The following is a 55,878-nucleotide window of genomic DNA, read 5'->3' as shown; positions in this document are numbered from 1 at the left end:
TTTCTGTGCCTACAGGTAAATAATTATGAGGTTTATTACCCTTTTTAAATTGTGTTTTTTCCCCCCCAGAGTTAATCCTTTTAATCCCTTATTAAATGGTATATGTCCACTTTTAAATTGCCCATTAAATCCAGTATTTAATTTATACCTACCTATAGCACCCTTTATTTGATTTAAAGTAAGACTTAAATTAAATTTTTCATTCATTAACTTTTGAATTTCTTTGTAATGATGTCCTGGTGTTATTTTTTTAAGATATCCTTTTTCTTCTTTGCTCCATATATGAAGAACTTTATTTTTACTTTCAGTTGGCCTTCCTACCATATTTATTAACCCTCCAACATCTTAGGTTTCTTAAGATCAGCATTAAATTTATCACTGTTATCAAATACTTTAGCTACTTCAATAACTAGAGAACCATTTGATATTACTTGTTGAGCAACAGATGTTATTGCTTTAGCTCTATTGATTTCCTCTGAAAGTTTTTCGCCTTTTAATTCTTCATCACCTAATCTTTCTAACTGTGCAAACAAATGATTATTTAGATCTCCAAGTGTATTTCTCATAAAAAACAACTCCTAACCAATTTTAAATTCTTATCTTAGCTTCCTATTCTCTTTTCTCTTCCACCTTGTTCTCCTTTGTTCCAAAGCATTCTACTAAACTCATGGATATACTGCATGCCTCTATATTTCCTATAACAATAATCTTTTAAATCTGTTTTATTAAATTTTTCTTTTAAAGCTAACTTCCCAGCATTAGCTGCTATATTAGCCCACCTATCACTTAGTACCCATGCTTTCTTACTTATTTCAAAAGCTGTTAAGTAGTCTTCTGTGTTTAAATTAATAAATGAATTTGCTATATCATAATACTGGTTAATATCTTCTGAAAACAGACTATCAAAGTCCGTTTTCTTTTTTTCTATTACTAATGCCATTTTATTCAACCATCTTAAACACTTCTTTAAATTCTGAAACAAACTCATTTAATTGTTCTTCATTTTCAAAGTATAGTGAATTGTCTCCTCTACTTAAAACTACTCCCTTTCCTGTTTCAGCTTCATACTCTCCATTTTCTCCTCTAACTTTTATGGTCCTTATAATCTTTTCTTCTAAAACTTTTAATCCTTTTATTTTATGTCCCTCCTCTTTAAAATCTTCTAAACTAGTTGCTACCATTTTGCTAGTGTCAGCAATATGATCGGTTTTCAAGTCTTTCTTTACAACTGATTCTTCTACCACTTCTCCCACTTGGTCAACATGGCCAGTTGTTTCACTTTTTGCAACAGTTGGTTTTTCTTTATATAGCGCTTGTCCTTCTTCTGAGAAGATATACTCTACTGCATTTTCTAATTCTTTATCTTTTTTAATTGGTTTGGTTTCTTCTTCTTTTTTAAGTTCAACTTTAATTTTCTTATATTCATTTGTAACCATTGCTTTACTTAGTTTAGGAAACTTTATTGCTAGTTCTTCTATAGCTTCCTTTTGAGTTAATTTCTTATCTAAAAGTTTTATTACCTCTTTCCTTACCTCTGCTTCATATTTCTCCATCATTTTCTTAGCCATTTTACTATCTCCCTTCGTTTCATCTTTAAATCTTCTTATTTTTTCAGCATCTTCTAAAATTAAATCCCCATAAATACTTTCTATTTCCTTTATTTCTTTAAATGTTTTTTCTGGAAATACCTGTATTAATAATGCTGTTACTGCTCTATTTACCATGAACTCAAGTTTTTCGATACTCTCTTTAGTCATATTCGTAGCCTTAACACCTGCTAGGTGATCTATTAGTTGTATTTGATTATGGTCTAATTTATTTATTGATGTACTTAGTCTATCTATTTCTCTTTTGTTTCTTCTTCTTTCTGCTCTTCCCACATTTGCTCACCCCACTCCCTGTATATCTTTATAAAATCTTCTAAGGTCATAGTTACTAACCATTCGCATCTATTTTTTCTATGAAATACTCCAGGTAGTTTTCCCTTTTGAGCATCTGCTTTCGCTTGAGTTATCGCATCATATATATTTAATCTTTCTACTCTTTTGCACTCTATATGAATACCAGGTAATCCAACTACGTCTGCATCTCCATTAGCTCCACAATATTGTTGAGACCTTCTACATTTACTGTACCCGTATTCTTTTAACTTGTTAGAAAGTTCTCTTTCTCCTCTAGAACCTTTCTGTTTACTATTAGTCATATAGCCTTCCTCCCATACAACTTCTTATAATTTCTTCCCTTTTATAAATTCCTGCTCCACTTATTGTTTTACATAACATTCTTAAAGATTTATTACTAAGCTTTAGTTTCTTTTTAATATCTTCTTCTGTATATTCTTCCTTGTCAAACAGCTCAAATAGCTTGTCCTGCACTTCTTTTTTATACCTCATAGCTACCTCTCTACTCTTATGTGGACTATCATTGCTTAATCTGTGATGTTGAGGACATAGATATTTGAAATTAAGTTCACAATCCTTTAATACAATACTTTGACTTCTAAATATACAATGATGTAATTCCCCTGAAGCTCCACATATCTCACAATCTTTCAATGTTTCCACTCTCCTTTTCATTTGATTTTCATATGAGAACATAGCGTTATAACTATGCCCTCATATGATGTTATTCTTTTATTAAGCTATTATTTTAATGTTATCTAAGCATTCAAGCCTTTCTTGTAAATATTCCTTTATATTTTTAATTGCTTCGTTTCTCCATGCTCCTCCATCAGATTCAAATATAGCTGCTGAAGGACCTTCTTTCATTCTAAATATGAACTCACTTATTGGCTGGTCTACTTCTGGGAATGTTCTATATGGTGCCAATTTTACTGGGTTAGGTACTACCGCTTGTCCTACACTAGCTACTCCTGTTTTAACTGTAACCTGTTGGCTTACTCCATCATCACCTATACTTTTTACTGCTTCATCTTGAATTAAACCTGTATACTTAAGTAATACTTCCTTATCTCCTACATTTACAAAACTACTTTGCAACATAATATTAAATCTTTCTGTATCTATAAACTGATCATACCTAATATTATTTGGTAAGATTGCTTCAGCTTGAATAAACTCTTCCCTTTCCCTGTCTGCATTTAAAGGACTATATAGTCTAACTTCATCATGTGACTTAACTTGAACTAATAGTTCTGCTGGTAAATTATCAAGATTTGAGTAAATAAACCTTGATCTGTTTCAACTAATATTTCCTTTTCTTCTCCTAAACTTACTAAATACTCTAATCCTTCTCTATTTATCATTTTTTATTCCTCCAATTTTTTTATTTATTTTACTAATTTTATTCCCTTAAGATCTATTTCTTTTTCTTCTCCAGTACTTAACACTTCACCAGTTTCTTCATCAACCCTCATTACACTTTGACCTGGTACTTGTTTTTTAAATTCACTTGCAAGGATTCCTCCTTTACCATCAGTTCCTATTATTATCTTTGTTGCTATTGGTTTGTTAGGAGCTAATTTAGTCTTTGCTAATATATTTACTTCTGCTAATTCCCTGTCTTCACCAGATGCGAAAGTAAGTTCTAATGTTAATTTTCTCTTTAGTTTATAATCAGTATTTGGATCCGCAATGTTTTCTAACACCTCCTTTAGTGCAGCATTCATTTTTTCAGCTAAGGCTCCATCTGCAAAGCTTTCTAAATTAATCATCTTTTCCATAAATTCATATCTCTCCTTTGTACTATAGTTTTAATATTCTAGTACACTACAGATATAAGTTTTTCTAAGTTGAGCTTGTATCTGTAATGTTTAATTATCTAAAAGCTAATCATACCAACTCATCATATTTTCTTTATCTCTATAATTTTCAATACTAATGGTATTATTTCAATTTGTACATTTATGGGTATTTACTGCTTTCTCTTTAAAATCCATATGCATAGCACCCACAATTACAAATAACTTTTTCACCTTCTAAATAAAAATTATTACCGTAAACAAAACTTCTATTACCACATTCACATCGATTTGTATCCTCACTAACTTCTTTTTTACATTTCATACAATAGACTTTAAACATTTTAAGTCCTCCTTCTAGTTAAAATAACTTTCCATGCTTATAAGGTCTATTCTTATTTTTATCCATCTTCTTTATTAACTCTTTTTCAATATCCACTGTATCTCCTAATGATGTATCTGCTACTCTTAAAACTATATCTGCAAGTTCTTCACTATAATTTTCTTTATCATCTTTTCTTAATTCACTAACTGCCTCTGATATTTCAGTTACTATTAACATTAATCTTTGACACATAAAAGCTCTTTTTACAGCCTTAACTTCTCTATCGTTAAATCCTTGTACACTCATTTTAGTAATCACATTATATTCTTCTTCCCAAAATCCATGATCCACTGCATTTTTATGCGCTTCTTCTGCTAGTTGTTTTATATTCATCATCTATTCCCCCTTTTAAATATTTCATATCTAGAAAACCTCTGTAAGATTTTTCTCTTTTACAACTTTCTCTTTTAGCTCCTTTAAGGAAATGCCTAGTCTTATGCAAGCCTCTTCTAAACATTCTTTAATTACTACTTCTAATGCCCTATTGGACTTATCTTGTAAAGCTAAACTAGTTGCCATGTTAATAACTTTAAGTCGTAATAGGTTGTCCATTAATTTTTACCTCCTGGATTTCATTTATTAAGATATCCTTATATAGAAAGCTTTCTTTGTACATACTTTGATTCTCTTTTTGAACCATTATTACAAAGAATTTATTGGTTTTTGCTACTACGTTTCCTATTGATTTCTTAACATCTTGCTTTTGTGGTATTTTCATCTTAAATTCTACTTTATCGCCTACTTGAAATTTTCCTTCCAAGTTTACCTTACATTTTTTATTTTTAGTAATAACCGCAGTATCTTCCAGACTCTCTTCTGTAGCTAGTTTAAAATATACTTTATTACCTTCTTTCCTTCGTACCATCCACCCCTTATTTACTAATGCCATAAACCTTTCCCTTACAGTAGAAGTAGATATATTAAAGTACCTGCTAACTTCTTTAAATTTGATTTGCTTTCCAATTTCATAATTTAAACCTACCTTTTCAACTAAAACCTTCATGAACTCCTTTTGTACATATGTTAATGGAATTCTCTTCATAAAAAATCCCTCCTTAAAAAGGTATATCCTCATCATCTATTGGCATAACTCCATCTATCTCACTGCTATGAGCTAAATTTTCAGTAGCTTGTCCATTTTCTCTTTTGCTTGTTAAAAACTCTATTTCCTCCGCTACAGCTTCAGTAACATATCTCTTGGTTCCATCATTCCCATCATAACTTCTAGTCTCTATTCTTCCACTTAGACCCATTAAGTTTCCCTTTCGCATATAACTGGCTGTTGCCTCTGCTTGTTTTCCCCAAACTACAACTCTTATAAAATCTGCATCTGGTTGACCTTCTCTTTTGAATCTTCTATTTACTGCTAGTGTAAAGGTGGTAACGGCTGTACCTGCTCCTGGAGTAAACTTTAACTCTGGATCCCTTGTAAGTCTTCCGACTAGCGTTACTTTATTCATGTTATTCCTCCTCTGCAAAACAACTTAACAAAAGCTTAGTTGTTCTTCATCTTCCATATCCATATAAATTTTGCAATATCCATATCCATCTAATCCTTCATTACATTCTTTACAATGTTTACATTCATTAGGGCAATCAGAGCAACAACAGTGTTTACACCCTTCATAATTTCTAATCAAAATTAAACGCCCCCTAATCTACCACATCAATTTCTGGATTCTTAGAAATACATTTATCCATACTAAACCAATGATGCTCACTGGATACATCTTCCTTAGGTGTTTCTTTTTCATATCTCTTGTAGGTGCTTTCAGATAAAATCACCTTATAACCATTTTTAAAATTTATTAACCATGCACTTTCCATTATTTTTCCTCCAATAACTCTGTTTCGTAAATGTTGCCTATAACTTCACAACCGTCTTTCCATATAACATTAAATTGATTTAATAGCTTTCATCTCCCCTTCTATAATCTCTCTATCCAGCAACTGGTTTAAATTATGCTTATCAACCTTTTCATTTATCACCTTTATTTCTCTGTATAATTTAGCATTTTCTTTAACTATTGTTGTTAAAGCTAATATACTTAAATATAAACTTGAAAACCCTAATACAATTAGACTAACTAATAATGCTTTCATTGCTTTTCCCCCTTTTTAATTGTTCTTTAACCACATATATATCTAATTTTTGACTTAACTGAATTGTTCTACTATCTGTTAATCCATACTGCTCTATACTTTTATATAATTGTTTTCTTAGCTTATTCATTTTCATCTAGTACAGCTGCCATTATAGCCTTGCTCACTTCTCCCAGTAGCTTTCTCTCAGTTCTTATATCATATATATTTCTAGCTATAGTTTTATTAACTGCATCCACTATTTCAGGATCAACTCTCTTATCAATTAACTCTTCAGCATGAAGTTTTAAAGCATCTATTTCCTCTTTCTTTTCGTCTATTCTTTCTCCTAAATATCTTTTAAACTCATACATCTCATGTTTGTTCTCTAATTTAACTGTAAACATATTACATCCCCCTTTTTTAATCTAATAACTTTTTTAAAATTCTTGTCTTTTCTTTTGCCTTTTCTACTCTAATACTAGGTCCATCATTTAGTATAGGAGTACACATCTCTAAAAGTCTGTCATAGGTTCTCTTCTCATATCTTTCTTCTAATTCCCTTAGTGGTAGATTGGTTGTAACTATTAACGGCAAGCTATTCCTGTATCTGCTATCTAAGATATTGTAAATTTTAGTTCTGGACCAGTCTGTATCCTGTTCTGTCCCTAAATCATCTATTATCAGTAAATCGGCATTGGCTAATCCTTTTAAAATTGTACTTTCTCCATCTTCTCCAAACTTGTTGTAAGTTTCCTTAATTCTCTCCAGCAAAGAATTAATGCTTACGCATATCACTGGAATCATCTTACTTATTAATGCATTTGATATACATGCTGTTGTATATGTCTTTCCGTTTCCTGGTTTTCCGTATATTAAATATCCAATTGATTCTTTTCTCATACTTTGAAATCTATCTGCATACTTGCTTCCGGCTTCATACATTTTTTTAGTTCCTTTAGTAAAATCCCAATTTTCAAAAGTACTATTCTTAAACTTCTGGTCCATTAGACTATTATTTATAATCTGCTTAAGTCTTATCTGCTTCTCTTTATTTTTTTCTTTTATTTCTTTTTCCCTAAGCTCTTTTTCTCTACAACTGCACATTACTGGAACTATCATTGGCTTATTCATTATTTTTACTAGTTTATTTATAGGATCTCCACAACTTTTACAATGCTCAGACTTATAATCCAATTCCTTGTTCTCTAAGCTCTTCTCCATCACTACTCCTACTCGGTTCATTATTTACACCTTCCTTCTTAACAAGTTCTTTAGCCCATAAACCTCTTATTACAGGTTCACAATACTTAAAAGATTTTATCTTATCCCCATCAAAACTAGGTCTAAATTTTTTAAATGCTAAATCTATTCCTTGATTTATAAGTTTAAGTGGCACCTCATCTTCTATTAGCTTAATAACTGCACTAAATTCAATTGGTTTAAGGTTAGTTTCTAGTATTGAAGCTTTTGAGCAATAATGATCAATCACCTTTTGAACATCATTTCTACTACTACATTCATTAATTACTAAACTATCATTAATTACTAAGGGCGGATTTTCCGAAATAGGTTTTTCCCGATTTCGGATTTCCCCGGTTTCGGTTTTTCCGATATCGGATATATTTGTACAAGCTTCTTCATTTTTGTTAATAACATCAGGTATTTCATAAACTTCATAATCATATCCACCCATTAACTTACCTTGTTGATCTCTTCTTAAAATCCTTTTTACATATCCACGTTTTTCAAGTTCTTTAATTGTATTTGATAAACTATCTTTTTTATCTTTACAATGCTGTAGGATTTCTATTTGGTAGAACTCCCAATGATCTGGTCTGCTTAAAAAGTAACTCATCAATCCTTTGGCTTTTAAACTTAATCTGCTATCATAGATAAAGTATTTATTTAACATAATATAAGGATTTTCTTTATCTTTTATAGTCCTAAATACAGTCATTTTATCCTCCTTTGTTATTTAGTTGAAATTAATGCTACTACTATAAAACCTCCCCAAAATACTGTTATTGTTATAGTTTCTAGTAGCCATACTAGTATCATTCTTCTAATTGTTTTCTTATATTTACACATAAAAATTCCCCCTTGACATATACTAAACTGAAATAATTTTGTATAATATGGGTAAGAGCTTTAAGCTCTATACCCAAAATGTTATTTTTTAATGCACCCTGGCCATAGGGTGTATTTTTATACAATGTTTTTATATCTAAGCTGCTGATTAATTTCTTTTAACTCGTCTATTTCACTTTTCAACTCTTCATTATCAGATTCTAAACTATAGCAACGTGACTCTAATTCACTGTAAGATAGTTCCTCAAATAATGTTTTTTCTAATATCTCACAAGCTTTTTCTTTTTCAGATTCTACTAAGTTGTAAAATATAATTTCACTTTCATTTGGATTTCCTAAATCTATTAGCATAAATTTGTTTAAGGTGCTTAAGCCCTCTTCTGTTTCCAAAGTTGCAGATCCCACCGCATCTTCATTAAATGTTATTTCTGTTACTTCCGTAACAATTTTTGTATTGAAATTTTTATTTATCATTTCTATTCCTCCGTATTAAATGGTGCTAATTCATCAGGAATTTCTTCTACAGTTGCAGCATGCTCATTATTTTCTTCTTTAGAAAAACTTTCAACCTCAACTGAATCAACATCAACATAATTAAAGTTGCTTATTTTTTCTTCCTTAGCTTCTGACTTATAATCCATATCTAAAGCTTTTGCCATTTCAACGCTCTTAGGAGCATATTTTAAAACATCAAGTAAAACTGTTTTCTTAGCCATAGAATCAAAGTTTTTAAACCATACTGAACTCTTATTTATTTGCCCCTTGTAAGTGTAGTTTTTTGAGAACTCTTTAGCATGATGTTCCACTCTTTCTTTGGACCATACTACAAAATCAAATCCACCATTCTTAAGTTTATATACTGCATAATAATGCGTTACTTCGTCACTTGGTATATCTGCAGGCTTATGGCTTAAATTCTTATGAAGTCCATACTCATATTCAAATTCATCACCTTTTCTAACCTCATGTGCATATATAGCTTCATACTCCCCGGTGTTAAATGCCATTTTTAAAATACCCTTGTAGCCAACCTGAAAATTAACTTCTGTAATACCTTGTTTATTGTTTTTATAAGCTATTAAATATGCTTCTCCAAGCACTGTATTAGGTTCTAATCCACATTGAGCACTTTGCATTAATGCATTTAAAAAAGTTGTTGTATCAGCTTCCCAAAATGCTGGATTACCATTGTATAAACTTAAAGCTATTCTGCTGAATCTTTCAGGTGTCATGGTGCTCGCAACTGCTTTTTTAATTTCAGGCATCATCTTTTGTAATACATTTTGCATCTTCTTTTGTGGTGTCAACTGAATATTATTTTGTTGTTGCTTATTAGCAACTAAACCTCCATTTACATTAGCCATTGTTACTCCTCCTTATTTACATTTAGTAATTCTCATATTTACGAATTCTGTTTCACCTTGAAATATATTTTCATATGTTACTGGATACTTTTCTTTAAGTATTTTAATGTCTAGCCTATCTCTCTTAACTTTATATCTGCTTATTTTATAGATTCCATCAGAACCTTTTTTACTATCTCCTAAATCTAAATATATAAGTTGTTTTAAATGCTCCTTTTCCTTTTCTAAAACCTTTATTTGTTCATCTATATCTTTATATCTAGATAACTTATCATTACTTATAGTAGCCTCTATATCGTTATCTAAAGCCTGCTTAAAAAGTATCTCTTTAGTTTCTATATCTAAACCTCTTGGATTAGGCGGTATTTTAGTAAGTATGTTGTTATTCCAAAAATCTTCTCCTATTTTAAATAAAGCTTTTATATCATCTTCATTCCTGGGAACTACTTTCCATTTAACCTCTTTTCCAAGAAGATATATTATTAAAAAATACTTAAGTCCTGTAATCCCCATATACCATTGAACTTGTGTATAATATGAATCTGGAATTTCATCTCCATCCCACATTTTCTTTAAAAATTCACTAGCTGTTTTTATCTCTATTCCTATTAGTTCACCTTTTTCTATTTCCTTAATTTCTCCTGTATCAAGATTTTCATAGTATTTATAGTTATCACTTAGTTTTCCTAAACCATCTATATTAGCACTAAAATATTCATGTTCTTTATGGATCATCATGTATGGGTATTCATAAGTTTTAAGTTTAATCCCTGTGGACTTTTCAAAATCTTCCTGCACCCATTCTCTAATAAGTGGTTCCATTCTATTACCAAACTTAGTATGAATATTACCTTTAAACTTCTCTGAAAGTCCTAACTTTTCATTAAACACTGTAAATGCTGAACTGTACTGGCTAAACCCTGCTATCGCTCCTATTTCTGAACCACCGATTGAATTACATCTATTTGATAGCCACTTAGTTCTTTCTTCATCATCTTCCCTACAATCAAAAATAGCTTTTACATTAGGAAACAACTTTTTATCTTCTATAAATTCAGCCATTACATTACCTCCAATTGACTTTCTAAAAACTCTATATGCTCCTTATAGATTCTCCTTAATCCTTTATCATGAGTGTGTAAAATTTTCCTTCTTAAATGCCTTAATCTTTGGTCTAAAAGTTAAGATGCTGTCATTTTTCTAAACATTTTATCACCTTCAAATTTTATTTTTATTTAGTCAACTTTCTAAATTAAGTTGCATAGAATATATTGAGAAAGTATATTTATTTTTAAGAAAAAATATTTTTTAAAAAAGGCTGTTCAGCCTAATTTTCCTGAGTGTATTGTTCTTGGTATCCTTTGTACTTATGTGTTTACCTTGGTTTCATATACTTTCTTTATATAATTTTATTAGCATATCAATCTCTTCTAGAGGTAACGTCTTCGTAAGAACTTTGGCTATTGCCTTTGCTTTTCTGTTTTCAAATTCCTCTTGGTTTTCCAGTGCAGTATAATGTACTGTAACAGTTTTAACTTTGCTTTTTCTAGCCAATGTTCTCCTCCTCTCAAACTTACTCTCTATTTTCTAATGTATGATTTATAACACTAATTGGTGCAAGTAAACATCTGTCCTCTATTATTCTAATTGCTTCTTGTAATAATACTTTAGTAAATAAAGCTGTAACTTCTACCCCTTCAAATTGATTCTCTATAAGAATTAGAATTTTATCTATTGTTTCTTCTCTTTTCTCTTGTGTAACAGTTAATTTTATATCTCCCAAACTGCTACCTCCTGCTTTTCTTGCTAGTAAAGTTGATAAAACTAACTGTTATCCCAGTAACTATAAAATGTATTTTAGCGTGGCTCATATCTTCGCTCACTCCCGCTCGAATTAGCTTTACTAACAAGATTTATTTAAATTTTTATTCCATGGTTTACATTCTATTTAGTGCAAGCTACTTCACTTTCAACTTGTTTTTTAATAAACTTATTTATGAAGTATATCTGCCCTTTTCCCGTAACTTTTGTTGTAGTTGTAGCTCTTACACTTCCATCTGGATTATTTATGGTTCTCTTTTTGATTTCAAAAAGTTTTAAATCCATGCTATACTGTGTAGGTAAATTGTAATTTTCACCTTTTTTCTTAATTAAATAACCTTCATTTCTTAGCTTTTCAAATAGCCTATTTTGGCCTATGTCTATATCATTTTGTCTAAGTAATTTAGCTAATTCTCCTATTAAAATACTACTCTCAGATACCTCTAATGCTTCAGCAAATAATACTTTTGGTTTATTCTTTTCATTTTCTTCAAGTAATTTTTGTTTTTCTTGCTGTTCCATTATCCAAGCTTTAGCTCTCTCTATAGGATCTTGTATCATGTAACTATCTTTAGGTTGTTGTAACTGTTGTTTCATTTGATTAAATTTTTTAGTATACTTAGCAGTAAATAAAATACCCTTTTCTCCAGTAAATTTATTTGTTATAAATTCACATCCCATTTTAGTAAATAGATAGCATTTATTTTCTTTACCACTACCATCTTTATAGGTGTTTGGTATGAAATAATCACTCACGGGAATTTTCCCTTTAGTCATTGTTGGTATAATTCCTACTTGTTTTACACGCCCATCTGCTCTTTTAGTGCCTTCTAATTTCTTTAGGATTTCTGAATGTTCCACATCCATCATTTCTGCCACTTCTCTACTGTCTATTGTTATTTGCTTGTTACTTAATAATTGCAAATTACTCATATGTTCCCTCCTTACCTTATAACCTTTAAGTGTCTTTTCATTGGCTTATTTATTCTAACTGTTTTACCAACTTCCTTATCAAATAAGAATTGTTTACCTTTGTCGTCTGTATGCATAGTATAAGTTTTAATTCCCATTGTTTCTGCAAACTCTTCCATAAGAGAAGGTTCGCCTTTAAATTTTCTCAACTTACTTACAGAACACATAAATTCGACATTAAACTCAGTTATATCCCAATTATGATACTCCCATAAAAATTCAAGTATCTTTTCTCCAACGGGAGAATATTTATCAAATTCTTTAATGTAATTAATTGTGTAAAAGTAATCTTTTGTGTTAAACTTATGCCCTTTATATTCCTTAGCAATAGGGAACAACTGCATAAACTCTTTTGGTGTTAACAATGACATTAAATCTTTTATTATTTCAATAAATGCAAACTTAATTTCTGCATCTTCATAAGTTGTAACCTCATAATCTCCATTTTTTCTCTCTGTATTAACAAGTTTTACTCCGTAAGTAATAAGTTTTTTAATTAGAGGTTTTCTATCAAGTTCAATACCGTTAACATAATTTGCTTTATACATATCCAGTACATTATTAAAAGCTCTTTTGTATAAGTTATGTTTATCTACTAAGTTACTCATTCCCTCACCTCCCTCTTGTTTACTAATTTATTTTTCAGACAACCACATAAACTAAATTTATAACTTAATTAGCCTTAATTGAGTTTAACTCAACTTTGTTGATAAAAAAAATTTCGTCTATTATTTCTGGAGTTAGTTTAAGTAGATATTTTAGCTCTTTAATTTCACTGGCTTTAAAAGATATTAAACCATTTTCTTTTTTACTATACGTTGTTACATCTATATCTAACGTATTTGCAACATCTTTTTGAGTTAACCCATTCTTAACTCGCTGAGATTTAAGCAAATTTATATTCATGATTTCACCACCTTCATGTGAGTTAATTTCAACCTACAAGCTAATTATATTGAATCAAACTCAACATGTCAAGTGTTTTTTTAAAATAAGTTGCTAGATACTCAACTTTAGTTTATTTCCCCTCAACTTCTAGTATAATTAATGTTAAGAGGTGATTTTATGTCAACTTTTAGTGAAAGGATTAAGAAATTAAGAAAAGAAAAAGGATTAACACAAGAAGCATTAGCTCAAATCTTGTTTATTGATAAAAGTTCTATTTCTAAATACGAGAAAGGGAAACACATTCCAGAGAATGACTTAATGCAAAGGATTGCTGATTATTTTGAAGTAAGTACTGATTATCTTTTAGGAAGAACCGATGTAAAAAAGAGAGCTAATTCCAACTCTTTATTTGATGGAACTAAAAATATATCAACAGCTACAAAAATACTGTTTGATAATAATGATGAAGTTAAAGATGAAAATCTATTATTAAACTACGCATTAAAAGTTCTTAAAGAAAACTATAATAACTTAGAATCCAAAGAAGATCGTTCTGCAGCTGAAACTACTCTATCTATATTAAATGCATTGATTGATACTGGGGCATTAAATGAAGATAATTGGAATGAAGACACAATGAATATTATAAAGTCTGCAATAAATATGTATATTAAGAATAGAAAAAAGACTACTGATTAGAAGTAGTCTTTTTTTCTATTAGTTTATATTTTATGTATTCACTTAAAATTTTAATATCAATTAATTCTTCATTTTCCCTTATTAATTCAAAAATTTCCGTCAACTTTTTATCCATATAAACCCCTCCTGTATTCTTAACATATATATTTATTATATGTTACTAATCACTAAACCTTCAATCAATCGAACTTTTGTTCGTCTAAAAGTAAAAAACAAGGCTTTTACATAAAATAATCAAAAATCCCCATAGCATTGACTTTAACTATATTTTATATAGCCAATACCAAAGATTTTTTTTATTTATTAATTAACTAACTTTTTTTTAAAATTAATTAATTATGATATGTAAAAACCTTGTTAAATATATAATAATATTAATTTTTAAACAACAAAATAAATATTATCATATATTTATATAAACTGCAACTATATTTAACAAAATTTTCACATAGAATATAACATAATTGTATAACAAAAAGTTAGCTCCGCCCGAGCTAATACTCGACTTTTTATACCTATATTCACATATGATTACTTTTTATGTAATATATTTATAATAGTTTATAATTTAAGTTACGATATAATATAAATGGGTTGCAGAAAGGAAAAAACTTGTCTCAAAAGATAAATATAAAATTATTCAGAGAAAAACAAAAATTAAGCCAAAATAAACTTGCTAAAAAATCAGGGATTAGCCAAAGTTATCTATCTGCATTAGAGAGAAATGAAAAAAGTCCTACAGTACGTATTTTAGGTAGAATTGCAGATGAATTGAATATTTGTCCTAAACTTATGATAAAATGTTCAATAGAATGTAAGAATTGTAATAAGAAATGTAAATGTACATGTGGAGGTAATGAATAATGAAGATAGCAATATATTCTAGAAAATCTAAATTTACAGGCAAAGGTGAAAGTATAGAAAATCAAGTACTCATGTGTAAAGAATATATAGAAAGAAACTTTCATGGAGAAAAACATGAATTTAAAATTTATGAAGATGAAGGATTCTCAGGTGGAAATACGAATAGGCCTAAATTTCAAGAATTACTTAAAGATATCAGGAAGAGGTCCTTTGATATACTAATTTGCTATAGATTAGACCGTATAAGTAGGAATGTAGCGGATTTCTCATCTACACTTGAACTTCTTCAAAATAATAACGTGAGCTTTATATCTATTAAAGAACAGTTTGATACCTCTACACCAATGGGAAAAGCTATGGTATATATAGCATCTGTTTTTGCTCAACTAGAAAGAGAAACTATAGCCGAACGTGTTAGGGATAACATGCTTGAACTTTCTAAAAGTGGAAGGTGGCTTGGTGGTCAAACCCCTTTAGGTTTTAAAAGTAAACAAATGACTTATTTAGATTCTGAATATAAAGAAAGAACCATGTATAAATTGTCTCCAATTGAAGATGAACTTAAATTAGTTGAGTTAATCTATAATAAATATTTTGAAGTAAAATCTCTTAGAAAAGTTACACAATGGCTTTTAGAACATAAATACAAAACTAAGTTAGGCTCTGAATGGAATGTTAGTGCAGTTTCTGACTTACTTCAAAATCCTACTTATGTAAAAGCAGATGAAAAAATTTTTGAATACCTAGAAAGCTTACAGATAACATGTGTTGGAAATCCGGATGCTAATCATGGTATATTAACTTATAATAAAAAGAAAGGTCAAAATACCTATAGAGATACAAGTGAATGGATAGCAGCTATATCTAAACATGAAGGTGTAATAGAATCTAGTAAATGGCTAGAAATACAATCTACATTAAAAAATAATAAGGCTAAGGCACCTAGACTAGGAAAAACTCATAATGCTCTTTTGACTGGTTTGATAAGATGTGATAAATGTGGCTCTCCTATGACAGTTATACATGGATCTAAGGATAAGAACGGTAATACAAGGTTTTATTATGCATGTTCTATGAAAATAGATTCCAAGGGTACAAGATGTAATAATCAAAATGTTAGATCTATTGATGTTGAATCAGCAGTTATAAAAGAGCTAAAAAAAGTGACTAAGGACAATGGATTACTTGTTAAGGAACTGTCTAAAGCAAGAGAAGAAGTTGCATCACAAATAGATAATTCTAATGAATTAATTCTTCTGAATAACTCTCTAAAAACTAAAGAGACATCTATAGAAAACTTAATAAAGCAATTATCGCAGAACTCTTCTTCCACTGCCGCAAAATATATAATTAATGAAATTGAAAAAAATGAATATGAAATAAATGAGATAAAAGAAAAAATAAGTGTTATCAGTTCAAAAGCTGAGAAAAATAAAAATGTTGATATAAACATTGATTTTCTAATAAAACAGTTACAAAGTTTCTCTACTCTGATAGATTCAACAGATGATGTTGAGCAAAAGAAGTTTCTATTAAGCTGTGTATTAGATAGGATTACATGGAATGGAGATACTGGAAATATAGATGTTAAGCTTTGGGGATCACATAAAAAAAAATAGATTCTACGCTGGAAACTTGTAACATGGGTAATCTTGGGGAAAAGTTGCAGTTTGTTATGTCTAGCTTCAGTGTGTCCAACAAACAATCCAGCCTTTTCTCCAGCACAGAATAGATTATCTATACCTTTTACCTTTAACGTATTTTCTCTTATAGCACAAGATAAATATCTAATGGAATTTCCTTTTCCCCCAGCATATGGATCCACGTATTTAACATTCTCTAAGCCTTCTATTTTTCTAAGTTTTTCTAATGGATAATAAGATGTCATAAGCTTAGCATGTCCCGTATCTAGTAAAACTACATTTTCCGCGAATTCTTTCAATGCATATTGCTGACATACCTTAATTTTTAGTTTATCTAAGTTCACATCTTCCTTAGGTATTTTTAAAACTACCACACCTTTTTCTTCTAATTCATCTCTGATTTCCTTTGACAAACTTTCTTTTGATAACTTACAAGAACCACTAAATGCTCCGTAAACTTCATGTGCTCGTTCTCCCATTAAATCTTCTAAACCTGCCTGCCTTGTAAGACTTACTCTAGGTCCAAAAGATGGACATCTGAGTACACACATAGAGCAACCGTTTCCATATTTAAGACAGTTCCCCATAGGACCTGTGCTTCCTGTTGTTTCTATAAAAGCATCTCCTTCTACAAAAGTTCCATCATATAAGTAAATTCCTGTAATTCTGTCTTCTTTAACTTTAACATCAGTAACTCTGGCCTCGGTATGAATATTTATTCCCATATGCTCTAAATGTCTTTTAACTATAGGCTCTATATTATTTACATCATAAAGTGATGCATGTTCATGCCCGGGAAAATTCATATTTTTGTGTAAAGAATTATCATCACAAATATTTATTAAATCCTCTGCTCCTAAAGCCTTTAACTCTTCAGAGGCTGTGTATCTACCGTTATTTCTCATGATGCCGCCAATATTCCCCAGTCCTAAAAGCATATCTGTTTTCTCATAAAGATGAACTTCTGCTCCTGCCTTTCTAGCTGTGATAGCTGCAGCACAGCCTGACCATCCTGCCCCAACTATGATTATCTTCAAAATAATCTCCTCCCCTCAAGAACATATTTGGGATCTGTTTGCATCTTACAAAGCCTTCTAAGCTTGTGATCGTTATTTTTTCTTGTGCAACATCCACAAATCCCCTCTCCACAACACATTTTAGTGTTATTGCAACAGGTATAATTGGTAAAATTGTCTATCTGTGTTTTATTTACTTCTTCAACAACCTTCATAATGTCATAGTTTAAAATATCTGCACAGGATGAATGAACTAGGGATACTTTATTTTCCTCTAATTTATTTATTAAGAACTGTCTAAAATCTTCTGTAATTTTTCCACGTTCAAATGTATTTATATAATGTACTTCACTTGCATATCTATTTAAATATTCTGTTATAAAAGAATTGGGATATCTTCCGTTATCTATAATAACCGTCACCTTATTCCCTTTATTGTATAAGTCTTTTAATATAGGTATAAGTGGCGCTTGTCCTATCCCCCTTGAAATTAAGATACAATTTCCTCCTTTTTGATTTTTAATATGTCTAAGTCCAAGTACTCCATTCCAGTAAGGCCCCTTTACTAAAAGTTTATCTCCCTTTTTTAATTCATTTAATCGATAAGTTTTAACACCTTTAATTTCTATAGCTAATGTTAGCTCATTATCTTGTGTATTAATATCCATAATAGATATAGGTGAATCAAAGTAATTTCTATCTTCAACACTCTTTAAAAACACAAAACTTCCTACTGAAGTTAGATTTCTAACTAAGTAAGGATCAGTTTTTACTACTATTATGAATAAGTCTTCATTAGGAGATACTTTTTCAGTAATAATTCCCTGGAAATATTTTCTACCATTCTTTGCTACACCATTGTTCCATTTAAGTTCTTGATATATACATACTCCTTTCCAATTAGAACAATTACATTCATTATCCTTTTGTAAAAGTCTACATTGTATACAATTGCCAGTTTCGCCCAAATGACATGGGCAAAATTCTGTCCCTCCATCTATACACTCGAATGGTTCAAAACTCATATACTTTCCTCCATTCCGTACTATACTATTAAAATATTTTACTTACCATTAATTTGTTACATTTAATTCTCTATAAATTCAACTTTATTAAATACATAAAAAAAGTATAAAAAGATGTAATTAAAATTACATCTTTTTATACTCTACAAAAGTTTAAATTTTGTCTTTTAATCTTTCTAAAAAGGTTTTCTCATTTTGCACGCTTTCCTTATTAAAAATATTTACACTATATACTTCTTTATTCTCCTTAAATACCTTATATGTCCCTAGTATACTATCTTTATTTATATTACTATCTATTAAGTTATCAGGTTTTATCTCTACTCTATAATTATATGTCTCGCCTTTTTTTATAGGTAAACAAATATCTTCTTTTATATAAATTGGGATTTCTTTACCTTTTTTGTCTTTAATTCTCCCAACTGTATCACCCTTACGTTTAACATTTACTTGATTAAAATTATTCTTTACATATTCATAAATTTTCTTACTTTCTTTCCACCTTGGAGTACAATTTAAAGTTACAACTATAATCTCTCTTCCATTTGCCTTAAAGGAAGAAACTAAACATTTTCCAGCTTTCCCCGTATATCCTGTCTTAACTCCTGTACAATCATCTATACTATATAGAAGTTTATTTATATTGTTATAATCTCTAGTAAAATTTTCATCATCTTTTTTAATTTCTTTACTACTAACTATCTTATCAAAAACTTGATTTTTCTTCGCCGCAGCAGTAATAAGAGCAAGGTCATAAGAAGTTGTATAGTGATTTTCACTATCTAACCCGTGTGGAGACTCAAAATGTGTGTTTAAAGTTCCTAATTTAATAGCTTCTTCATTCATTAGCTTTAAAAATTCTTCCACAGAACCTGAAATTCCCTCCGCAATTGCAATAGCTGCATCGTTTCCGGATTTAAACATAAGTCCATATAAAAGTTCTTTTAAAGTTATTTGTTCACCTTCTTTATACTTTACTGTAGAACCTTTAATCTTAGCAGCTCTTTTAGATATAGTAATCTTCTTATCTAATTCTCCATGATCTATGGCTACTAAAGCCGTCATTATTTTTGTAGTACTTGCCATGGAAATAATATCATAAGCACTTTTTTCATATAATACTATTCCAGTATCTTTGTCTATAGCTATAGCACTTCTTGCATTTACATTTATATTTTTTGAAATTTTATCGTTTTTTGTTGTACTTATATTTACTGTATGCATGGCATTTACTACATTTGCATTTAATGTCAAATTGATAATAAAAACCATAGCAAACATATAAGTTCTATGTTTAATTCCCTTCATTAAATCACCTCTTAAAGTATATATTGAGACTCAATTATAAAAAAGAAATAAGTGGATAGAATAAGTAAAAGGTTAAGAAATTGCGGAGGAAGTTATGAAATACTTTATTATAATAATCTCAATACTTATTTTTATTATATTTTTCCCTATCCCTTTAAAAATATCTATCCTTTTTATAGAAAAAAAGCTATCTGTTTATATTTATAATATTAATGTAAATAAGAAAAAACTTACTTCTAAAAATACGTTTAAATTAAGTAATCTTAAACATAACAAATTCTCTTATTTTAAAAAAAGAAAAACAAAGGCTAGCTTAGACCTATCTTTAAATTACGGATTAGATGATGCTTTTGAGACTGCCATACTTTATGGTGTATTATGTGGTGCTTTAAATTCCATTTTATTATATTTATCTCAATATATAAAATTTAAACAAAATAACCATAATAAAATAAATATTACCCCAGATTATAACCATAATAAATTGGAATTTAATATTAAATGTATAATTTATTTAAGCCTAGTAAAGATTATATATATATTAGTAAAACTTTTATTTAATTCTAAGGAAGACAAAGCTAGGAGGTCTTTAAATGAATAATCATCCAATCGATAACTTATTAAAGAACACTATGGAAAATTTAAAAAGTTTAGTAGATGTGAATACTATAGTGGGTGACGCTTTTACAACAAGTGACGGCAGTACTATTATCCCTGTATCAAAAGTTTCCATGGGTTTTGCTTCAGCAGGAACAGAATTTCCAAATGCTTATGAAAATGAAAATAATACCGATGAGTTTCCCTTTGGTGGAGGTTCAGGTGGTGGCTTATCAGTAAAACCAGTAGCTTTTCTAATTATAAAAGAAAATAAATTTAGAATGATTCCTTTAAATTCTGAAACTACGGCGGATAGAATTATAGATTCCGTACCGCAACTTTTAGAAATTATAAAAGATATGTGTGGAGATAAAAAAGAAAAGCAATGTACTCAAAATTCTAAAAAGAAATATGAATGTGATGAAAATACTGAGTCCTACTGTAAAAAAGATAAAAACAAAGAATATAAACACAAAAATTAATAAAATGAAGCCCGTAATTTAAAATAATTACGGGCAGTTAATTTTCTAAATCAAAGCTTATCTCCTCAATATTAGGTAATTCATTTAAATCTTCTAATTCAAAATACTTTAAAAATTCAGTAGTGGTACAATATAATATTGGTCTTCCAGGCATATCCTTACGTCCATTCTCTTTAATCAATTGCTTTTCTAAAAGGGTACTTATTGCCCTATCACTCTTTACCCCTCTAATTTCATCAATTTCAATCCTTGTTATAGGTTGTTTATAGGAAATTATAGCTAAAACCTCTAAAGACGCTTGAGATAATGATTGTCTTGTATTAGTTCTTAAAAGTCTTTGTATGTAATGGGAATTTTCTCCTTTAGTAACTAGTTGATAGTTATTTTGTAATTTAATTAGTTTTAAACCTCTATTCTCCTCTTCATATAAACTTATGAATTCATCCATTAACTTACTTGCAAATGTTTTACTGCATTCTAGAACATCTGCTAGAGTATCTATACTCAAAGGATCTCCTGCAACAAAAAGTAGTGATTCAATTATAGAAAAGTATCTGTCCCTATTGCTCGCTTCTCTTATTTCTATCTGCCCTTCATTAATTTCCACTATATGATACCCCTTCCATAAATATCTCTGTAAAATTATTATCTTGTACAACCCTCAATTTTTTTAATCTTATTAGTTCTAACATAGCTAAAAAGGTTACAATAACTTCTATTTTACTTTCACAACTAAACACAACTTCTGAAAAAATTGCTCTCCTTTTATTTATAAAAACCTCTTGTAAGTAATTCATTTTATCTTCAATCCTATATTTATCTATAGATATTTGTTTAGGTACCCTATTACCGGTATTTTGCTTATTGTAGTATGTGTTCATTAATTCACTGAATATATTATACAACTTAAGTAATGTTACATTTTTTAAGAGCTCTTTTAAATCTAGCTCTTTTTTTTCTTCTATAATCTCTGGACGCTTAGAATATAATATACCTTCATTATTTTCTCTATCCTTTAAAATTTTTGCAACTTCTTTAAACTTATTATACTCAATTAACTTCTTAACTAATTCCTCCTTAGAGTTCTCTTCATCTACTTCTTCCTCTGGTTCAAGTTTAGGTAGTAACTCCCTAGATTTTATTTCGAGCAAGGTAGCAGCTATAACTATAAACTCAGAAGTAACTTCAAGGTCCATATCTTGCATTTTATTTAAATAAAATAAGTACTGGGAAGTAATTTCAGAAATTTTAATATCATATATATCCATTTCATTTTTCTTTATAAGATGAAGTAAAAGGTCAAAAGGACCTTCAAAATTTTCTATTTTTATACTTATAGACATGTATATCTCTCCATATTAAAGCATACTTAAAACATATTAATTATATCACCTTATTACCTTTAACTTCAAGAAATTAAAATTGATTTTAAAATAATATAAAAAAGAGCTCGAATAATCGAGGGTACTGAAAAAGTACCCTCCTAATCTTAATAGACATAACACTACAGTTTGTGTAGATGTTATGTCTATTTTTTAGTATAATTTTTATATTACTAATTTAAGCAGGTGATTTTATGTTAATGCATCAAAAGATGATATTAAGCGAATATGGTGATATATATGATAGGATTATCCCTAAAGATAATATGTTGAGAAGGATTAAAGAAATGGTAGATTTCTCATTCATCTACGATGAATTAGTTTCTACATATTGCAATAATAACGGTCGCGGAGCGATTGACCCAATAAGAATGTTTAAATATCTTTTACTAAAAACTATTTTCAATATTTCTGATGTAGATGTTGTTGAACGCTCTAAATATGATATGTCTTTTAAATATTTCTTAGATATGGCTCCGGAGGAGGATGTAATTAATCCAAGTTCTTTAACTAAATTTAGAAAGCTACGCTTAAAGGACACTAATCTAATGGACATGCTAATTTCTAAAACCGTAGAAATAGCATTGGAAAAGGAAATTATAAAATCAAAATCAATTATTGTTGATTCAACTCATACCAAAGCTAGATACAATCAAAAAACACCTAGGGAAGTTTTAATTGAACAATCTAAAAAACTTCGAAAGTCAGTTTATAACATTGATGAGTCAATGAAAGCAAGGTTTCCTAATAAAGTTAACAACGGTCTTCTTGAGGATGAAATAGAGTATTGTCAAAAACTTATATCAGTTATTGAAAAAGAAGAGGTCATTTCAAGTTATCCAGCTGTAAAAGAAAAATTAAATTTATTAAAAGAAACAATCGAAGATGATTTAGAGGTTTTGTCATTCTCTAAAGATGCTGACGCAAAAGTTGGACACAAAACTGCTGATACATCTTTCTTTGGGTATAAAACTCATATTGCAATGACTGAGGAACGTATTATTACTGCTGCTGTAGTTACTTCGGGAGAAAAACACGATGGAAAACAACTAAAATCACTTATTGAAAAGAGCGAAGCCTCTGGCTTAAACATAGAAAATATTATTGGAGATGCAGCTTATTCAGAAAAAGAAAATATAGAATATGTAAATGAAAGTGAAAAAAATCTAATTGCAAAGCTTAGTAAATCAGTATCTCATGGTAACAAAAGACAAACTAAAACGAAGTTTGAATATAATAAAGATGCAGATATGTATGCGTGTGAAGCTGGCCATATGAGTACTAAGAAAACTAGTACTAGACCTAAAAAACATGCCAAAGATGGACTAGGTACAGTAATTTCTTATTTTTTTGATGTTAAAAAGTGTCAGTGTTGCCCTTTAAAACAAGGGTGCTATAAAGAAGGTGCTAAAACTAAATCATACTCAGTTTCAATCAAAACGAATACGCATCAAAAACATATTGAATTTCAAGAAACTGATTTTTTTAAAGAAAAATCAAAAGAGAGATATAAAATTGAAGCTAAAAATAGTGAAATGAAACATAGACATGGGTATGATGTTGCGTCAGCCGCAGGTCTTGTTGGCATGCAAATGCAAGGTGCATTGACCATTTTTGCTGTAAACTTGAAGAGAATATTGACTCTAAGCAATCAGTAAATATACCCGATTAGGGTTTAATAATACAAAAAGACTCAAGCTCATACCACAAAATGGTATAAACTTGAGTCTTTTAAATTATGTAAAAAGTAAACCCCCGAAAAACTATAAGTTTTTCAGTGGTCTCCGAATAATCAAGCTCTTTTTTATATACTTTATACTGCATTATCAAATATTTGACTTAAATTATCTTTTAAATCACTAAAGAAGTGTCCTACCTTGATATCTCTATCTGAATATATATCTATCTTTTTAACAGATCTTCCATCAATTAAAATCTCACAATAACCTATAACTTCTCCTCTTTTATATTGTTTTCTGTCCTTATCAATGACTATTTTCTTTTCCACTTTGTTTCCCTTACCTCTTTCTAAAGGTAAATAAAATTCATCTTTTGCACGTGCAATTAAAAACTTATCACCTTTTTTATTAAATACAACTTTTTCAACTTCAGCACCTTTTTTAAGTATATTTTTAAATTCAAACTTTGAAAATCCATAATTCATAAGGGCAGATGCATCCTTATTTCTTATCTTATAAGTAGGTGCTCCCATTATTACAGACAACATTCTAACATTATTTTTTACTGCTGTAGCAGAAATACAGTACTTAGCTTCCTCAGTATATCCTGTTTTCAGTCCATCACATCCATTAAAAAATCTAACCAATTTATTATGATTCACAAGGGAAATGGGTGACTTTCTTCCTTCAGAAACTGTTTCCATATAAGTACCTGTATATTTTAAAATTTTAGGATGTTTAAGTAATTCTCTAGACATTAAAGATATATCATATGCTGAAGATATATGACCTTCCTTAGGAAGTCCAGTACAATTTTTAAAGGTAGTTTTATTCATACCTAATTCTTTTGCACGCTTATTCATCTCACCTACAAAGGCATCTTCACTACCACTTAAATATTCAGAAAGAGCTACAGCCGCATCATTTCCCGATGCAATAGCAACACCCTTTAATAATTCTTCTACAGTTCTAACCTCTCCAGTATCTAATAACATTGTACTTCCACCCATTTTTTTAGCATTCTCACTTACAGTAACCTTATCACTTAGCTTTATTTTACCACTATCAACAGCTTCCATAGTTAAAAGCATAGTCATCACCTTTGTAACTGAGGCAGGTGCATATTGCTCATCCTTATTTTTTTCAAATAGGACTTTTCCTGTAGTTGGTTCTATTAATAGAGCAGATTTTGCTTCAACATCTAAATTCTGACTTTCTGTAGATGGTTTCTTATCTTTTTCTTTATCTAATGCTAGTACTTTAGTGGAAAATAATGGCATTATAAATATAATAGTTAATACTAAGGCTAAAAATTTTTTTCTTTTCATGTTTAATCCTCCCGACTTTGATTTACAATTTTATTTTTACCAAAAAGCCTTAATATTATCACAAAAACTTTTAATATTATATATAACAATTTATTACCAAATAATTATCTTAACCACATTAAATTAAATTTCACTTTTTGAGAGATTTATAATAAAATAGATATAACCCATAATATTCCTCAGTCCTATTAAAATAATTAATTTTACTAATAAAATTTTAAGTATGGAGGAAAAAATATGTCTGCCCTTAATCATCCTGACTATGAAAATGAATCAAAAAGACTATCTTTAACCATTGACTACTTAAAGCACTTTGATGAAATTATAAATAAAAGAAAGAAACAAATTGATGAGTATCTTGACTATAGCAAAACACATTATAACTCAGATAATTCAGAACAATTTAATGAATTAATAATAAATGAAACACTACAAGGGAGTATGGAAAGTAGACTTAAAAATATAAGTAAAAGTCTTAATAAACCTTATTTTGCTAGAGTTGATTTTAGAGAAGATGGAGCAAATAAACTTGGTAGATACTATATTGGGAAAATGTCCCTTTTGAATGAAGATACCGAAGAATTTCTAATTATAGATTGGCGCTCTCCTATAGCAAATCTATATTATGAAGGGAGATTAGGTGAATCTAGTTACAAGTGTCCCGATGGAGAAATTTCAGGTAAAATATCATTAAAAAGACAGTACACTATAGAAAATGCTAAGCTAGAAGAGATATTTGATATAGATATAACTACTAATGATGATTTCCTTCAAGCTGCATTAGGTTCAAATAAAGATAATAGGTTAAAAGATATCGTATCTACAATTCAAACTGAACAAAATAAAGTAATTAGAGCTCCCATGTGGAACCCTCTTATAGTTCAAGGTGCTGCTGGAGGGGGGAAAACTACTATAGCATTACATAGAATTGCTTATCTTATGTATCACTATGAAAAAACTTTAAAGCCCGAAAACTTTATGATAATAGCCCCTAATAGCTTTTTCTTAAGCTATATATCGGAGGTTCTTCCAGAGTTAGGGGTAGAAAATGTAATTCAAACTACCTTTGAAGATTTCGCTTTTAAAGTTCTAGGTAAGAATATAGGTAAAAAACTTAAATTAAACTCTCCTCATGAAAAGTTATCTACAATAATCGAAAATTCTCCAAATTACATGAATAATAACGACAATACCCATGCTGATATAATAACCATGGCTTCCTCCTTTAAATCCTCTTTAGAATTTAAAAGTTTACTTTCTAGATATTTAATATATATAGAGTATCACTATATTCCTAAAGAAGATTTTAAAGTAAATGAATTTGTATTATTTACATATAAGGAAATTCAGAGACAATTTATAAAAGAATATAGTTATCTACCTTTTACAAAAAGAATAAATGAAATAAAGAAACGTATGTTAAATAAAATATCATACCAAAGTGATAAAATACTTAATCGTATTGAAGATGAGTACGAAGAAAAATTAAATAAGGTACGAAATGCTATGGATGATTGTGAAGAAAGAAGAATTAAAATTATATCTATAATAGATGAGAGAGATAATCTTCTTTCAGATATTAAAAGTGGATTAAAAAATGTAGTAAAAGATTATATTTCCAAAATACCTAAAAGATCAATATATATATATTATAAAAATTTTTTAGGAAACCTTGATAAACTAAAAGGAGATAATCATGATATAGATATTATAAACTATATAAAAGATTCCTCTTTAGAAAATCTTAAAAATAATACTATAGAAATTGAGGACTTATCTCCGCTTATGGATATTGCCACATCTATATATGGTATAAATGAAAAAATAAATTTAAGACATATTGTAATTGACGAGGCGCAGGATCTAAGTTTGTTTCAATTTTATATACTTAAGAAAATAGTAAATAATAATTCGTTCACAATACTTGGAGACTTGTGCCAAGGGATATATAGTTATAGAGGTATTAATGATTGGAATGATGTATCTACACATATTTTCGATGAAAACTCAACTAAACTTTGCTTAGAACAAAGCTATAGAACCACTATTGAAATAATGAACTCTGCAACTAAAGTTATAGGTAGTTTAAGCGATTCTCGTCTTCCTAAATCTAAACCAGTAATACGTCATGGAGAGGAAGTTAAAATTTTCGAAAAAAACTCTCTAAAAGAAATAGCAAAAGAAATTGATATTAGAATAGAAAATCTTGCAAACAGCAATTATAAGTCCATGGCCATAATTTGCAAAACCTTAGATGAGTGTAAGAAACTAAAATCTCTAATTAAAAATAAGAAAAATATTTCCCTTATAACTGGTAAGGAAAAAAATTATCCTGGTGGGATAGTCATAATTCCTTGCCACCTAGCAAAAGGGTTAGAATTTGATGTGGTGATTATAGCTAATGTTTCAAAAGAAGCATATATAAAAAAAGAACTAGATGTAAAACTACTTTATGTAGCTATGACTAGACCTCTTCATGAGCTTTATATTTATTCTCTGGGAGAAAAAAGTGAAATCTTACCCTAATAATTTAAAAATTATTGGAAATCTTTATGACTAATTGCTAATAAATATTTTTCAATCATCCCTCTATATCAAAGAATGTAGAGGGATGATTAAATTAATTATTATATGATTTATTTAATAACATCATATATAAGAGGAATAGATTTATTAGCTTTATTTTCAATAATATAAGAGTTTAAAATATCTTCTTCAGCTTTTTCTATTAAATCCTTATTATTGGCATGTATATATGCAATTATTTCACCTTTTGAAACCTTGTCACCTCTTTTTTTATTTAAAACTACTCCTACTGCAAGATCTACTTTACTTTCCTTTGTTACTCTTCCTGCTCCTAACTCCATTGCAACTACACCCACTTTTTCACTGTGAATTTTTGTTACATATCCATCCGTAGTGGACTTAACTTCATGAATAAACTTAGCCTTTGGAAGGAGTTCTGTATTTTCTACGATATTAGGATCTCCACCTTGTGCTTCTATAAACGCTTTAAACTTATTTAAAGCTTCACCATTTTCTAAAGTTTTTAGGAGCATATCCCTAGCTTCACTTTCACAACTAGCCCCGCCACCTAAAACAACCATATAGCTTCCTAAAACAAGGCAAAGCTCTCGTAGATCATCAGGGCCCTTTCCCTTTAATATTTCTATAGCTTCCTCTACTTCAAGAGCATTTCCAATAGCACACCCTAAAGGTTGATCCATGTCAGATATTATAGCCACTGTCTTTCTATCTACACCTTTACCTATTTTCACCATTTCTTTCGCCAGTATTTTGGCATCTTCTGAAGTTTTCATAAAAGCTCCATCCCCCACTTTTACATCTAAAACTATAGCATCTGCTCCGGAGGCTATTTTCTTACTCATTATACTAGATGCAATTAAAGAAACATTGTCTACTGTAGTAGTAACATCTCTTAATGCATATATTTTTTTATCTGCAGGAGCAAGATTTCCTGTTTGACTAGCCAAAGCAAATTTTATTCTGTTTACATTTTCAATAAAATTCTCTTCTGATATTTCCACATTAAACCCATCTATAGATTCTAATTTATCAATAGTACCGCCAGTATGACCTAACCCTCTACCAGACATCTTAGCAACGGGAATTCCAGTTGCAGCCACCATAGGCCCTAAAATAAGAGTGGTAGTATCACCTACACCACCTGTACTATGTTTATCCACCTTTATACCATTTATCTTTGAAAGGTCTAGCATATCTCCCGAATTTGCCATGGCCATAGTAAGCTCCACTGTTTCTTTTTCACTCATTTTATTTAAAAATATTGCCATCAATAAGGCTGATGCTTGATAATCTGGTATATTTCCTCCAGTATAATTTTTTATAAAAAAGCCTATTTCTTCCTTAGTAAGTTCTTTTCCATCTCTCTTCTTTAAAATGATATCATACATTCTCATATACTCGGTTCCTCCTAAGTTAATAATTTAAAAACTTTTTAATTATTAAATAAAAATAGTAAAAAAAATTTAGTCTCTCCCTAAATTCATTACATACAAAAATACTATTTCCAGCTGAATATTTTCGTATTAAATACTTTTCGCCATAAATTTTTATTGCACCTGGAAGTATACCTAAGAAAAAGTATAAGATAATAAAACTTTTTAAAATACTCTTTAAAAATTTAAGAAATTCCTCTTTATTATTTATCATGCTACATACCCTAATGCGTTACCTAAATAGTTTAAAACATTGGGAGAGATATAAGCTTCTATTAAAAATCCTATAAACATAACTAAGAAAATAATTATAAATCTCAGAGAATAGCCTAATATACTTGATAATACACCGTTATGTAATTTATTTTTTAAAATATTAATAGAGAACTCCATAGCATATACTGATAAAATAATAACACATGGAACAAAAATCAGATTTTGAAGTAGAACGGTTCCAATGCCGACCCATATACCTTTTACTCCAAAATTATTTATTATAAAAGAAAAACTAAACCCTAATGCATATCCTTTTAATAGATCTAAAACTAATACAATAGGAATACCTATTATAGTCATTCCTAAAAACCATAATGCTATTACTACAGGAATATAGTTTGATATACTTCCCATTAATATAGAAGTTTTCGATACATTTTCCTGCTTTATAATATTTAATGAACTCTCAATCCAGTTAACTATAGAAGACTTATCTGTACTAGGCATATATTTTACGTTATAAAATCCTAGAACTACACCAGTACAAAGAAAAATTAAACAAAGTAAGTAAAGCCATATGTTTTCACTTATATGATTTAAGATGCCAGTAAATCCCTCATTAGATTGTGGCTTTATAGTTTTTACCATAAGAATTTTCCTCCTATATCATTAATTCATACTAAAATATTTATGATATAAATGGAAACTATATTCTTAAAAGTTTTATAAATACATTAGAGAACTTATAGTTTTTGCATCTGTGATTTCTCCACTTTTAACCATATTCTTCACATCATCTAAACTATATTCTTCTGTTGAAATAAACTCATCCTCATCTCCCCCTAAGGTTCCTTTACCTAATTTTGTAGCTTTAAAAATATGAATGCATTCATTACAAAAACCTGCTGAGGTATGAATTTTCCCTAAGTATTCAAGTTCTCCGGCTATAAATCCTGTTTCTTCTTCTAATTCCCTAAGTGCACAATCTTTAATATCTTCATTATGCTCTAATTTCCCTGCTGGTATCTCTAATAGCACCTTTTCTAAAGGCTTTCTAAATTGTCTTACCATTAAAATTTTATTTTCTTTAGTGAATGCAACTATAGCCACAGCCCCAGGATGATTTATTATCTCCCTCTTTGATTTTTTACCATTAGGAAGCTCTACTGTATGAATGCTTAAATCTACTATTTTCCCTTTAAATATCTCTTCTTTTTCTAAGGTTTTTTCTAAAAATTCCATATTATCTCCTCCAAAATTAGTGTTTAATACTCATTTTTATAATATCTAACTTTATTATATTATAAAAATAATGTTCTAGTTTAGGCTATAGTATTTTATATTACAAAAGTTCATTTTTTAATTTTTTCGCAAGTTCCAATAACTTTTCTCTATAATTAATACTGTAATCATCTATAACCAAATCTAATAATTTTTTTAATACTATACCTATATTTTTACCCTCTATTCCTATATTAATTAAATCTAACCCTCTAATTTTTAAATCTTTTATTTTAAAACACTGTTCCTCTTTTAATATAACCTCCAACTTATTTTCTATCACCTTTAAACTTAATAACTTTTCCTCTATAAATTCAGGATTTTGCGCCAAAATATCTGCCTTTCTTACTTTTAGCAAGTCCCTAAAATTATCTTCACCTATTTTATTTAAAAGCTTTTTAATACCTTTAGTATTATTTATAAAACTATCATGATATTTAATCAAGGTAATAACCTTATCAATTGTTTTATTATCATATTTCATTTCTTTTAAAAGATTATATGCTATATAAGAGGATTTTTCAGCATGGCAATAAAAGTGGTCTACTCCTTTTTCATCTGTAGTTTTGCATTCTGGTTTTCCAATATCATGTAAAAACATGGTCAGTCTTAAAGGTAAGTCTTGCTCTACATTCCCTACACTAGATATTATGTGTTCTGCTACATTATATATATGATGAGGATTATTCTGTAAAGTACACTCACATAGCTTATACTGTGGTATAAAGTATTGTATCAATCCATATTCGCTTAATTTATCTATGGCATTGGGGTTACTTGATAATAATATTTTGTTAAATTCTTCTCTTATTCGTTCTATAGATACATATTTTATATTATGACTTAAGTTTATTATTGCATCTTCCGTATCTTTATCTATACTAAATCCTAACTGAGCAGAGAATCTTACAGTTCTCATCATTCTTAGTGCATCTTCACTAAACCTTTTTAAAGGTTCACCTACAGCTTTAATGACGCCTTTTTTTAAATCTTCAACCCCATTAAAGTAATCTATTAGACCCTCGTCTTTATTGTATGCCATAGCATTTATAGTAAAATCTCTTCGTTTTAAGTCTTCCTGTAGGAAGCTAGTAAAAATCACTTCTTCTGGTCTTCTATTATCCCTATACTCTCCATCTATTCTAAAAGTAGTTACCTCATAGCTTAATTCTTCTATTAAAACTGTTATGGTTCCATGCTTAATTCCTGTAGGAATCGTTTTAATCTTAAGACTATTAAATATTCTCTCGATTTCTTCTGGCAAAGCATTCGTTGTTATATCATAATCATTAGGAACTTTACCTAGGACACTATCCCTAACTGCTCCTCCTACTATATAAGCTTCATAATTAAACTTATTTAATGTGCTTATTATATAATTAGCACCATTAGGTATATTTATTTTCACATCCTTATATATCATTTAAGCACCCACTCCTAACACCTATTGAATTCTCTATTATTAATAAGATTATTTACTTATGATAATTTGCATATTATATCATAAATATTTAAGGGAGTCATTTATGACTCCCTCTTAATTTGTATCTCAAATTAATATAAATATCTGCTTTAAAACTTAAAACCTCTGAATCTTTAGGATTGTTTAGCAGTAATATATCGATAACTTTTAAACATTCTTCACCATAATCTTCCCAATACAAATCTTTAGCGAACTCTAGCATAGCATCATGTTCATTCATACCATTAATAATATTTTTAAATAACCACTTACCCGACAATGATGCACCAGAGACAATTTTAATTTTATCGCCTATCCTTCGTATTCTTGATTTATCAATCAAATCAACAAGTGAAAGCTTTACACCTCCATGTTTCTCAATCCAATTTAATAAAGAGCAATACTCCTCTGGATAATTATCTATCAAATATGGAATAACTACTGTTTCCGTCCACTTCAGTTGTTGAAGTTCAGCATAATCTTCACACTTACGATCATTGAACCCAAGCCATCTACCTCCACCAGCACGTAGAAGATTATCCTCATGATGAGCAATCTCATGAACTAATGTACTTAGCATTTGTAATCTAAGATATGACTCAATTATACCTAGTTTTATTTTTTCTCTATCATATACGTAGGCATAGAGAAATATCTTACATGTTCTAGTATAATATGTCCCAAGTATAGGTGGACTATATATTGGCCCGTATTCATCAATACAAATCCTTCCTGTATATGGGTCTCTAACCTCTTTATCTAAATTATCAACTTTACCTTCTTGATATTCTTTTCCTAGACAAAGAGTTATGGAATGTATGCCCGAAACTATATTATAAGGCATCCTTTTTATAACGCCTAATAAATCTTCTTTATTTAGGGGAAAGTGAATATATTTTTCTTTATCTTTTATTTTAATTTTTATAGTGTTTAAATCAGAAGGGTTCATATACTTAATATTTCTATTATCTACCTTTCTATTACAGATGGTCATCTTTTTTGTAAAGCTTTTTCTGTATAATTCTTCACCAATCTGGTTCAATTTCTCTTCTTTGATACCTTCATTTGAATATTTATAGTTTCTTTCTTTAATATAATCCCTTACATTACTATGAAAACTTCTTGACATTATAGTCCCCCTAAATAATTATCAATAACCGTCTTTAAATCAGATTTTTAACATAATATTTGCTTATGTATTTTAAGTTCATTTGCAACCTCTCTTATCCTAATATTTTTATAAGTATATGAAGATATTTAATGAAATTTATAAATCAACCTTGAATTTTTCTATATCATATAATCCTCTATAAATTTCTTCTCTTGGAAAATTGCTTTTCTTTAATTCTTCATCACTCTTTTTTAGCAATAAGTTATAAAATTCAATTGCAACTTCATATACTTCAGGTGAATTATTCTTTTCCAATTCGTTAAAAATTAAATCTTCTGCTTTACTATAATTCTCCTCATGAAATAATTTATTAAAAACTATTTTGAATACATCTGTAGAACCCATTTGATTAATAGTAATATTTTCACTAATTTTTTCTTTCTTGTTGAAAATAACTTTTCCAAAGGATTTCCCAAGCTTTTTTATAAGTTTTTCAATATCCATAATACTCCACCTTAATTCTTTTAATGATTACTCTAATTTAAATCAGACTATTTTTCAAAGGCAGTGCACCCTACTAAATAAGGATGATCAACTATTATTGCCTCCTTCTCCTTACGAATTAGCCATAAAATATACATATCACCACCTCCGCATAAAATATGGAATAAACCAAACATAGCCAAAAAATAATTCCCTAGTAATAACGAAATAGTATATGGTAATAATCCTACAAGAATAGTAGGTATTGCACATCCTAAAACATATCCTTTAAATTTAAGACCTTCGTTACAACAGCAATATGGTGTAAGTGTTGACCAATCTACCCCAAATCCTATAGCTCTCCACTTCTTTTTACAAAAGAGACTCCAAGTAAGTCCATGAATTAATTCATGAACTACAATTCCTAAAAATGCAACTAAGTAAAATACCATATTTAATCGTATATACTTATAGGCATCTCCACAGATTACTAAAAATAATAAATAACAAATTACAAAAATAGGTGCTGCAATTACCAATGCCATAACATTCGCTTTTAAAGTACTCACACTTAGATATTTTTCTTTATAGCCTTGTTCAAGCAATTCTTCACGAACTCTATTAAACTCTTCTAAGCGTTTTATTTGAACATCTGTTAAATTTTTTTTATCCTTCGATATTTTATTTTTGTTTTCCATTTTTATATTATTCTCCTAATAATATTAAAATAACGCAACAATATGTTTATTGCTTTTTAATACGTAAATAAAATTATTCCTAATCAATAGATTATAATCCACTTTCATAACCTCTTACCTCATGAATTCTGTAGCAAATCTTTTCTAATTCATCCTTTCTTTCAATGGGCGCCTCAAAATTAAATGAACGTATACCTAATATTTCACCAGAAGATTTTAAATTAATAAATCTTTGAATTACTTCATCTTTTAGATTCCCTTTAACGAAAACATTCAATTAAGTTTTCTTTAACTTAAATCCTTGTTTAATATACCACCTATTCGAAGCTTTATCATCTTGAGTCCATACTTCAACCCTTTTAATTCCTAAGTCTTTGAGTATAGATTTAGCTTTACACCATAAGTTAGTAGCTACATTCTTGTGCCTATACTCTGGCAGAACACCTAAATTCCACATTACACCACCTAAATCGCCTTCAAAATAACAAACATCACCTAAATTCTCTTCATATTCTATATCTAGAAATCCAATTACCTGATTGTTATCTATAGCAATAAGACGAAGTGCCGGATTATTATATTCCTCCCTAAAATTTTGCACATAATCAAAATAAGAACTGTCCATAAATGATACTACCCTACATCTAATCCAAGACTGCTCATCTGATCTTTCATATCCTCTTATGTACATATTTTATTCCCCTCCCCAATTTTTAGAGATTACTTTATAATCTTCTCCTCTAACATAAAACTTTTTATAATCCTAATTTTATTTTAGTATATAGCTTCGTTACGTTTGTCCACATACTACAACATGGTACTTAATACTATCACAAAAGCATATAACCATAACTTTGTATATCCTCAATAAAAAACACCTTTATGTCATTTTATCGATATAAAGGTGTTTTTTAGTTTGATATTTATTGGTTTACATATATAAACTTAAAACATTATAACTTTATATACTTCAATCTTAACTTACTCTATTTTTAAGTCTTAATTTATCAGCAACCATTGCAATAAACTCAGAGTTTGTTGGCTTGCCTTTATCGTTGTGAATTGTATAGCCAAATAATTTGTTGATTGTTTCTACTTGTCCTCTACTCCATGCTACCTCTATGGCATGTCTTATAGCTCTTTCCACTCTACTTGCTGTCGTATTATATTTCTTTGCAATAGATGGATATAATTCCTTGGTAACTGCTGATAAAAGCTCTATATTCTCAACAACCATAGTTATAGCTTCTCTTAAGTACATATACCCCTTAATATGGGCAGGTACTCCTATTTCATGAATTATATTAGTTATTTCAGCCTCTAAATCGAAAGGGCCTTTTTTATCTTCCCTGACAGGAATACTATCTCCTTCTTCTACAACAACTGATTTTTTTATTCCATCTGTAACTATGGTATTATTAAACATTTGTCTTATTCTTTTAGTGAAAATATCCATATCAAATGGTTTAACTACATAATAATCTGCACCTAGTGTAATTGCCCTCTGAGTTATTCTATCTTGTCCAACGGCAGATAATACTATTATTCTAGGCATTGGATCTAAATTCATACTATTTAATTTCTCAAGTACACCTAATCCATCAAGATGTGGCATTATGATATCTAATACAACTAAATCTGGCTTTTTATCTTGTATTAATTGTAGTGCTTCTATTCCATCTTTAGCTATGCCTGTAACTATCATATCTCTTTGACTTAATAAATAATCATTTAAAATATTGCAAAATTCTTTATTATCGTCTGCTATAACTACACTTATTTTTGAATTCTCCATATATTAACTCCCCTTTATCATAAAATTCCATATGTTTACAATTATTTAATTCGACACAAATTAATTAACTCCTTCTAAATTAATAAAAAAACAAAAATATATACTTTTTTCACTTAATTGGTAAAAAGGTAGTAATAGCTACCTTTTTACCTTAGTTACCATTTTACTATATTTAACTGTATATTTCTAGTTATTTTCGGATTTTTCACATTCTTCTAGCATCCATTCAATATAAATACCATATCCTTTATCAGGTTTGTTTACTAGCACATGAGTTACAGCTCCTACAATTTTATTATTTTGAACTATAGGACTACCACTCATTCCTTGAACTATTCCACCAGTTTTATCTAATAATCTTTTATCCGTAATTTTTATTACCATGCTTTTAGAACTTTGTTGTTCTTGAGTAAGTAATTTTTCTATTTCTATATCATAAAATTCCGGGTTTTTTCCTGTTATAGTAGTATAGATTTGTGCTTTTCCTTCTTTTATTTCTTTTCTATTACCTATTTCTATAGGTTTACTTAATTTATTATTTACATCTTTTTTATAGTCTCCAAATATACCACATATAGTATTGCTTTTTACATTTCCTATGATTTTATTTTCTCCAGTAAATATGCCTTTTAATTCTCCTGGGTCTCCTTGTAATCCTTTCTTTACAGATACGATTTCTGAAGGAACTACTTCTCCAGATGATATTTCAATTATGCTTCCTGTATCTACATCTGTAATCCCATGACCTAATGCACCATACTTACCTGTCTTTGAATCATAAAAAGTTAAAGTACCTATACCTGATGTAGAATCTCTTACCCAAAGTCCTATTTTATACTTATCATCTAGTTTGCTTTTAACTGGTACGAGATTTTTAGTTAATTTTTTCCCCTTATGCTCTATTTCTATTACTACCCTTTGAGACTTATTATTATTTATGATATAGCTTAAATCTTCACCATTATTAATACTTATGTCATTAACTTTTAAAATAGTATCACCAATTGAAATTCCAGCTTTTACTGCAGGACTAGTTTTTACTCCTTTTTCTGTATCTATATCGGATAAGCCAACAACTAAAGCTCCCTTGGTGTTTATTTGTATACCTAAAGGCTCTCCACCTAAGTAAACTTTTCTATTACTTAAAGTTTTGGCATTTGCTTTTATAATGTAATTTTGAGGTATTTGTGTGTCACATACGTATGTTATACAAATATTAAAAAGTATTGTGATGCATAATATGAAATAATTAAATTTTATATTTTTTTTGCTATAATTTTTCAACTTTCATACCTCCATTCTTCTTCTTTTAACTTTAAATTTCCCCATATGTATATCCATTATTCTGTAGTTTATCTTCAAGTTAAGTAAAATATATTATATACTTATATTTTAATTTATCTATTGAAATATAAAGTAAAAAAAGCTATGTTTACAAGTTTCAATGTAAACATAGCTTTTTAAATTTATGCTAATTCTTTTTTATTTTCATTTGCTATTTTTAGTATTTCTTCGGCATGTTCTAAGGATAATTCTGTAGTCCTTAAGCCTCCTAGCATTCTTGCAATAAAATCGATTTTTTCTTTTTCTGTAGCTAGTTTTATATTACTAAAAGTCTTATTTTCTAAAACTTCCTTCCAAACTAAATAGCAATTATCTGCCATAGCTGCTATTTGCGGAAGATGAGTTATACAAAACACTTGCTTATTTTTAGAAATTAAATACATTTTATGTCCCACTCTTTGAGCAACTCTTCCACTAATACCAGTATCAATTTCATCAAACACAACAGTATCTAAATTATCTTTATTAATAAAAACACTTTTTAAAGAAAGCATTATTCTGGAAAGTTCTCCTCCAGAGGCTATTTCATTTATTGGATTTAGTGGTTCTCCCGGATTAGTAGATATTAAAAACTCTACAATATCCTTACCATATTCATTATATTGTTCTTGATTTTTTATAGATACTTTAAATGTAACCTTTTCAAGACCTACATAATTAAACTCTGAAATGATATTCTTTTCTAATTCTTCACTTATTTCTTGTCTTATTTTATGAAGATTATCACTTATAATATCTAAATCCTTTGTTAATTCTTCTTCTTCTTTTAATAAATCATTTATTGAGTTTTCTCTGCTCTCCAATGAATTAAATTCTTCTTCTATTTCTTTTTTATATTTCATAATATCTTCTAAACTGCTTCCATACTTCTTTTTTAAAGTTTCAATAAGATAAAGTCTTTCATTTATATAATCTAATTCATCACGATCATAACTTACATTATCCTTTATATTGCTTATATCATGCACGTTTTGCTCTATTATATAATAAATTTCTTGAAAAGAATCTGCCAACTTTTTTAAATCTTTTTGATGATTCTCTATAGCTCTCAAACTTTTAACTATATAGTTTAAATTATCATATACAGACCTATATCCATCATTACTACTATATAAAACATTATAGCAATTATTTAAACTACTTTGAATTTTCTCAGCATTATTTAAAATATTATACTTATCAAGTAATTCCTCATCTTCACCAATTTTTAAATTAGCTTTATTAATATCTTCTAATTGAAATTTCAAAAATTCACTTTTTCTTAAATCTTCTTTTTTTCTTTCTTCCAATTCTTCTAATTCTCTGTGGATTTCTTTTATTCTTTTATATTTTAATTTATATTTTTCTAAAAGATCTTTTGTTCTATCATATCCATAATAATCAACATATTGTATATGATTATTTATCTTTAAAAGACTTTGGTTTTCATGCTGACCATGAATATCTATCAAAGTTTTGCTAATATCTTTTAAAGAGCTCATTATAACTGATTTCCCATTTACTTTTACTATAGATTTACCATATTTATGAGTCTCTCTACTTATTATTAGAATATCTTGAAATTCTATACCTAATTCATTTAAAATATCTTCAGTATCATAATTTTCTATGGTAAATATAGCTTCAACAAAAGTTTTAGTCTCACCAGTTCTAATAAAATTTTTGTTAAATTTCTCACCTAATACAAAATTAATAGCATCTATTATTATACTCTTTCCAGAGCCAGTTTCACCTAGTAGAACGTTAAACCCTTTGTTAAACCTAATATTAAGATTTTCCATTAAAGCAAAATTTTTAATGTTTAGTTCAAGAAGCATGTTATACCTTCCTTCAAGCCAAAGCTAATTATTAATGATTAATAATTTTGAAAAGAGATTGCAGTACTTCTTCTGCTTTTTCCTCTTGTCTAAATAAAATAAATATAGTATTGTCACCGGCTATAGTTCCTGCTATACCCTCAAATTCTAAAGAATCAATGGCCTCAGCTGCTCCTGCTGCTGCTCCAGATAAAGTCTTTATAACAACAATTTTATCTACTTTTTCTACATTATATAATGTATTCTCTAGTATTCTCATCATTCTTTCCGATTCTTGATTTTCTTTTCTAGAAATTGATGCATACTTATATCTTTTGTTTTTTGATAGCACTTTGGTAAGTCTCAAATCCTTAATATCTCTGGAAAGGGTAGATTGCTTTACAAATATCCCTCGTTTTTCAAGCTCCCCCGCTAAATCTTCTTGAGTTTCTATATCTATTGAATTAATTATTTCCAATATCAAAGATTGTCTTTTACTTTTCACAACTATCACCTTCTATAAATTATTTTACCTATGAATTATCTTATCCCTCAAAACACTAAAATAATCATAGCTCTTAGTTCTTATTAACTTACATTTCTTTTCTGCAGATTGAATAGTTATATAATCATTCTTTGACATTTCTTTAGAGTTCTGCCCATCTACAGTTAAAAATATTTTATCTAATGAAAGTTCAGGTTTTATTACTATTTTAGAATTACTATCGATTATAAGAGTTCTCATTCCAAGTATGTGAGGACATATTGGAGTTATAGCAATCACTTTTAAAGTAGGATAAATTATAGGTCCTCCTGCAGATAAAGAATAGGCAGTTGATCCTGTTGGTGTTGATATAATAATTCCATCTGATTTAAATGATGTGAATAGTGAATCATCTATATAAATATTAAATTTTACTATTCTAGATAAAGTCCCTTTTGATATTACTATATCATTTAAAGCCTTAAAACTTATACTATCATCCTCATTCATACTACAATTTAAAAGAAGTCTATCTTCAACTTTAAAATCATTCTTTAGTATGCTTCTTAGTTCTTCCTTAAAATTATGTAGTTCTGAACTAGTTAAAAAACCTAAATTACCAATATTGACACCGAATATGGGTATTGAATATCCTTCAAGTAATCTAGAGGTATTTAATATAGTTCCATCTCCACCTAAACTTATTACCATATCTAATTCCTTTAGGGTGGAAGGTGATAAATTAACTTCATCTAATACTACAACAGTACTGTTTTCTATTTCTTCATATATTATAGTTTTTATAAAATCTAATACTTCTTTGCTTTTATCTTTTGTCCTATTAATATTTATTCCTATCCTTTGCATAGGTTGCCTCCTACTTTAGAGTGTTAAATGCCTCTTTTATCTTTTCGTGAATATCTTCTATAAATATAGTATCATTATTTTCAGAATTTTTGCTTAAATGAACTAAATACTCTATATTCCCATTTGGTCCAGTAACCGGGGAGTAATCAAATCCTAAAATTTTAAAGTTTAACAATTTAAAGTATTCATATAAATCTACCACTACTTCTTTATGAATATTTTGATCCTTAACTACTCCCTTTTTGTTTAAAAATCTTTTACCGGCTTCAAATTGCGGTTTTATAAGAGCAACTATTTCTCCTGTATCCTTTAAAAGACCTATTACATTTTCCATAACTTTTTTTAATGAAATAAAAGAAACATCTATAGATGCAAAATCTCCCAGTTCATTAAAATGATTTTGTTTAAGTTCTCGTACATTAGTTTCTTCATAGGATATGACCTTAGGATTATTTTCTAAACTTTCATGAAGCTGATCTTTTCCTACATCAATGGCAAATATCTTCTTAGCACCACTTAATAGCATACAATGAGTGAATCCTCCTGTAGAAGCTCCAATATCCAAACAAAGTTTATTTTGAAGAGTTATATTAAACTTAGATAATGCTTTTTCTAATTTAAGTCCTCCTCTACTTACGTACTTTAGATGCTCCCCTTTAAATTCTATTTTACTTTCAATATCTACTTTCGTACCAGGTTTAATTTCTACTTTTCCATTTACATATACTTTTTTATTTAATATGTTTTCTCTGGCTCTTTCTCTGGATTTAAATATTCCTTTTTTTATTAGTAAAACATCTAATCTTTCCTTTTTATTTTCCATATATGTCACCTATTATTTATTGTACTCTTTTAAAATTCTTTCTACAATACTATTAGAATCTAATTTATGCAATCTATACAGTTCATCTACTGAACCATGAGTTACAAATTCATCATTAAAGCCTAAATTAATAACTTTTCCTTTATAAGAGTTTTCAACTAGACTCCTATTTACTAATGATGCTAGACCCCCTTGAATAATATTATCTTCTATAGTTACAATTAATTCTGAGTTTTTAGACATGTGCCTAATCATTTTTTCATCTATAGGCTTTATAAAGGTTGCATTTATAACTTCGCAATCTATGTTCCTAAGCTGTAGTTCTTCTCTAGCTAAAACAGCATGTTGAACCATTTTCCCTGTGGCTATTATAGATATTTTTGCAGAACCATATATTATTTCCCATTCTCCTCTTTTGAATTCTTTAACAGGAGAAAATTTTACATTTTGGTTATCTCCACCTCGTGGATATCTTATAGCTATAGGACCGAAATCTTGACTTGTAGCCCATTTCAACATATATTTTAGTTCATCTACACATTTAGGAGCCATTATTGTCATGTTCGGTATAGGAGATAAATATGAAAGGTCAAAAATCCCTTGATGGGTCTCTCCATCTTGTCCTACTATACCAGCTCTATCAATAGCAAAAACTACTGGTAAGTTCTGTATTGATACATCATGTAAAACTTGATCAAAGGCTCTTTGTAAGAACGTTGAATACACAGCAAAAACTGGTTTAAGCCCATTAGATGCCATACCAGCTGCTAATGTTACAGCATGTTGCTCTGCAATTCCTACATCAAAAAATCTATTTTTATAGGCTTTCTTAAAATCATTTAGTCCAGTTCCATCAGGCATAGCTGCTGTAATAGCAACAATGTCTTTATTCTCCCTAGCAAGTTCAATCATTGAATCACCAAAAGCTTTGGAATATGATACTCCACTTGAAGATCCAGTTTTTCCATTAGAAAAATTGAATGGTCCCACCCCGTGAAATTTATTAGGATTTTGCTCTGCGTATTTATAGCCTTTTCCCTTTTTAGTAATCACATGTATTATAACTGGTTCATTAATTTGTTTTGCTTGAGATAATACCTCAGTTAAATCTTTTATATTATGCCCGTCTATTGGTCCAAAATATCTGATTCCTACTTCTTCAAAAAACATGCCTGGAACCATGATTTGTTTAAATCCATCTTTTAATTTTTGTATTGATGATACCATCTCTTTTCCTACTGCAGGAATCTTACTTAAAGTAGAGTTTACATCACTTTTTAATTTGTTGTACGTAGGATTCGTTCTTAGCTTACTTAGATAAGTAGAAACTCCTCCTACATTCTCAGCTATGGACATTTGATTATCGTTTAAAATGATTATCATTTTAGTTTTATTATACCCAAGATCATTTAAAGCTTCTAATGCCATGCCTCCTGTTAATGCACCGTCACCTATAACTGAAACTACATCATACTTTTTACCACTTAAATCTCTAGCTCTTGCAATACCTAAACCAGCTGAAACAGATGTTGAGCTATGTCCTGTTTCAAAGCAGTCATACTTACTTTCACTTCTCTTAGGAAAACCACTAAGACCACCATAGTTTCTTAAGTTGTCAAATTTATCTTTTCTCCCAGTTAATATCTTATGTACATATGATTGATGTCCTACATCCCATATTACTCTATCATTATTAAAGTCGAAAACTTTATAAAGACTTAAAGTTAATTCTACTACACCTAAATTTGAAGCCAAATGTCCACCAGTTTTTGAAACCTTATCTATTAAAAATTTTCTAACGTCTACAGAAAAATTCTCTAAATCCTTTATAGACATCTCTTTTATTTCATCTATATTCGAATAATTATCTAATTTCCCACTCATTTTCATCTTTCCTTTTTAAAAAATTGAATAAACTTTGCTACATTAAATATAATGTTATTTGAATTTTTTATAGCATAATTTTTTCCTAGAGCCTTGCCACCAATAGTAAATGCTGCCGTTAAAGCTCCTATTATTGCAGGCAATATAACACTCAAAACATTTTCCTTTGGAGTTAAATTTTCCATAAACTTTTTAGTTATTATAGCCCCTGCAGAACCACTGACAATACCGCATATATCTCCAATAACATCATTACAAAAATTTGCTACTTTATCTGCATTTCTAATTAGAGAAACAGCTGTTTTAGCTCCACTAATCTTCTTGGAAGCCATTGCATGAAATGGTACTTCACTCGCAGAAGTTACTGCTGTTCCTATAGCATCAAAAAATATCCCAATTAGAATAATCAATGTTAATAAAATAAAAGCTACTAACAATGATGAATTGCCTAGTAGCGAATCAGATAAAAGGGATATACTTCCACCAAGCAATATAGTCCAAATAAATATTGTTATTATCCATTTTTTTTGACTAAAAGACTTCCCCTTTTTTTTATTCTTTTTTTTATTACTCTCTTCCAAGTTTAATACCCCCAAAAAAAGCAAGTGGTAGTATATTGAGTAAACTTTATGGCTTAGGTCCAGTTGGATTTCCCATAGAAAAATCAAAATGTCGCCACTTTGATGGTTTCCCTTTAACTTCTATCTATAATGTCACCTATTTATAGTACTGAACTACCACTTAGACCATACTATAATCCCCAATATACCTCTTAGCGAATAGTCTAGGAGCTTTCCTCAACAGTTGGCTATTTCTTTAGCCTCTTTTGCAACCTAGGTTTAAGCTAATATGCCTCTACCTAAATCACTCAAGGCAGGCTACACTACACATAGCTGATCACCACAATGTAGGTTTAATCCATAATCGTAGAATGGGTATCTAGCCCATTCCACAAGTTATGGTCTCCGCGAAAGTAGGGTCAGGACCGCATGCCATTGCGGCTGCCCCACTTTCTTACTCCCAGCACCAGCCCATGACTGGGCGTTATAAGCCAGCACAAGGAACTTCATCGATATGCCCTTCAACGGATTTTTAGCCCCGCCTTCAAAAATAGTTACCCGACTAGAATACTATACCACTTTCTTCGTAAATTATATCATAAAATTAATTTTTATACAAAATTTCTAAATAAACTTTGTACCTACTAAAACTTTTTATAAAGCTAAAACTCTCGTATTAATAAAAACTCTGTAAGCATTTTTAATTCCTCTACATCTTTATCTAATCTATCTAAAAGAGAAAAACACTCATTAGTTATTTCCTTTGCTAGTTTTCTACATCCTTCTAGTCCATATATGGTTATAAAATTCGTCTTATGTCTTGTTAAATCCATTTCTATGTTTTTACCTAGCTTATTTGCATCTCCATCCACATCTAATATGTCATCTATAATTTGAAATACAAGTCCCAGTTTTTCTCCATACTCTCTTAATATATCTAATTCTTTCTCTTCAGCTTTTCCTAAAAAGGCTCCAGCTAAAATAGAAGATTTTATAAGTTCACCAGTTTTTTTACTATGCATATAGTAAAGTTCTTCTTTTTCAATCTCTTTATTTTCACTTAAAATATCTACTACTTGACCGCCTATCATTCCTTCTGCAGATGCAGCTTTTGATATAATGTTCATGACACTTAATTTAACATCATCTGCTATATCACAAGAAATCATTATATTAAATGCCTCATTTAAAAGAGCGTCTCCTGCAAGTATTGCTATAGCTTCTCCATATACTTTATGATTGGTTGGCTTTCCTCTTCTTAAATCATCATTATCCATGGAAGGTAGGTCGTCATGAACTAAGGAATATGTATGTATCATTTCTATGGCCGCTGCTATAGGAAGTATTGTTTTGTAGTCATTATTATATAATTTATAAGTTAAGATAGCTAATATTGGTCTTATTCTCTTACCACCAATATTTAAACTATAAGACATTGCATCATAAATTATTTTATTATAAGAACCCTTACCTTCAAAGTATTCCTTAAGAAAGTTATCAATTTCTTCTTTTAAAAGTTTATAGCTCATATTCTTACCTCATTTAATTTCCGTCTTCCTCTAAAAAACTATTCTCTTCACCATTTCTAAGTATGTTTATTTTACCTTCCATATCATCTAAAATTTTAAATAAATTTTGAGATAATTTTATTCCTTCTTCATAGTTTTTTATTCTATCCTCTAATTTCAAGTCGGAATTATCCATTTTCCCCACTATATCTTCGAGTTTTTTAATCATGGTTTCATAAGACTGTTTTTTACCTGCCATTTATTATTCCACCACCTCTATTTTAAGCTTAATTTTTCCATCTTTTAAAGTTATCAAAACCTCTTTTTCTTTAGATAATTGCTCTTTGCTATTAATTATATTAAAATTCTTATCTTGCAAAATAGAGTATCCTCTTTTAAGTACATTGTATGGATTATGTGCATCTAATAAGGATACATTTTTAATTAAATTTTCTTTCTCTAACCCTATATTGAAATCTATATTATTATTAAGTTTGCTTATTAAGAAATCTATATATTCATATTGATTTACTATATATGATTTAGGACTTTGTAATTTTAATTTGTGTAATACTATGCTTACCTTATCCTTTTCCTCTCTTAATTTAAATACTATATTGTTATTTAAATTAAGAGTTAAATTAAAAATTCTATCTTTTAATTCCGTATAGGATGGCACTGCTATTTCTGCCGCTGCTGAAGGAGTCGCTGCTCTCATGTCACTTACAAAATCTGAAATTGTAAAATCTGTTTCGTGACCTACTCCAGAAATTATGGGCTTTTTAGAGTTATGTATTGCATAGGCTAATTTTTCATTGTTAAATGCCCACAATTCTTCAATAGAGCCCCCACCTCTTGCCAGTATTATAAGGTCTATATCTTCCATATTATTTAAATATTTTATACCTTTAATTAAATTTTCTGGAGCTGAATCACCTTGAACAAGGGATGGATATATTAAGATATTTGTCTTTGGATTTCTCCTTAATGAAACATTAATAATATCCCTTACGGCTGCTCCTGTAGGGGAAGTTATTACCCCTATACGCTTTGGATATAGAGGTAATGCTTTTTTATGTCTTTCTTCAAAAAGGCCTTCTTCCTTTAATTTTTCTTTTAAAAGATTGAACTCATAATAAAGTTCTCCGATGCCCTCAAGTTCAATCTCTCTTGCATATAACTGATAATATCCTTCTTTTTCATAGACTGAAACCCTTCCCTTTACAACTACTTTATCCCCTTCTTTTGGAGTGAACTTTAAAGTATTTGCATAGTCTCTGAACATTATACAATTCAATTTGGAGCCAGAATCTTTTATAGAAAAATATATATGCCCACTACTGTGAACTTTAAAATTAGATAGTTCACCTTTAACATAAACATTATTTAGGATAACATCATTATCAAAAGACTTTTTAATATAGTTGTTTAAATTTGAAACTGTTAAAACTTTAATTAACATTTTCTATTTATCAAACCTTTCCGCAGCTTCTACCGTATTTTGTATAAGCATCATTGTTGTGACCGATCCTACTCCACCTGGGACTGGTGTTACATATGCAGCCTTTTCTATTACTCCATCAAAATCTACATCACCCTTCATTTTACCATCTACATTAGAGGTACCCACATCTATAACAATTGCCCCTTCTTTTACATATTCCTTTGTAATTAATCCTGGTACTCCAACGCAAGCAACTAATATGTCTGCTTTATTTGTAACTTCGTTTAAACTTTCAGTTCTAGAATGTGCTATGGTAACTGTAGCATTTTCTTGTAAAAATAGCATAGCTGCTGGCTTTCCAACTATATTACTTCTACCAACTATAACTGCATTCTTTCCTTCTATTTTTTCTCCCGTAGACTTTACTATCTCTAGCACTGAACGAGGCGTGCATGGTATAAAACAGTCTTCACCTTTAAATAATTTACCTATGTTTATATCAGTTAATCCATCTACATCTTTATTTTCACTTATACAAGATGTGATCTTTTTAGGGTTTAGACCTTTTGGCAGTGGTAATTGTAGTATAATACCATGAACTTCCCTATATTCATTTAATTTTTCTATAGTTTTTAGTAATTTCTCCTCATTAGTATCTTCTTCTAAGTGAATTAAATTATATTTAATTCCTACTTTATCACACATTTTCTTCTGATAGTTTACATAAAAAAGAGATCCACCATCGTTTCCTACAAGTACTGCCGTTAAACAAGGAATATTTTTTCCTTCATTTCTTCTTTTGTCTACCATAGTTTTAAGCTTACTAGTATAAACCTCATTTAATTCCTTACCTTTTAAAACAATACCCATTTGTATCTCCCCTTAATCATATTTTTATAGAAAATTTATCAAAAGATAAAATGCCTATCAATTTAAGGATATTATAAAAACTTTGCTAAAACACCATTAATGAATTTACTAGATTTATCATCTGAATATTTTTTAGTAAGTTCTACTGCTTCATTTATAGAAACTTTATTGGGAATTTCTTCTAGATATAATATTTCATATATACTTAATCTTAGTATACATAAGTTAACTTTAGGTATTCTATTTATTTTCCAATTAACTAAGTTATCTTCTATTTTCTTATCTAATTCATCTATATTATCTATAACACCTTTAACTACCGTGTCTATGTATGTATTGTCAATACTTTTTAACTCTTCAGCTTTTACAATTTCATATAAATTTTCTTTTACATTTTCATATGTATCTTTATTTATTAACATCTGATATAAGACCTTCATAGCAACTTCTCTAGATATTTTTCTGTTCATAATTCTCTTTTCCTCCTCTTATGCTTAATAAAACACTTAAATATAATACCACAATCTTAATATATTAACTAGGAAAATATTATCAAGACGAATTCACTATACTGCATTTATATTATACTATATTTAACTAATTTATGTATATTTAAAAATTTAATGTAAGAAAATATAACGCCTTCCTAAAATTTAGGAAGGCGTTATATTTCTATTCTTCTAATAGTTCTTCTTCTCTTTTAGGAAGTTCTACATTTTGAACAAATACATTTACTGAATCAACTTGTAATCCTGTCATAGATTCTACTGCTTTTTTCACATTCTCTTGAGCAGACTTTGCAACTTCATGAATTTTAATTCCATATTCAACCACTACGAATAAATCTATAGAAGAATTATCTTCAGCTAAATTAACTCTTACACCCTTTGAAAAGTTTTTTTTGCCACTTAGGATTTCTGTAAATCCTCCAACTATACCGGAGCTCATTCCAACTATACCTTTAATTTCTGCCGCTGCCAATCCAGCTATCACTCCTACAACTTCATCAGAAATTTTAACTATTCCTTTTTCTTCGTCATTATAAATGTTTTCTGACATTTTCGTACCCCCTTGGATATACTTAGGTAACTATGTTTTATGTTCATTATATCAAATATGAATATATTTTACAAATGATTTCCCACTTATTTTTTTACTGTAATTTCTACATCTTTAATTTTTGTACTGCTTAAGACTTCATCTTTGATTAATTTAATTTGAGATTCGTTTAGTTCTTTACTAGATTTTATAAATACCTTTACCTTGTTTCCATCGATAAAGCATATTACATCTTCAAAACCTTTTCCTTTTAATTTTGATTCTAAATCTACTTCTCTTTCAGATGTTAAAGCTAAAGTTCTATATTGATCTGATGCTTTCTCTCTTTCTTCCTTTGGCGCATTTTCATCATCAATTAAATTTTGTAATGTTTGATATGCTGTAGCTTTACTTCTATCACGAGTTAATCTTTGTTCTACAAAGAATCCTCCTCCAGATGCCTTAGTCTCTTTCATAGTAACTGCACTTTTGTCATCCAAAGGTGCATTAGCATCGTAGATAGGACTATTTAGTTGAATTGCAAGATATCCTGTAAAAGCAACTAAAGCTAATAATCCCACTATAATTACTGATTGTTTTCTATTCATATCTAATTCCCCCCAAATTTTAACTTTCTACAATATTTATATGCTATCTTTTCATTGGATATACCTGAACTTTTTTATCAGGTAAATTAAAAAGGTTAACAACAGCTTCTACAATTCTTAGTTCTGTAACTTTATTATCAGCACCTTCAGCAACTATACAAACTCCTGTAATTTTAGGATTCTTCTTATTTTTAATTAGAGGCTTAGTACTATTTCCATCATTGAAGGTAACAATAGTTTTTCCATCGTTATTCTGGTCAATTTTCCTTTTCCCTCCGCTAGTATCTGTTTCTTCTGTCTTACTTATGGAATTATTAATATTAGTTGCGGGAACATATTCTTCTCCACCATCAAAATAAATTAAACTATCTACTTTTCCTACTCCATCTATTAATCCTAATATATTCTTTAACTTATTATTTAAATTTTCACTATATTCTTTTAAATCTATTTCACTTTTGTAATCCCCACTAGTTCTTATGCTAGTTTCACTTTCTTTTTGTGTTTTGTCATCCTCTTTTACCCTATTCATAACAGCTATATTCTTGCTTTGTTTAGATAGAAGATTACCACCTATAACAAAAAGGCTGCCAATTAGAACTAAAATAATTAAATTTCCATAGCTATTTTTCTTAATTTTACTTTTAGTATCCTCCTTTCTTTCCTTGCTCTCATTATTTAATATATCTTTAAACTTTTTTTTGATTTTTTCCATTAAATCTTCCATAATGCTATCCTCCTATTTATCTAGGCTATATACCGATATTTTATCTTTCTCAAACCCAAACTCTTTTTGAATTATTGTTTGAATATCCTTAGTTTTTTTATCATCTAAATTTTCTATTTTAGCAGCTTCTTCTTTATGATTACTTACATTTACAGGCTTTATTTTTTTAATCTTACCACTTGAAATTCCAACCCTAATTTCTTTTAAATCTATCTTGTTATCCTTCTCATTTATTAGAGCTATAACATTTATATCAAAATTCTCTTTATTATAATGTTTAGATAATATGCTCTGGCATTCTAAAGCTAAGTTTTCTCTAAAATTTTGTAGAGTTCTTTCTAAATTCTTTTTTTTATATTTTTCCACGTCCTTTTCATAGGAATTAGACTTAATATAATCTTCAGCTTTAATACTATAATCTGTTGAATTAAACCCTCTATCCATTATCTTTAAAAGTGGATTTAATATAGCTAATAATACTAAAAAACCTAGAACATATTTTGCATATTTTTTTATTGAGTTATTTGGAAGTATCATTTCTACTGAAGTTATAAATATTATTATGGTACTTAAATTAATTATCCAATCTTTAATCATATTTATCATTTTATCTTCTCCTTAAACAGATATAATGCTACTTCCTGTGGCAGTTACTATAGCTATCATAATAAAGCACATAACCGAAACACATATTAAACTGGACATTATAAGTATTAAAGAGTCTCCTGCTGATGTGATGCAATTTACAACTTTTTTATCACTTATAGGTTGTATTAAAGCCCCTGTAAGCTTGTACAGCATTGCCATTATAAATACTTTTATAATGGGAGTTATAATTATTAATACAAGAATAATCAAACCTAAGGTACCTATTGCATTTTTTATAAGTAGTGAATATCCAGCTACAGTGGATATAGCATCAGATAAAGATTTTCCTACTACAGGTATTACTGTATCTACAGTAAACTTTGCTGTTTTTATAGTAACTTCATCCATAGTTTTAGCCATAATACTCCTTATAGTCAAAAGAGCCACAAATACCGTCATTACTATGCCTTGTATCCATAATACAGAATTTTTAATTAAGGAGCTTAGATTGCTTACTTTGTATTCTTCAGATATATTATTTACAAAGTTTAGTACAAAACTCATTATTATAAGAGGTATTATTATGTTAGATATTATTGTAATTCCCATGTTTAAGATAAATATAATTATAGGATCTAGAAAAGCTGCTTGAGTAACTCCTCCCATTCCTGCTAAAAGTGTCATAAGTACAGGTATAATAGAATACATAAAACCACTTATGCTTTCTATAGAGCTTTTAACTACATCTATGCCTATATAAAAACTTTTTGCAATTATAATTATCATAGTAGAAAGACAAGCAAAATATGCTACAGAAGATATACTATTATTGGAAAATGCATCTTCTAAATTTTTAAGCATAGAACAAACTATACATATTATAATGAGCATCCCCATGAGTTTAAATGTAGAACTTACTTCTTTAAATATCACCCTCTTTAAATTTTTTATTATCTTGTCTCTATTTAAATCACCTTTCCCATCTTTTAATATGCTCTTAACAAATTCCTTTGGTTCTATATCTTTTAATATTTCATAATCACTTTTCATATTAGTTATATGATTATAAACTCCGTTCACTTCTTCCATTTCTTCTTCGTATGCTTTTTTTAGTACCTCATCTCTCTTTAAATTATTGGTATCTTTATCCCCCATAAAAGCTTCATTTCCATAAGTCTTTATAGGGAGAATTATTAAAAATATTATTAGAAAAAAAATCTTTACGTATCTCTTTTTTTTAATAGTGTTAATCATATTCTTACCCTCTTTTATATAATTTTTATTATGGCATCTAATACTGCCATTAATATTGGAATACTTAGAGAAAGAATTATTATTTTACCTGCTAGCTCAACTTTATTTCCTATGCCGGATACGCCTGCATCCTTGCAAACTTCGGAGCAAAATGATGTAATATATGCTATACCTAGGATTTTGAAAACTAGGTTCAAATAGTAAACATCTATATTTGCTTTATGACTAAGTAATTGAAGAAAATTAACTATTATAGTTAACTTGGGAACTACTAGTAAAAAAATTACTATACCTGCTGCTAAACTTATTTCCGTTGCAAGATCGTCTCTTCTACCTTTAAAAATTAAAACTATAGATAAAGATATAAAAGCAAATCCTACTATTTTAAATATATTCATAATTACACCCTCTAAAAAGTAAATAAAGTTTTTACCGTACTAAAAAGATGGTTTATCAAATTTATAACCATAAGAAGTATTATTACTATTCCAGCTAAATTAGTTATTACAGCATAGTCATCTTTCCCTGCACCCTTTAAAACTTTATCAATAACTACTACCAGAATGCCTACACCCGCCATTTTAAGTATTAATGATATGTCCATCATTCCTGTCATAACTGTAACCCCCTTTATCATCTTTTAATTGTTCTAATTTATAAATATACATTTCCCTTGTAAATTATGAATTTTTTTACAATAATAAAATGCAAATTATAGCTCCAAGAGAAATACCTAGGGTTTTAAACATTTTCCCCTCTCTCATTTCTTTTCTTGTCCCCACTTGTATTTGCTCTTCTATATTTTTCCTACAAAGTTTTAATACATTTTTATGTGCTTCAATATCCCATTGTCCTAGGCTTTTTGATAACTGAATTATAATATTTTTATCTTTTTTATCTAAGCTCAACTTGTCTTCCTCTTCTTCTAAAGCATTTATTAATGAATCATGAATATCATTAAATTCAGTACTAATTAAATTCTCATGAGCCTTTTTAAACACCATGGATAAAGGACTCTCTAACTCATTGCTTACTTTTAAAAATGCATCTGGTAGTTCAGTATAGGTATAGGTAATTTCATTTTCTAATATCATTACAGCTTTTTCTAATTCCTTTAATTCAAAAACTCTTGTGCTTAAAGTCTTAGAATATCTAAATCCTAAAGTAGTACATCCTCCAAAAATCATTAAACATCCAAAAATCTTAATCATTGTTACACCTCTATATAAGTTTTCTCTATAAAATCGTAAATATATTCTATATTTCCAGTACCAATTTTATTGTTTAAAACTATGGCACGATGAAAAACTTTATTATCTAAAATATCTTTAAAAACTGCCCTTCTGTATAAATCCTCTACACCTTTTCCATGTATAGTTGTAATTATTCCAACGCCACAGTTTAGTGCCATAATAATACTCTCCATATCCTCTTTTGTACCAATTTCATCACATATAACTACTTCTGGAGACATGCTTCTTATAGCCATCATTATTCCATAACTTTTTGGACAACCATCTAAAATATCAGTTCTTAGTCCTACATTCATTTGAGGAACACCCTTATAACATGCCGCTATTTCACTTCTTTCATCTACAATACAAAGCTTTATTCCATTAAAGTTCATTTCTTCTATACCATTTGATATATTTCTTCCTATATCTCTAATAAGAGTGGTTTTTCCACATTTAGGAGGAGATATTATTATGGTATTTAATAGAGTATTTTCTTTCAAAATGTATTTTAAAACTTTACGTGAACACCCTTCTATATCCTTTGAAATTCTTATATTAATAGACCCAATATCTTTCATTGTCTTTATTTTATTATTTTCAATTACGCAATTACCACATATACCTATTCTGTGTCCACCTTCGATTGTAATGTACCCCTGCTTAAGCTCCTCCTCAAATGCATAAATGGAATAATTACTAATCTTTCTAATTAAATAATCTAAATCTTCTCTTTTAACAATATAATCACTGATTACCTCTTGCATATTTTTTATGTAAATCAAATTTTTGCCTGATCTAATCCTTATTTCTTGTATGTCCGTATTTTCTTTTCCATTCTCTAGCTCCTGTTTTAATCTTAAGGGAAGAATATCTAAAACCCTTTTAATATGGATCATTCTACTCATCCTTTCTATAAAACTTCTTATTAATAAAAATATTATTTAATAAATAGTATTTTTATTACAAAAAATAAAAAAATTATATAAGTTATTTTTATTAAACTTATATAACCTCCACTGACTTCTGATAGTTCAGCTACATAATAAATAATATCTAATACTCTTATGTTAAATATTAAATCCACAAAATCTTATTCTATATCCTCAATTAGCTTTTTACTTTCATAGCTTACACCAAATCATCATTTTTCATCTTTGATCCAGCATTAGTCTGCTTCTATTACTCCATACTTTTTTACATAACCCAAATAATGTTTCAAATCTTGTATTATTTCTTCATAATCAGTACACATATTAACATAAGTGTTAAAGATTCCTACTCCAATCCATACAATAAATTCACATAGAGTAAGTATTCCATCATCACCATAATCATAATCAAGTGATAAAAGGTGCCCATCCTTTTTTATATTTATTGATATATAACTTTTATATCCACGAACTAAATTTTCACTTTTTATGGGTTCTAAAATGGGTTTAGAATTTTTATCTAACCTACAAAACTCATACTCTATATAGCAGTCGAATTTCTTAAACTCCTTATCTAACGAATCTATAATAGGTTTAAGATATTCCATCTGACTTTCCTCAAAATTTATTATATCTTCTTTACTTAATTCACTAAGCTTTTTCCTTATCATTTAACTAAATTCTCATTTCATAAATTTGTCATACAATTTAATAACTCCATATTCTTTTAATAATCAGTAACATTCCTCTAATTCTCATACGATATGGTAAGTTTATTCTTGAAAATACATATAAGTCTTTTATTATATATAGCCTTCCTAATTAAAATTAACATCACCATCTGAAATGCCTCTTAACGAAATTTTCCTATCAACTTTAATACCTCCTGACAATTTAGTAATTTAAACTATTTACTATTCATTTTTGAAAAATCTAATAATGCTTGATTTAAGAAAATATCTATGTTCTTAAAATGATACATAGAATATTCTGTTTCTCCTGTTTTAAAAAACTTTGGTATATTATCTGCATAAGAAGCATCATTACCTATTACAGTTATATTTTTATCCTTTAACTCTCTTTTAGACCACCAGCTTAACCTTCTACAATTACTATACATTCTCCCTAAAACTATATCCTCATGATCATCCAATGGTATATACTCTAAATACCTACCTTCCGTCCCAAAATATTGCTTTAATTATGGATGTATATGGATGTGTGGCATTCTCTGCATTAAGTCTAGACATAATCCAGTCACTAATAGTCAGTGGCTTAGTTGGTATAACACTACAATGATTTACCTCATCAATTTTAGCATGTACTGTACCTGTTACATTTACTGCTTGTATAGTTGTAACAACATATTTCTCTGTTCTTATTCCAGAATCATTTTATTTAAATGGTAACTAATTTACGTACAGCAGCCATGTATCTAACTAAAATAGTTACTACTTTAAACTATATGCCGTTAATTGGTATCACCATTGCAGTTAACCAAAAGTTTATTAAATTATTTACTAGACATTACTATACATAAACTTTTGCTAAACTGTATATGTTATAA

At 29.0% G+C, this 55,878-nt stretch carries 74 protein-coding genes and 1 pseudogene; 7 read left to right on the top strand and 68 right to left on the bottom strand.

Annotated features, from left to right (window positions below; all coding sequences use genetic code 11):
- Positions 1–9: 9 nt before the first annotated feature.
- The 28 genes from FGL08_RS13570 to FGL08_RS05980 all read right to left on the bottom strand — a co-directional run bounded on the left by FGL08_RS13570 (position 10) and on the right by FGL08_RS05980 (position 13,321).
- Entirely contained in the window at positions 10–324 is a 315-nt protein-coding gene (locus FGL08_RS13570) for a hypothetical protein (RefSeq protein ID WP_243117950.1), read from the bottom strand.
- Positions 325–329: 5 nt separating this feature from the next.
- On the bottom strand, positions 330–566 hold the full coding sequence (locus FGL08_RS06095; RefSeq protein WP_138209934.1) for a hypothetical protein: 237 nt from the start codon (positions 564–566) through the stop codon (positions 330–332).
- Positions 567–601: 35 nt separating this feature from the next.
- Entirely contained in the window at positions 602–940 is a 339-nt protein-coding gene (locus FGL08_RS06090) for a hypothetical protein (protein WP_138209933.1), read from the bottom strand.
- A gap of 1 nt (position 941) precedes the next feature.
- A complete protein-coding gene (locus FGL08_RS06085) occupies positions 942–1,880 on the bottom strand; it encodes a hypothetical protein (RefSeq protein WP_138209932.1) in 939 nt (312 codons plus the stop codon).
- Positions 1,841–2,203 carry a putative PDDEXK endonuclease gene (locus tag FGL08_RS06080; RefSeq protein WP_138209931.1) on the bottom strand — a complete coding sequence of 121 codons (363 nt, stop codon included), beginning with the start codon at positions 2,201–2,203 and terminating at the stop codon, positions 1,841–1,843. The genes FGL08_RS06085 and FGL08_RS06080 overlap by 40 nt, the downstream gene beginning before the upstream one ends.
- Positions 2,196–2,555: a hypothetical protein gene (locus FGL08_RS06075; RefSeq protein WP_138209930.1), complete on the bottom strand. Its 360-nt coding sequence runs from the start codon at positions 2,553–2,555 to the stop codon at positions 2,196–2,198. Before FGL08_RS06075 ends, FGL08_RS06080 begins: the two co-directional genes overlap by 8 nt.
- Before the next feature lie 81 nt (positions 2,556–2,636).
- Positions 2,637–3,002, bottom strand: coding sequence for a hypothetical protein (locus FGL08_RS13565; protein WP_243117949.1), 366 nt, complete (start codon positions 3,000–3,002; stop codon positions 2,637–2,639).
- A gap of 287 nt (positions 3,003–3,289) precedes the next feature.
- Positions 3,290–3,682, bottom strand: a complete 393-nt coding sequence (locus tag FGL08_RS06065) for a replication terminator protein (protein ID WP_138209929.1) — start codon at positions 3,680–3,682, stop codon at positions 3,290–3,292.
- A 205-nt stretch (positions 3,683–3,887) separates the two neighbouring features.
- Positions 3,888–4,043 carry a hypothetical protein gene (locus FGL08_RS13360; RefSeq protein WP_171011991.1) on the bottom strand — a complete coding sequence of 52 codons (156 nt, stop codon included), beginning with the start codon at positions 4,041–4,043 and terminating at the stop codon, positions 3,888–3,890.
- 18 nt (positions 4,044–4,061) lie between these two features.
- Entirely contained in the window at positions 4,062–4,421 is a 360-nt protein-coding gene (locus tag FGL08_RS06060) for a MazG nucleotide pyrophosphohydrolase domain-containing protein (RefSeq protein ID WP_243117948.1), read from the bottom strand.
- Positions 4,422–4,448: 27 nt separating this feature from the next.
- Positions 4,449–4,637: a hypothetical protein gene (locus FGL08_RS06055; protein WP_138209927.1), complete on the bottom strand. Its 189-nt coding sequence runs from the start codon at positions 4,635–4,637 to the stop codon at positions 4,449–4,451.
- A complete protein-coding gene (locus tag FGL08_RS06050; protein ID WP_171011990.1) occupies positions 4,615–5,127 on the bottom strand; it encodes a winged helix-turn-helix domain-containing protein in 513 nt (170 codons plus the stop codon). Before FGL08_RS06050 ends, FGL08_RS06055 begins: the two co-directional genes overlap by 23 nt.
- A gap of 13 nt (positions 5,128–5,140) precedes the next feature.
- On the bottom strand, positions 5,141–5,545 hold the full coding sequence (locus FGL08_RS06045) for a single-stranded DNA-binding protein (protein WP_138209925.1): 405 nt from the start codon (positions 5,543–5,545) through the stop codon (positions 5,141–5,143).
- A gap of 24 nt (positions 5,546–5,569) precedes the next feature.
- On the bottom strand, positions 5,570–5,725 hold the full coding sequence (locus tag FGL08_RS13355; RefSeq protein WP_171011989.1) for a hypothetical protein: 156 nt from the start codon (positions 5,723–5,725) through the stop codon (positions 5,570–5,572).
- Between the two features lie 13 nt (positions 5,726–5,738).
- Positions 5,739–5,912: a hypothetical protein gene (locus FGL08_RS13350; RefSeq protein ID WP_171011988.1), complete on the bottom strand. Its 174-nt coding sequence runs from the start codon at positions 5,910–5,912 to the stop codon at positions 5,739–5,741.
- Positions 5,913–5,981: 69 nt separating this feature from the next.
- On the bottom strand, positions 5,982–6,188 hold the full coding sequence (locus FGL08_RS06040) for a hypothetical protein (RefSeq protein ID WP_138209924.1): 207 nt from the start codon (positions 6,186–6,188) through the stop codon (positions 5,982–5,984).
- Positions 6,169–6,324, bottom strand: a complete 156-nt coding sequence (locus FGL08_RS06035; RefSeq protein ID WP_243117947.1) for an aspartyl-phosphate phosphatase Spo0E family protein — start codon at positions 6,322–6,324, stop codon at positions 6,169–6,171. The genes FGL08_RS06040 and FGL08_RS06035 overlap by 20 nt, the downstream gene beginning before the upstream one ends.
- Positions 6,311–6,574, bottom strand: coding sequence for a hypothetical protein (locus tag FGL08_RS06030; RefSeq protein WP_138209923.1), 264 nt, complete (start codon positions 6,572–6,574; stop codon positions 6,311–6,313). The genes FGL08_RS06035 and FGL08_RS06030 overlap by 14 nt, the downstream gene beginning before the upstream one ends.
- 16 nt (positions 6,575–6,590) lie before the next feature.
- A complete protein-coding gene (locus FGL08_RS06025; RefSeq protein WP_171012081.1) occupies positions 6,591–7,391 on the bottom strand; it encodes an ATP-binding protein in 801 nt (266 codons plus the stop codon).
- Positions 7,354–8,127, bottom strand: coding sequence for a helix-turn-helix domain-containing protein (locus FGL08_RS06020; protein ID WP_138209921.1), 774 nt, complete (start codon positions 8,125–8,127; stop codon positions 7,354–7,356). Before FGL08_RS06020 ends, FGL08_RS06025 begins: the two co-directional genes overlap by 38 nt.
- 248 nt (positions 8,128–8,375) lie before the next feature.
- Positions 8,376–8,732, bottom strand: coding sequence for a hypothetical protein (locus FGL08_RS06015; protein WP_138209920.1), 357 nt, complete (start codon positions 8,730–8,732; stop codon positions 8,376–8,378).
- 2 nt (positions 8,733–8,734) lie between these two features.
- Entirely contained in the window at positions 8,735–9,622 is an 888-nt protein-coding gene (locus FGL08_RS06010) for a recombinase RecT (RefSeq protein ID WP_138209919.1), read from the bottom strand.
- A gap of 12 nt (positions 9,623–9,634) precedes the next feature.
- Positions 9,635–10,684 (bottom strand): YqaJ viral recombinase family nuclease, encoded by a 1,050-nt coding sequence (locus FGL08_RS06005; RefSeq protein WP_138209918.1) that lies wholly within the window; start codon positions 10,682–10,684, stop codon positions 9,635–9,637.
- A 324-nt stretch (positions 10,685–11,008) separates the two neighbouring features.
- Positions 11,009–11,176 (bottom strand): 4-alpha-glucanotransferase, encoded by a 168-nt coding sequence (locus FGL08_RS06000; protein ID WP_138209917.1) that lies wholly within the window; start codon positions 11,174–11,176, stop codon positions 11,009–11,011.
- Between the two features lie 19 nt (positions 11,177–11,195).
- Positions 11,196–11,405 (bottom strand): hypothetical protein, encoded by a 210-nt coding sequence (locus tag FGL08_RS05995; protein ID WP_138209916.1) that lies wholly within the window; start codon positions 11,403–11,405, stop codon positions 11,196–11,198.
- Positions 11,406–11,566: 161 nt separating this feature from the next.
- Positions 11,567–12,376, bottom strand: coding sequence for a phage antirepressor KilAC domain-containing protein (locus FGL08_RS05990; RefSeq protein ID WP_138209915.1), 810 nt, complete (start codon positions 12,374–12,376; stop codon positions 11,567–11,569).
- Positions 12,377–12,387: 11 nt separating this feature from the next.
- Positions 12,388–13,023 carry a hypothetical protein gene (locus FGL08_RS05985; RefSeq protein ID WP_138209914.1) on the bottom strand — a complete coding sequence of 212 codons (636 nt, stop codon included), beginning with the start codon at positions 13,021–13,023 and terminating at the stop codon, positions 12,388–12,390.
- A gap of 64 nt (positions 13,024–13,087) precedes the next feature.
- Positions 13,088–13,321, bottom strand: a complete 234-nt coding sequence (locus FGL08_RS05980) for a helix-turn-helix transcriptional regulator (protein WP_138209913.1) — start codon at positions 13,319–13,321, stop codon at positions 13,088–13,090.
- 159 nt (positions 13,322–13,480) lie between these two features.
- Between FGL08_RS05980 and FGL08_RS05975 the strand changes: the two genes are divergently transcribed.
- Positions 13,481–14,002, top strand: coding sequence for a helix-turn-helix domain-containing protein (locus FGL08_RS05975; protein ID WP_171011987.1), 522 nt, complete (start codon positions 13,481–13,483; stop codon positions 14,000–14,002).
- Here the strand turns inward: FGL08_RS05975 and FGL08_RS13675 are convergent.
- Positions 13,992–14,117, bottom strand: a complete 126-nt coding sequence (locus FGL08_RS13675) for a hypothetical protein (protein ID WP_279232944.1) — start codon at positions 14,115–14,117, stop codon at positions 13,992–13,994. The genes FGL08_RS05975 and FGL08_RS13675 overlap by 11 nt on opposite strands.
- 497 nt (positions 14,118–14,614) lie before the next feature.
- On the opposite strand from FGL08_RS13675, the gene FGL08_RS05970 reads away from it, so the two are divergent.
- Positions 14,615–14,866, top strand: a complete 252-nt coding sequence (locus FGL08_RS05970) for a helix-turn-helix domain-containing protein (RefSeq protein ID WP_138209911.1) — start codon at positions 14,615–14,617, stop codon at positions 14,864–14,866.
- Positions 14,866–16,485: a recombinase family protein gene (locus FGL08_RS05965; RefSeq protein WP_138209910.1), complete on the top strand. Its 1,620-nt coding sequence runs from the start codon at positions 14,866–14,868 to the stop codon at positions 16,483–16,485. Before FGL08_RS05970 ends, FGL08_RS05965 begins: the two co-directional genes overlap by 1 nt.
- Before the next feature lie 62 nt (positions 16,486–16,547).
- Here the strand turns inward: FGL08_RS05965 and FGL08_RS05960 are convergent.
- The 3 genes and pseudogenes from FGL08_RS05960 to FGL08_RS05950 all read right to left on the bottom strand — a co-directional run.
- Positions 16,548–17,546 (bottom strand): annotated as a pseudogene (locus FGL08_RS05960) (FAD-dependent oxidoreductase); the annotation flags it as partial.
- Positions 17,543–18,550, bottom strand: a complete 1,008-nt coding sequence (locus FGL08_RS05955; RefSeq protein WP_138209909.1) for a sulfide/dihydroorotate dehydrogenase-like FAD/NAD-binding protein — start codon at positions 18,548–18,550, stop codon at positions 17,543–17,545. The pseudogene FGL08_RS05960 and the gene FGL08_RS05955, both read right to left, overlap by 4 nt.
- A gap of 153 nt (positions 18,551–18,703) precedes the next feature.
- Complete coding sequence (locus FGL08_RS05950) at positions 18,704–19,774, bottom strand: D-alanyl-D-alanine carboxypeptidase (RefSeq protein ID WP_415578718.1); 1,071 nt, start codon at positions 19,772–19,774, stop codon at positions 18,704–18,706.
- 178 nt (positions 19,775–19,952) lie between these two features.
- Here FGL08_RS05950 and FGL08_RS05945 point away from each other — a divergent pair, with 178 nt between their 5' ends.
- Both FGL08_RS05945 and ytfJ read left to right on the top strand, forming a co-directional pair.
- A complete protein-coding gene (locus tag FGL08_RS05945) occupies positions 19,953–20,459 on the top strand; it encodes a DUF2953 domain-containing protein (protein ID WP_138209907.1) in 507 nt (168 codons plus the stop codon).
- Positions 20,452–20,937: a GerW family sporulation protein gene (gene ytfJ, locus FGL08_RS05940; RefSeq protein ID WP_138209906.1), complete on the top strand. Its 486-nt coding sequence runs from the start codon at positions 20,452–20,454 to the stop codon at positions 20,935–20,937. The genes FGL08_RS05945 and ytfJ overlap by 8 nt, the downstream gene beginning before the upstream one ends.
- Before the next feature lie 37 nt (positions 20,938–20,974).
- Here ytfJ and scpB read toward each other — a convergent pair whose 3' ends face one another.
- Both scpB and FGL08_RS05930 read right to left on the bottom strand, forming a co-directional pair.
- Positions 20,975–21,547 carry an SMC-Scp complex subunit ScpB gene (scpB, locus tag FGL08_RS05935; RefSeq protein ID WP_138211283.1) on the bottom strand — a complete coding sequence of 191 codons (573 nt, stop codon included), beginning with the start codon at positions 21,545–21,547 and terminating at the stop codon, positions 20,975–20,977.
- Positions 21,534–22,280, bottom strand: coding sequence for a segregation/condensation protein A (locus FGL08_RS05930; RefSeq protein WP_138209905.1), 747 nt, complete (start codon positions 22,278–22,280; stop codon positions 21,534–21,536). Before FGL08_RS05930 ends, scpB begins: the two co-directional genes overlap by 14 nt.
- Positions 22,281–22,513: 233 nt before the next feature.
- Here FGL08_RS05930 and FGL08_RS05925 point away from each other — a divergent pair, with 233 nt between their 5' ends.
- Complete coding sequence (locus FGL08_RS05925) at positions 22,514–23,977, top strand: IS1182 family transposase (RefSeq protein WP_138208895.1); 1,464 nt, start codon at positions 22,514–22,516, stop codon at positions 23,975–23,977.
- A gap of 155 nt (positions 23,978–24,132) precedes the next feature.
- Here FGL08_RS05925 and FGL08_RS05920 read toward each other — a convergent pair whose 3' ends face one another.
- Positions 24,133–25,326: a D-alanyl-D-alanine carboxypeptidase family protein gene (locus FGL08_RS05920; RefSeq protein ID WP_138209904.1), complete on the bottom strand. Its 1,194-nt coding sequence runs from the start codon at positions 25,324–25,326 to the stop codon at positions 24,133–24,135.
- 237 nt (positions 25,327–25,563) lie between these two features.
- Here FGL08_RS05920 and helD point away from each other — a divergent pair, with 237 nt between their 5' ends.
- Positions 25,564–27,852, top strand: a complete 2,289-nt coding sequence (gene helD, locus FGL08_RS05915; RefSeq protein ID WP_138209903.1) for an RNA polymerase recycling motor HelD — start codon at positions 25,564–25,566, stop codon at positions 27,850–27,852.
- A 110-nt stretch (positions 27,853–27,962) separates the two neighbouring features.
- Here the strand turns inward: helD and FGL08_RS05910 are convergent, their stop codons facing one another.
- The 33 genes from FGL08_RS05910 to FGL08_RS05745 all read right to left on the bottom strand — a co-directional run bounded on the left by FGL08_RS05910 (position 27,963) and on the right by FGL08_RS05745 (position 55,464).
- A complete protein-coding gene (locus FGL08_RS05910; RefSeq protein WP_138209902.1) occupies positions 27,963–29,267 on the bottom strand; it encodes a pyrimidine-nucleoside phosphorylase in 1,305 nt (434 codons plus the stop codon).
- A gap of 249 nt (positions 29,268–29,516) precedes the next feature.
- Complete coding sequence (gene spoIIM / locus FGL08_RS05905) at positions 29,517–30,170, bottom strand: stage II sporulation protein M (RefSeq protein ID WP_138209901.1); 654 nt, start codon at positions 30,168–30,170, stop codon at positions 29,517–29,519.
- Positions 30,171–30,245: 75 nt separating this feature from the next.
- Positions 30,246–30,764 carry an NUDIX hydrolase gene (locus FGL08_RS05900; protein ID WP_138209900.1) on the bottom strand — a complete coding sequence of 173 codons (519 nt, stop codon included), beginning with the start codon at positions 30,762–30,764 and terminating at the stop codon, positions 30,246–30,248.
- Between the two features lie 100 nt (positions 30,765–30,864).
- On the bottom strand, positions 30,865–32,226 hold the full coding sequence (locus FGL08_RS05895) for a CCA tRNA nucleotidyltransferase (RefSeq protein WP_138209899.1): 1,362 nt from the start codon (positions 32,224–32,226) through the stop codon (positions 30,865–30,867).
- Between the two features lie 97 nt (positions 32,227–32,323).
- Positions 32,324–33,394, bottom strand: a complete 1,071-nt coding sequence (locus FGL08_RS05890; RefSeq protein ID WP_138209898.1) for a hypothetical protein — start codon at positions 33,392–33,394, stop codon at positions 32,324–32,326.
- A 138-nt stretch (positions 33,395–33,532) separates the two neighbouring features.
- A complete protein-coding gene (locus FGL08_RS05885; RefSeq protein WP_138209897.1) occupies positions 33,533–33,880 on the bottom strand; it encodes a DUF6483 family protein in 348 nt (115 codons plus the stop codon).
- A 47-nt stretch (positions 33,881–33,927) separates the two neighbouring features.
- Positions 33,928–34,557 carry a DUF3267 domain-containing protein gene (locus FGL08_RS05880; protein ID WP_138209896.1) on the bottom strand — a complete coding sequence of 210 codons (630 nt, stop codon included), beginning with the start codon at positions 34,555–34,557 and terminating at the stop codon, positions 33,928–33,930.
- A 91-nt stretch (positions 34,558–34,648) separates the two neighbouring features.
- Positions 34,649–34,834 (bottom strand): hypothetical protein, encoded by a 186-nt coding sequence (locus FGL08_RS05875; protein WP_138209895.1) that lies wholly within the window; start codon positions 34,832–34,834, stop codon positions 34,649–34,651.
- Positions 34,835–35,248 (bottom strand): GNAT family N-acetyltransferase, encoded by a 414-nt coding sequence (locus FGL08_RS05870; RefSeq protein WP_138209894.1) that lies wholly within the window; start codon positions 35,246–35,248, stop codon positions 34,835–34,837.
- A gap of 285 nt (positions 35,249–35,533) precedes the next feature.
- Positions 35,534–36,352, bottom strand: a complete 819-nt coding sequence (gene spo0A / locus FGL08_RS05865) for a sporulation transcription factor Spo0A (protein ID WP_138209893.1) — start codon at positions 36,350–36,352, stop codon at positions 35,534–35,536.
- A gap of 186 nt (positions 36,353–36,538) precedes the next feature.
- The gene (spoIVB, locus tag FGL08_RS05860) at positions 36,539–37,636 is read right to left on the bottom strand and encodes a SpoIVB peptidase (RefSeq protein ID WP_138209892.1); all 1,098 of its coding nucleotides are present in this window, start codon (positions 37,634–37,636) and stop codon (positions 36,539–36,541) included.
- A 182-nt stretch (positions 37,637–37,818) separates the two neighbouring features.
- The gene (recN, locus tag FGL08_RS05855; RefSeq protein ID WP_138209891.1) at positions 37,819–39,513 is read right to left on the bottom strand and encodes a DNA repair protein RecN; all 1,695 of its coding nucleotides are present in this window, start codon (positions 39,511–39,513) and stop codon (positions 37,819–37,821) included.
- A 31-nt stretch (positions 39,514–39,544) separates the two neighbouring features.
- Positions 39,545–39,997: an arginine repressor gene (locus FGL08_RS05850; protein ID WP_138209890.1), complete on the bottom strand. Its 453-nt coding sequence runs from the start codon at positions 39,995–39,997 to the stop codon at positions 39,545–39,547.
- A 24-nt stretch (positions 39,998–40,021) separates the two neighbouring features.
- The gene (locus FGL08_RS05845) at positions 40,022–40,843 is read right to left on the bottom strand and encodes an NAD(+)/NADH kinase (RefSeq protein ID WP_138209889.1); all 822 of its coding nucleotides are present in this window, start codon (positions 40,841–40,843) and stop codon (positions 40,022–40,024) included.
- Positions 40,844–40,853: 10 nt separating this feature from the next.
- Complete coding sequence (locus FGL08_RS05840) at positions 40,854–41,666, bottom strand: TlyA family RNA methyltransferase (protein WP_138209888.1); 813 nt, start codon at positions 41,664–41,666, stop codon at positions 40,854–40,856.
- Positions 41,667–41,678: 12 nt separating this feature from the next.
- On the bottom strand, positions 41,679–43,550 hold the full coding sequence (dxs, locus tag FGL08_RS05835; RefSeq protein WP_138209887.1) for a 1-deoxy-D-xylulose-5-phosphate synthase: 1,872 nt from the start codon (positions 43,548–43,550) through the stop codon (positions 41,679–41,681).
- A gap of 2 nt (positions 43,551–43,552) precedes the next feature.
- Complete coding sequence (locus tag FGL08_RS05830; RefSeq protein ID WP_138209886.1) at positions 43,553–44,131, bottom strand: CNNM domain-containing protein; 579 nt, start codon at positions 44,129–44,131, stop codon at positions 43,553–43,555.
- Positions 44,132–44,772: 641 nt separating this feature from the next.
- On the bottom strand, positions 44,773–45,639 hold the full coding sequence (locus FGL08_RS05820; RefSeq protein WP_138209885.1) for a polyprenyl synthetase family protein: 867 nt from the start codon (positions 45,637–45,639) through the stop codon (positions 44,773–44,775).
- Positions 45,640–45,652: 13 nt separating this feature from the next.
- Positions 45,653–45,877, bottom strand: a complete 225-nt coding sequence (xseB, locus tag FGL08_RS05815) for an exodeoxyribonuclease VII small subunit (RefSeq protein WP_138209884.1) — start codon at positions 45,875–45,877, stop codon at positions 45,653–45,655.
- Positions 45,878–45,880: 3 nt separating this feature from the next.
- A complete protein-coding gene (xseA, locus tag FGL08_RS05810; RefSeq protein ID WP_138209883.1) occupies positions 45,881–47,080 on the bottom strand; it encodes an exodeoxyribonuclease VII large subunit in 1,200 nt (399 codons plus the stop codon).
- 3 nt (positions 47,081–47,083) lie between these two features.
- Complete coding sequence (locus FGL08_RS05805; protein WP_138209882.1) at positions 47,084–47,932, bottom strand: bifunctional 5,10-methylenetetrahydrofolate dehydrogenase/5,10-methenyltetrahydrofolate cyclohydrolase; 849 nt, start codon at positions 47,930–47,932, stop codon at positions 47,084–47,086.
- Positions 47,933–48,003: 71 nt separating this feature from the next.
- Positions 48,004–48,402: a transcription antitermination factor NusB gene (gene nusB / locus FGL08_RS05800; protein WP_138209881.1), complete on the bottom strand. Its 399-nt coding sequence runs from the start codon at positions 48,400–48,402 to the stop codon at positions 48,004–48,006.
- A 202-nt stretch (positions 48,403–48,604) separates the two neighbouring features.
- On the bottom strand, positions 48,605–48,991 hold the full coding sequence (locus tag FGL08_RS05795) for an Asp23/Gls24 family envelope stress response protein (RefSeq protein WP_138209880.1): 387 nt from the start codon (positions 48,989–48,991) through the stop codon (positions 48,605–48,607).
- An 86-nt stretch (positions 48,992–49,077) separates the two neighbouring features.
- Positions 49,078–49,578, bottom strand: coding sequence for a SpoIIIAH-like family protein (locus tag FGL08_RS05790; RefSeq protein WP_138209879.1), 501 nt, complete (start codon positions 49,576–49,578; stop codon positions 49,078–49,080).
- Between the two features lie 43 nt (positions 49,579–49,621).
- Entirely contained in the window at positions 49,622–50,305 is a 684-nt protein-coding gene (gene spoIIIAG, locus FGL08_RS05785) for a stage III sporulation protein AG (RefSeq protein ID WP_243117946.1), read from the bottom strand.
- 12 nt (positions 50,306–50,317) lie between these two features.
- Positions 50,318–50,911: a stage III sporulation protein AF gene (gene spoIIIAF / locus FGL08_RS05780; protein WP_138209878.1), complete on the bottom strand. Its 594-nt coding sequence runs from the start codon at positions 50,909–50,911 to the stop codon at positions 50,318–50,320.
- A gap of 12 nt (positions 50,912–50,923) precedes the next feature.
- A complete protein-coding gene (spoIIIAE, locus tag FGL08_RS05775; protein WP_138209877.1) occupies positions 50,924–52,147 on the bottom strand; it encodes a stage III sporulation protein AE in 1,224 nt (407 codons plus the stop codon).
- Positions 52,148–52,161: 14 nt separating this feature from the next.
- Positions 52,162–52,545 carry a stage III sporulation protein AD gene (gene spoIIIAD, locus FGL08_RS05770; protein WP_138209876.1) on the bottom strand — a complete coding sequence of 128 codons (384 nt, stop codon included), beginning with the start codon at positions 52,543–52,545 and terminating at the stop codon, positions 52,162–52,164.
- A gap of 11 nt (positions 52,546–52,556) precedes the next feature.
- On the bottom strand, positions 52,557–52,754 hold the full coding sequence (spoIIIAC, locus tag FGL08_RS05765) for a stage III sporulation protein AC (protein ID WP_138211281.1): 198 nt from the start codon (positions 52,752–52,754) through the stop codon (positions 52,557–52,559).
- Between the two features lie 85 nt (positions 52,755–52,839).
- Positions 52,840–53,358, bottom strand: coding sequence for a stage III sporulation protein SpoIIIAB (gene spoIIIAB, locus FGL08_RS05760; protein ID WP_138209875.1), 519 nt, complete (start codon positions 53,356–53,358; stop codon positions 52,840–52,842).
- A gap of 2 nt (positions 53,359–53,360) precedes the next feature.
- Complete coding sequence (gene spoIIIAA, locus FGL08_RS05755; RefSeq protein WP_138209874.1) at positions 53,361–54,278, bottom strand: stage III sporulation protein AA; 918 nt, start codon at positions 54,276–54,278, stop codon at positions 53,361–53,363.
- Between the two features lie 269 nt (positions 54,279–54,547).
- The gene (locus tag FGL08_RS05750; protein ID WP_138209873.1) at positions 54,548–54,982 is read right to left on the bottom strand and encodes a hypothetical protein; all 435 of its coding nucleotides are present in this window, start codon (positions 54,980–54,982) and stop codon (positions 54,548–54,550) included.
- A 236-nt stretch (positions 54,983–55,218) separates the two neighbouring features.
- Positions 55,219–55,464, bottom strand: a complete 246-nt coding sequence (locus tag FGL08_RS05745; RefSeq protein ID WP_138209872.1) for a hypothetical protein — start codon at positions 55,462–55,464, stop codon at positions 55,219–55,221.
- Positions 55,465–55,878: the final 414 nt, after the last annotated feature.

Source organism: Hathewaya histolytica, from assembly GCF_901482605.1.
GTDB lineage: Bacteria > Bacillota > Clostridia > Clostridiales > Clostridiaceae > Hathewaya > Hathewaya histolytica.
This window is presented reverse-complemented; position numbering and strand designations above follow the sequence as displayed.

Coding starts and splice junctions, on each gene's coding strand:
- FGL08_RS13570 (WP_243117950.1), bottom strand. CDS start 324: ATGGTAGGAAGGCCAACTGAAAGTAAAAATAAAGTTCTTCATATATGG.
- FGL08_RS06095 (WP_138209934.1), bottom strand. CDS start 566: ATGAGAAATACACTTGGAGATCTAAATAATCATTTGTTTGCACAGTTA.
- FGL08_RS06090 (WP_138209933.1), bottom strand. CDS start 940: ATGGCATTAGTAATAGAAAAAAAGAAAACGGACTTTGATAGTCTGTTT.
- FGL08_RS06080 (WP_138209931.1), bottom strand. CDS start 2,203: ATGACTAATAGTAAACAGAAAGGTTCTAGAGGAGAAAGAGAACTTTCT.
- FGL08_RS13565 (WP_243117949.1), bottom strand. CDS start 3,002: ATGTTGCAAAGTAGTTTTGTAAATGTAGGAGATAAGGAAGTATTACTT.
- FGL08_RS06065 (WP_138209929.1), bottom strand. CDS start 3,682: ATGGAAAAGATGATTAATTTAGAAAGCTTTGCAGATGGAGCCTTAGCT.
- FGL08_RS13360 (WP_171011991.1), bottom strand. CDS start 4,043: ATGTTTAAAGTCTATTGTATGAAATGTAAAAAAGAAGTTAGTGAGGAT.
- FGL08_RS06060 (WP_243117948.1), bottom strand. CDS start 4,421: ATGATGAATATAAAACAACTAGCAGAAGAAGCGCATAAAAATGCAGTG.
- FGL08_RS06055 (WP_138209927.1), bottom strand. CDS start 4,637: ATGGACAACCTATTACGACTTAAAGTTATTAACATGGCAACTAGTTTA.
- FGL08_RS06050 (WP_171011990.1), bottom strand. CDS start 5,127: ATGAAGAGAATTCCATTAACATATGTACAAAAGGAGTTCATGAAGGTT.
- FGL08_RS06045 (WP_138209925.1), bottom strand. CDS start 5,545: ATGAATAAAGTAACGCTAGTCGGAAGACTTACAAGGGATCCAGAGTTA.
- FGL08_RS13350 (WP_171011988.1), bottom strand. CDS start 5,912: ATGGAAAGTGCATGGTTAATAAATTTTAAAAATGGTTATAAGGTGATT.
- FGL08_RS06040 (WP_138209924.1), bottom strand. CDS start 6,188: ATGAAAGCATTATTAGTTAGTCTAATTGTATTAGGGTTTTCAAGTTTA.
- FGL08_RS06035 (WP_243117947.1), bottom strand. CDS start 6,324: ATGAAAATGAATAAGCTAAGAAAACAATTATATAAAAGTATAGAGCAG.
- FGL08_RS06030 (WP_138209923.1), bottom strand. CDS start 6,574: ATGTTTACAGTTAAATTAGAGAACAAACATGAGATGTATGAGTTTAAA.
- FGL08_RS06025 (WP_171012081.1), bottom strand. CDS start 7,391: ATGGAGAAGAGCTTAGAGAACAAGGAATTGGATTATAAGTCTGAGCAT.
- FGL08_RS06020 (WP_138209921.1), bottom strand. CDS start 8,127: ATGACTGTATTTAGGACTATAAAAGATAAAGAAAATCCTTATATTATG.
- FGL08_RS06015 (WP_138209920.1), bottom strand. CDS start 8,732: ATGATAAATAAAAATTTCAATACAAAAATTGTTACGGAAGTAACAGAA.
- FGL08_RS06010 (WP_138209919.1), bottom strand. CDS start 9,622: ATGGCTAATGTAAATGGAGGTTTAGTTGCTAATAAGCAACAACAAAAT.
- FGL08_RS06005 (WP_138209918.1), bottom strand. CDS start 10,684: ATGGCTGAATTTATAGAAGATAAAAAGTTGTTTCCTAATGTAAAAGCT.
- FGL08_RS05990 (WP_138209915.1), bottom strand. CDS start 12,376: ATGAGTAATTTGCAATTATTAAGTAACAAGCAAATAACAATAGACAGT.
- FGL08_RS05985 (WP_138209914.1), bottom strand. CDS start 13,023: ATGAGTAACTTAGTAGATAAACATAACTTATACAAAAGAGCTTTTAAT.
- FGL08_RS05980 (WP_138209913.1), bottom strand. CDS start 13,321: ATGAATATAAATTTGCTTAAATCTCAGCGAGTTAAGAATGGGTTAACT.
- FGL08_RS05975 (WP_171011987.1), top strand. CDS start 13,481: ATGTCAACTTTTAGTGAAAGGATTAAGAAATTAAGAAAAGAAAAAGGA.
- FGL08_RS13675 (WP_279232944.1), bottom strand. CDS start 14,117: ATGGATAAAAAGTTGACGGAAATTTTTGAATTAATAAGGGAAAATGAA.
- FGL08_RS05965 (WP_138209910.1), top strand. CDS start 14,866: ATGAAGATAGCAATATATTCTAGAAAATCTAAATTTACAGGCAAAGGT.
- FGL08_RS05955 (WP_138209909.1), bottom strand. CDS start 18,550: ATGAGTTTTGAACCATTCGAGTGTATAGATGGAGGGACAGAATTTTGC.
- FGL08_RS05950 (WP_415578718.1), bottom strand. CDS start 19,774: ATGCATACAGTAAATATAAGTACAACAAAAAACGATAAAATTTCAAAA.
- FGL08_RS05945 (WP_138209907.1), top strand. CDS start 19,953: ATGAAATACTTTATTATAATAATCTCAATACTTATTTTTATTATATTT.
- ytfJ (WP_138209906.1), top strand. CDS start 20,452: ATGAATAATCATCCAATCGATAACTTATTAAAGAACACTATGGAAAAT.
- FGL08_RS05930 (WP_138209905.1), bottom strand. CDS start 22,280: ATGTCTATAAGTATAAAAATAGAAAATTTTGAAGGTCCTTTTGACCTT.
- FGL08_RS05925 (WP_138208895.1), top strand. CDS start 22,514: ATGTTAATGCATCAAAAGATGATATTAAGCGAATATGGTGATATATAT.
- FGL08_RS05920 (WP_138209904.1), bottom strand. CDS start 25,326: ATGAAAAGAAAAAAATTTTTAGCCTTAGTATTAACTATTATATTTATA.
- helD (WP_138209903.1), top strand. CDS start 25,564: ATGTCTGCCCTTAATCATCCTGACTATGAAAATGAATCAAAAAGACTA.
- FGL08_RS05910 (WP_138209902.1), bottom strand. CDS start 29,267: ATGAGAATGTATGATATCATTTTAAAGAAGAGAGATGGAAAAGAACTT.
- spoIIM (WP_138209901.1), bottom strand. CDS start 30,170: ATGGTAAAAACTATAAAGCCACAATCTAATGAGGGATTTACTGGCATC.
- FGL08_RS05900 (WP_138209900.1), bottom strand. CDS start 30,764: ATGGAATTTTTAGAAAAAACCTTAGAAAAAGAAGAGATATTTAAAGGG.
- FGL08_RS05895 (WP_138209899.1), bottom strand. CDS start 32,226: ATGATATATAAGGATGTGAAAATAAATATACCTAATGGTGCTAATTAT.
- FGL08_RS05890 (WP_138209898.1), bottom strand. CDS start 33,394: ATGTCAAGAAGTTTTCATAGTAATGTAAGGGATTATATTAAAGAAAGA.
- FGL08_RS05885 (WP_138209897.1), bottom strand. CDS start 33,880: ATGGATATTGAAAAACTTATAAAAAAGCTTGGGAAATCCTTTGGAAAA.
- FGL08_RS05880 (WP_138209896.1), bottom strand. CDS start 34,557: ATGGAAAACAAAAATAAAATATCGAAGGATAAAAAAAATTTAACAGAT.
- FGL08_RS05870 (WP_138209894.1), bottom strand. CDS start 35,248: ATGTACATAAGAGGATATGAAAGATCAGATGAGCAGTCTTGGATTAGA.
- spo0A (WP_138209893.1), bottom strand. CDS start 36,352: ATGGAGAATTCAAAAATAAGTGTAGTTATAGCAGACGATAATAAAGAA.
- recN (WP_138209891.1), bottom strand. CDS start 39,513: ATGCTTCTTGAACTAAACATTAAAAATTTTGCTTTAATGGAAAATCTT.
- FGL08_RS05845 (WP_138209889.1), bottom strand. CDS start 40,843: ATGCAAAGGATAGGAATAAATATTAATAGGACAAAAGATAAAAGCAAA.
- FGL08_RS05840 (WP_138209888.1), bottom strand. CDS start 41,666: ATGGAAAATAAAAAGGAAAGATTAGATGTTTTACTAATAAAAAAAGGA.
- dxs (WP_138209887.1), bottom strand. CDS start 43,550: ATGAGTGGGAAATTAGATAATTATTCGAATATAGATGAAATAAAAGAG.
- FGL08_RS05820 (WP_138209885.1), bottom strand. CDS start 45,639: ATGAGCTATAAACTTTTAAAAGAAGAAATTGATAACTTTCTTAAGGAA.
- xseB (WP_138209884.1), bottom strand. CDS start 45,877: ATGGCAGGTAAAAAACAGTCTTATGAAACCATGATTAAAAAACTCGAA.
- xseA (WP_138209883.1), bottom strand. CDS start 47,080: ATGTTAATTAAAGTTTTAACAGTTTCAAATTTAAACAACTATATTAAA.
- FGL08_RS05805 (WP_138209882.1), bottom strand. CDS start 47,932: ATGGGTATTGTTTTAAAAGGTAAGGAATTAAATGAGGTTTATACTAGT.
- nusB (WP_138209881.1), bottom strand. CDS start 48,402: ATGAACAGAAAAATATCTAGAGAAGTTGCTATGAAGGTCTTATATCAG.
- FGL08_RS05795 (WP_138209880.1), bottom strand. CDS start 48,991: ATGTCAGAAAACATTTATAATGACGAAGAAAAAGGAATAGTTAAAATT.
- FGL08_RS05790 (WP_138209879.1), bottom strand. CDS start 49,578: ATGAATAGAAAACAATCAGTAATTATAGTGGGATTATTAGCTTTAGTT.
- spoIIIAG (WP_243117946.1), bottom strand. CDS start 50,305: ATGGAAGATTTAATGGAAAAAATCAAAAAAAAGTTTAAAGATATATTA.
- spoIIIAF (WP_138209878.1), bottom strand. CDS start 50,911: ATGATAAATATGATTAAAGATTGGATAATTAATTTAAGTACCATAATA.
- spoIIIAE (WP_138209877.1), bottom strand. CDS start 52,147: ATGATTAACACTATTAAAAAAAAGAGATACGTAAAGATTTTTTTTCTA.
- spoIIIAD (WP_138209876.1), bottom strand. CDS start 52,545: ATGAATATATTTAAAATAGTAGGATTTGCTTTTATATCTTTATCTATA.
- spoIIIAC (WP_138211281.1), bottom strand. CDS start 52,754: ATGATGGACATATCATTAATACTTAAAATGGCGGGTGTAGGCATTCTG.
- spoIIIAB (WP_138209875.1), bottom strand. CDS start 53,358: ATGATTAAGATTTTTGGATGTTTAATGATTTTTGGAGGATGTACTACT.
- spoIIIAA (WP_138209874.1), bottom strand. CDS start 54,278: ATGATCCATATTAAAAGGGTTTTAGATATTCTTCCCTTAAGATTAAAA.
- FGL08_RS05750 (WP_138209873.1), bottom strand. CDS start 54,982: ATGATAAGGAAAAAGCTTAGTGAATTAAGTAAAGAAGATATAATAAAT.